This is a genomic window from Rhizobium oryzihabitans (assembly GCF_010669145.1).
Classification (GTDB): Bacteria; Pseudomonadota; Alphaproteobacteria; order Rhizobiales; family Rhizobiaceae; genus Agrobacterium; species Agrobacterium oryzihabitans.
In genome coordinates this window covers 113,603-170,615 of the sequence record NZ_CP048635.1, presented here as the reverse complement: position 1 = coordinate 170,615, position 57,013 = coordinate 113,603, and the positions used below count along the sequence as shown (strand labels likewise).

At 58.6% G+C, this 57,013-nt stretch carries 52 protein-coding genes and 5 pseudogenes (2 of these 57 cut by a window edge); 37 read left to right on the top strand and 20 right to left on the bottom strand.

Annotated features, from left to right (window positions below; translation table 11 throughout):
* The 4 genes in view from G3A56_RS17655 to G3A56_RS17640 are tightly spaced (at most 46 nt apart) and all read right to left on the bottom strand, a layout consistent with a single transcriptional unit that may run on beyond the window.
* Nucleotides 1–103, bottom strand: the 5' end (the start) of a protein-coding gene (locus tag G3A56_RS17655; RefSeq protein WP_082185842.1) for a TniQ family protein. Its footprint begins 1,712 nt before the window's first position; only the first 103 of its 1,815 coding nucleotides appear in the window; the start codon lies at nt 101–103; its stop codon lies off the left edge, out of view.
* A gap of 46 nt (nt 104–149) precedes the next feature.
* Nucleotides 150–1,154, bottom strand: a complete 1,005-nt coding sequence (locus G3A56_RS17650; protein WP_164056759.1) for a TniB family NTP-binding protein — start codon at nt 1,152–1,154, stop codon at nt 150–152.
* Nucleotides 1,155–1,181: 27 nt separating this feature from the next.
* A complete protein-coding gene (locus G3A56_RS17645; RefSeq protein ID WP_082185844.1) occupies nt 1,182–3,443 on the bottom strand; it encodes a DDE-type integrase/transposase/recombinase in 2,262 nt (753 codons plus the stop codon).
* A complete protein-coding gene (locus G3A56_RS17640) occupies nt 3,444–4,286 on the bottom strand; it encodes a hypothetical protein (protein ID WP_082185845.1) in 843 nt (280 codons plus the stop codon).
* Nucleotides 4,287–5,481: 1,195 nt separating this feature from the next.
* On the opposite strand from G3A56_RS17640, the gene G3A56_RS17635 reads away from it, so the two are divergent.
* The 4 genes from G3A56_RS17635 (at nt 5,482) to G3A56_RS17625 (ending at nt 9,273) form a co-directional block, all read left to right on the top strand.
* Nucleotides 5,482–6,099 (top strand): hypothetical protein, encoded by a 618-nt coding sequence (locus G3A56_RS17635; protein WP_025595807.1) that lies wholly within the window; start codon nt 5,482–5,484, stop codon nt 6,097–6,099.
* 44 nt (nt 6,100–6,143) lie between these two features.
* Nucleotides 6,144–6,929 (top strand): hypothetical protein, encoded by a 786-nt coding sequence (locus G3A56_RS29010; RefSeq protein ID WP_246231384.1) that lies wholly within the window; start codon nt 6,144–6,146, stop codon nt 6,927–6,929.
* A complete protein-coding gene (locus tag G3A56_RS29005; RefSeq protein WP_343044292.1) occupies nt 6,869–8,098 on the top strand; it encodes an AAA family ATPase in 1,230 nt (409 codons plus the stop codon). Before G3A56_RS29010 ends, G3A56_RS29005 begins: the two co-directional genes overlap by 61 nt.
* Nucleotides 8,099–8,961: 863 nt before the next feature.
* Nucleotides 8,962–9,273, top strand: a complete 312-nt coding sequence (locus tag G3A56_RS17625; RefSeq protein ID WP_164056758.1) for a hypothetical protein — start codon at nt 8,962–8,964, stop codon at nt 9,271–9,273.
* Nucleotides 9,274–9,616: 343 nt separating this feature from the next.
* Here G3A56_RS17625 and G3A56_RS17620 read toward each other — a convergent pair whose 3' ends face one another.
* The gene (locus G3A56_RS17620) at nt 9,617–10,294 is read right to left on the bottom strand and encodes an SH3 domain-containing protein (protein ID WP_082185849.1); all 678 of its coding nucleotides are present in this window, start codon (nt 10,292–10,294) and stop codon (nt 9,617–9,619) included.
* A 198-nt stretch (nt 10,295–10,492) separates the two neighbouring features.
* Entirely contained in the window at nt 10,493–12,229 is a 1,737-nt protein-coding gene (locus G3A56_RS17615; protein ID WP_025595815.1) for a COG3904 family protein, read from the bottom strand.
* A gap of 164 nt (nt 12,230–12,393) precedes the next feature.
* On the opposite strand from G3A56_RS17615, the gene tnpA reads away from it, so the two are divergent.
* The 3 genes and pseudogenes from tnpA to G3A56_RS29475 all read left to right on the top strand — a co-directional run.
* Nucleotides 12,394–12,801, top strand: coding sequence for an IS66-like element accessory protein TnpA (gene tnpA, locus G3A56_RS17610; protein ID WP_081859328.1), 408 nt, complete (start codon nt 12,394–12,396; stop codon nt 12,799–12,801).
* The gene (gene tnpB, locus G3A56_RS17605; RefSeq protein ID WP_425503368.1) at nt 12,780–13,145 is read left to right on the top strand and encodes an IS66 family insertion sequence element accessory protein TnpB; all 366 of its coding nucleotides are present in this window, start codon (nt 12,780–12,782) and stop codon (nt 13,143–13,145) included. Before tnpA ends, tnpB begins: the two co-directional genes overlap by 22 nt.
* Nucleotides 13,146–13,190: 45 nt before the next feature.
* Nucleotides 13,191–13,406: pseudogene (locus G3A56_RS29475) on the top strand (IS66 family transposase); the annotation flags it as partial.
* Nucleotides 13,407–13,626: 220 nt separating this feature from the next.
* Here G3A56_RS29475 and G3A56_RS17595 read toward each other — a convergent pair.
* Nucleotides 13,627–14,160 (bottom strand): hypothetical protein, encoded by a 534-nt coding sequence (locus tag G3A56_RS17595; protein ID WP_082185851.1) that lies wholly within the window; start codon nt 14,158–14,160, stop codon nt 13,627–13,629.
* Between the two features lie 687 nt (nt 14,161–14,847).
* Here G3A56_RS17595 and G3A56_RS17590 point away from each other — a divergent pair.
* The 5 genes from G3A56_RS17590 to G3A56_RS17570 all read left to right on the top strand — a co-directional run bounded on the left by G3A56_RS17590 (nt 14,848) and on the right by G3A56_RS17570 (nt 19,045).
* Entirely contained in the window at nt 14,848–15,621 is a 774-nt protein-coding gene (locus G3A56_RS17590) for a helix-turn-helix domain-containing protein (RefSeq protein WP_082185853.1), read from the top strand.
* Complete coding sequence (locus tag G3A56_RS17585; protein WP_137067590.1) at nt 15,618–15,854, top strand: hypothetical protein; 237 nt, start codon at nt 15,618–15,620, stop codon at nt 15,852–15,854. Before G3A56_RS17590 ends, G3A56_RS17585 begins: the two co-directional genes overlap by 4 nt.
* 176 nt (nt 15,855–16,030) lie before the next feature.
* Nucleotides 16,031–17,527 (top strand): IS21 family transposase, encoded by a 1,497-nt coding sequence (gene istA, locus G3A56_RS17580; RefSeq protein ID WP_164056757.1) that lies wholly within the window; start codon nt 16,031–16,033, stop codon nt 17,525–17,527.
* Nucleotides 17,524–18,282 carry an IS21-like element helper ATPase IstB gene (gene istB, locus G3A56_RS17575; RefSeq protein ID WP_082182890.1) on the top strand — a complete coding sequence of 253 codons (759 nt, stop codon included), beginning with the start codon at nt 17,524–17,526 and terminating at the stop codon, nt 18,280–18,282. Before istA ends, istB begins: the two co-directional genes overlap by 4 nt.
* A 130-nt stretch (nt 18,283–18,412) precedes the next feature.
* The gene (locus G3A56_RS17570) at nt 18,413–19,045 is read left to right on the top strand and encodes an acyltransferase family protein (RefSeq protein WP_246231382.1); all 633 of its coding nucleotides are present in this window, start codon (nt 18,413–18,415) and stop codon (nt 19,043–19,045) included.
* A 51-nt stretch (nt 19,046–19,096) separates the two neighbouring features.
* Here G3A56_RS17570 and G3A56_RS17565 read toward each other — a convergent pair whose 3' ends face one another.
* The 4 genes and pseudogenes from G3A56_RS17565 to ugpB all read right to left on the bottom strand — a co-directional run bounded on the left by G3A56_RS17565 (nt 19,097) and on the right by ugpB (nt 23,276).
* A complete protein-coding gene (locus tag G3A56_RS17565) occupies nt 19,097–20,158 on the bottom strand; it encodes a sn-glycerol-3-phosphate import ATP-binding protein UgpC (protein ID WP_003500027.1) in 1,062 nt (353 codons plus the stop codon).
* Nucleotides 20,158–21,005: pseudogene (gene ugpE, locus G3A56_RS17560) on the bottom strand (sn-glycerol-3-phosphate ABC transporter permease UgpE). The gene G3A56_RS17565 and the pseudogene ugpE overlap by 1 nt, the downstream one beginning before the upstream one ends.
* 10 nt (nt 21,006–21,015) lie before the next feature.
* Nucleotides 21,016–21,897 (bottom strand): sn-glycerol-3-phosphate ABC transporter permease UgpA, encoded by an 882-nt coding sequence (ugpA, locus tag G3A56_RS17555; RefSeq protein ID WP_035243432.1) that lies wholly within the window; start codon nt 21,895–21,897, stop codon nt 21,016–21,018.
* 68 nt (nt 21,898–21,965) lie between these two features.
* The gene (ugpB, locus tag G3A56_RS17550) at nt 21,966–23,276 is read right to left on the bottom strand and encodes a sn-glycerol-3-phosphate ABC transporter substrate-binding protein UgpB (RefSeq protein ID WP_175414402.1); all 1,311 of its coding nucleotides are present in this window, start codon (nt 23,274–23,276) and stop codon (nt 21,966–21,968) included.
* Between the two features lie 450 nt (nt 23,277–23,726).
* Between ugpB and G3A56_RS17545 the strand changes: the two genes are divergently transcribed.
* From G3A56_RS17545 to G3A56_RS17535, 3 genes are all read left to right on the top strand, one after another.
* The gene (locus tag G3A56_RS17545) at nt 23,727–24,833 is read left to right on the top strand and encodes a CobW family GTP-binding protein (protein WP_145980563.1); all 1,107 of its coding nucleotides are present in this window, start codon (nt 23,727–23,729) and stop codon (nt 24,831–24,833) included.
* Entirely contained in the window at nt 24,830–25,123 is a 294-nt protein-coding gene (locus G3A56_RS17540) for a hypothetical protein (protein WP_082185869.1), read from the top strand. The genes G3A56_RS17545 and G3A56_RS17540 overlap by 4 nt, the downstream gene beginning before the upstream one ends.
* 81 nt (nt 25,124–25,204) lie before the next feature.
* Entirely contained in the window at nt 25,205–25,642 is a 438-nt protein-coding gene (locus tag G3A56_RS17535; protein ID WP_082185870.1) for a YqaA family protein, read from the top strand.
* Between the two features lie 159 nt (nt 25,643–25,801).
* Here G3A56_RS17535 and G3A56_RS17530 read toward each other — a convergent pair whose 3' ends face one another.
* On the bottom strand, nt 25,802–27,007 hold the full coding sequence (locus G3A56_RS17530; RefSeq protein WP_082185871.1) for a GTP-binding protein: 1,206 nt from the start codon (nt 27,005–27,007) through the stop codon (nt 25,802–25,804).
* A gap of 434 nt (nt 27,008–27,441) precedes the next feature.
* On the opposite strand from G3A56_RS17530, the gene aztA reads away from it, so the two are divergent.
* The 9 genes from aztA to G3A56_RS17485 all read left to right on the top strand — a co-directional run bounded on the left by aztA (nt 27,442) and on the right by G3A56_RS17485 (nt 36,536).
* Nucleotides 27,442–28,269, top strand: a complete 828-nt coding sequence (gene aztA / locus G3A56_RS17525) for a zinc ABC transporter ATP-binding protein AztA (RefSeq protein ID WP_082185872.1) — start codon at nt 27,442–27,444, stop codon at nt 28,267–28,269.
* A complete protein-coding gene (gene aztB, locus G3A56_RS17520) occupies nt 28,262–29,128 on the top strand; it encodes a zinc ABC transporter permease AztB (RefSeq protein ID WP_082186089.1) in 867 nt (288 codons plus the stop codon). Before aztA ends, aztB begins: the two co-directional genes overlap by 8 nt.
* A 28-nt stretch (nt 29,129–29,156) precedes the next feature.
* Nucleotides 29,157–30,176 carry a zinc ABC transporter substrate-binding protein AztC gene (gene aztC / locus G3A56_RS17515; RefSeq protein WP_082185873.1) on the top strand — a complete coding sequence of 340 codons (1,020 nt, stop codon included), beginning with the start codon at nt 29,157–29,159 and terminating at the stop codon, nt 30,174–30,176.
* 186 nt (nt 30,177–30,362) lie between these two features.
* Complete coding sequence (locus G3A56_RS17510) at nt 30,363–31,055, top strand: FadR/GntR family transcriptional regulator (RefSeq protein WP_003499983.1); 693 nt, start codon at nt 30,363–30,365, stop codon at nt 31,053–31,055.
* Entirely contained in the window at nt 31,052–32,227 is a 1,176-nt protein-coding gene (locus G3A56_RS17505; protein WP_082185874.1) for a PLP-dependent transferase, read from the top strand. The genes G3A56_RS17510 and G3A56_RS17505 overlap by 4 nt, the downstream gene beginning before the upstream one ends.
* A gap of 37 nt (nt 32,228–32,264) precedes the next feature.
* Complete coding sequence (locus G3A56_RS17500; protein ID WP_082185875.1) at nt 32,265–33,524, top strand: ABC transporter substrate-binding protein; 1,260 nt, start codon at nt 32,265–32,267, stop codon at nt 33,522–33,524.
* 152 nt (nt 33,525–33,676) lie between these two features.
* Nucleotides 33,677–34,621, top strand: coding sequence for a carbohydrate ABC transporter permease (locus G3A56_RS17495; RefSeq protein ID WP_137067587.1), 945 nt, complete (start codon nt 33,677–33,679; stop codon nt 34,619–34,621).
* A 3-nt stretch (nt 34,622–34,624) separates the two neighbouring features.
* Nucleotides 34,625–35,455, top strand: a complete 831-nt coding sequence (locus G3A56_RS17490) for a carbohydrate ABC transporter permease (protein WP_003499970.1) — start codon at nt 34,625–34,627, stop codon at nt 35,453–35,455.
* A 4-nt stretch (nt 35,456–35,459) separates the two neighbouring features.
* Complete coding sequence (locus tag G3A56_RS17485; protein ID WP_003499969.1) at nt 35,460–36,536, top strand: ABC transporter ATP-binding protein; 1,077 nt, start codon at nt 35,460–35,462, stop codon at nt 36,534–36,536.
* Nucleotides 36,537–36,765: 229 nt separating this feature from the next.
* Here G3A56_RS17485 and G3A56_RS17480 read toward each other — a convergent pair whose 3' ends face one another.
* The 5 genes and pseudogenes from G3A56_RS17480 to G3A56_RS17460 all read right to left on the bottom strand — a co-directional run bounded on the left by G3A56_RS17480 (nt 36,766) and on the right by G3A56_RS17460 (nt 42,058).
* On the bottom strand, nt 36,766–37,764 hold the full coding sequence (locus G3A56_RS17480; RefSeq protein ID WP_082185876.1) for an ABC transporter ATP-binding protein: 999 nt from the start codon (nt 37,762–37,764) through the stop codon (nt 36,766–36,768).
* 12 nt (nt 37,765–37,776) lie between these two features.
* Nucleotides 37,777–38,601, bottom strand: a complete 825-nt coding sequence (locus G3A56_RS17475) for a carbohydrate ABC transporter permease (RefSeq protein ID WP_003499055.1) — start codon at nt 38,599–38,601, stop codon at nt 37,777–37,779.
* A gap of 238 nt (nt 38,602–38,839) precedes the next feature.
* Nucleotides 38,840–39,712 carry a carbohydrate ABC transporter permease gene (locus G3A56_RS17470; RefSeq protein ID WP_082184903.1) on the bottom strand — a complete coding sequence of 291 codons (873 nt, stop codon included), beginning with the start codon at nt 39,710–39,712 and terminating at the stop codon, nt 38,840–38,842.
* 65 nt (nt 39,713–39,777) lie between these two features.
* A pseudogene (locus G3A56_RS17465) lies at nt 39,778–41,054 on the bottom strand (D-tagatose-bisphosphate aldolase, class II, non-catalytic subunit).
* On the bottom strand, nt 41,051–42,058 hold the full coding sequence (locus G3A56_RS17460; RefSeq protein ID WP_164056756.1) for a tagatose kinase: 1,008 nt from the start codon (nt 42,056–42,058) through the stop codon (nt 41,051–41,053). The pseudogene G3A56_RS17465 and the gene G3A56_RS17460 overlap by 4 nt, the downstream one beginning before the upstream one ends.
* Nucleotides 42,059–42,365: 307 nt before the next feature.
* Between G3A56_RS17460 and G3A56_RS17455 the strand changes: the two genes are divergently transcribed.
* From G3A56_RS17455 to G3A56_RS29345, 11 genes and pseudogenes are all read left to right on the top strand, one after another.
* Nucleotides 42,366–43,679, top strand: coding sequence for an ABC transporter substrate-binding protein (locus G3A56_RS17455; RefSeq protein WP_082185879.1), 1,314 nt, complete (start codon nt 42,366–42,368; stop codon nt 43,677–43,679).
* A gap of 229 nt (nt 43,680–43,908) precedes the next feature.
* Nucleotides 43,909–44,679 carry a galactitol 2-dehydrogenase gene (locus G3A56_RS17450; protein ID WP_035243462.1) on the top strand — a complete coding sequence of 257 codons (771 nt, stop codon included), beginning with the start codon at nt 43,909–43,911 and terminating at the stop codon, nt 44,677–44,679.
* A gap of 16 nt (nt 44,680–44,695) precedes the next feature.
* Complete coding sequence (locus G3A56_RS17445; RefSeq protein ID WP_082186090.1) at nt 44,696–45,706, top strand: D-altritol 5-dehydrogenase; 1,011 nt, start codon at nt 44,696–44,698, stop codon at nt 45,704–45,706.
* A gap of 116 nt (nt 45,707–45,822) precedes the next feature.
* Nucleotides 45,823–46,835: pseudogene (locus G3A56_RS17440) on the top strand (LacI family DNA-binding transcriptional regulator).
* Nucleotides 46,836–47,097: 262 nt separating this feature from the next.
* Nucleotides 47,098–48,456, top strand: coding sequence for an NAD(P)H-dependent oxidoreductase (locus G3A56_RS17435; protein ID WP_164056755.1), 1,359 nt, complete (start codon nt 47,098–47,100; stop codon nt 48,454–48,456).
* Between the two features lie 17 nt (nt 48,457–48,473).
* Nucleotides 48,474–48,775: pseudogene (locus tag G3A56_RS17430) on the top strand (putative quinol monooxygenase).
* 12 nt (nt 48,776–48,787) lie between these two features.
* Nucleotides 48,788–49,690, top strand: a complete 903-nt coding sequence (locus tag G3A56_RS17425) for an NAD(P)-dependent oxidoreductase (protein ID WP_082185881.1) — start codon at nt 48,788–48,790, stop codon at nt 49,688–49,690.
* A 21-nt stretch (nt 49,691–49,711) separates the two neighbouring features.
* Complete coding sequence (locus G3A56_RS17420; RefSeq protein WP_082185882.1) at nt 49,712–50,707, top strand: DctP family TRAP transporter solute-binding subunit; 996 nt, start codon at nt 49,712–49,714, stop codon at nt 50,705–50,707.
* A gap of 55 nt (nt 50,708–50,762) precedes the next feature.
* Nucleotides 50,763–51,311 carry a TRAP transporter small permease gene (locus tag G3A56_RS17415; protein ID WP_052820014.1) on the top strand — a complete coding sequence of 183 codons (549 nt, stop codon included), beginning with the start codon at nt 50,763–50,765 and terminating at the stop codon, nt 51,309–51,311.
* Nucleotides 51,308–52,480: a TRAP transporter large permease gene (locus G3A56_RS17410; RefSeq protein ID WP_246231381.1), complete on the top strand. Its 1,173-nt coding sequence runs from the start codon at nt 51,308–51,310 to the stop codon at nt 52,478–52,480. The genes G3A56_RS17415 and G3A56_RS17410 overlap by 4 nt, the downstream gene beginning before the upstream one ends.
* Nucleotides 52,462–52,587, top strand: a complete 126-nt coding sequence (locus G3A56_RS29345; protein WP_281357776.1) for a hypothetical protein — start codon at nt 52,462–52,464, stop codon at nt 52,585–52,587. The genes G3A56_RS17410 and G3A56_RS29345 overlap by 19 nt, the downstream gene beginning before the upstream one ends.
* 15 nt (nt 52,588–52,602) lie before the next feature.
* Here G3A56_RS29345 and G3A56_RS17405 read toward each other — a convergent pair whose 3' ends face one another.
* Both G3A56_RS17405 and G3A56_RS17400 read right to left on the bottom strand, forming a co-directional pair.
* Complete coding sequence (locus G3A56_RS17405; protein ID WP_082185883.1) at nt 52,603–53,505, bottom strand: LysR substrate-binding domain-containing protein; 903 nt, start codon at nt 53,503–53,505, stop codon at nt 52,603–52,605.
* Between the two features lie 90 nt (nt 53,506–53,595).
* Nucleotides 53,596–54,792: an MFS transporter gene (locus tag G3A56_RS17400; protein ID WP_082185884.1), complete on the bottom strand. Its 1,197-nt coding sequence runs from the start codon at nt 54,790–54,792 to the stop codon at nt 53,596–53,598.
* Between the two features lie 124 nt (nt 54,793–54,916).
* Between G3A56_RS17400 and G3A56_RS17395 the strand changes: the two genes are divergently transcribed.
* Entirely contained in the window at nt 54,917–55,771 is an 855-nt protein-coding gene (locus tag G3A56_RS17395) for an AraC family transcriptional regulator (protein ID WP_082185885.1), read from the top strand.
* Between the two features lie 144 nt (nt 55,772–55,915).
* Here G3A56_RS17395 and G3A56_RS17390 read toward each other — a convergent pair whose 3' ends face one another.
* A complete protein-coding gene (locus tag G3A56_RS17390; protein ID WP_082185886.1) occupies nt 55,916–56,806 on the bottom strand; it encodes a helix-turn-helix domain-containing protein in 891 nt (296 codons plus the stop codon).
* A gap of 92 nt (nt 56,807–56,898) precedes the next feature.
* On the opposite strand from G3A56_RS17390, the gene G3A56_RS17385 reads away from it, so the two are divergent.
* Nucleotides 56,899–57,013 carry the 5' end (the start) of an ABC transporter substrate-binding protein gene (locus tag G3A56_RS17385; protein WP_082185887.1) on the top strand. Its footprint extends 1,157 nt past the window's final position, so 115 of the gene's 1,272 nt are visible here — the first part of the coding sequence; its start codon is at nt 56,899–56,901; the stop codon falls past the right edge of the window.

The following is a 57,013-nucleotide window of genomic DNA, read 5'->3' as shown; positions in this document are numbered from 1 at the left end:
ACGCTTTGCAGAAGTACCCTAGAGGGCCCATGCGATTGGCTTTCGCCAAACGGGAAACAAAACCCGGTAGGACCTCATCTTCGAAAAGTGGAACTTGCAACATCGTTTACGTCATCTCCTGATTTAACTCTGTGTCGGGTCCGCCGCTTTCAATTCGGTCCATTCACTTGGGCCGTCGTCAGCCTTCCATTTTCATCGACCTCTCGAACGATGTTGAACCAGTCTTCCGAAGTGAAGACATTGGTACTGTCATCGCAATTGCTCAGCCGTCGATATCCCTCCGCGAAGTGATCATGGTTGATGACTTTGTGCTGGAAGGTCTTGTCGTCGAAGATGGCGCTTTGAATTGAGAGCTTCATCAATTGCACGACCATTCCGAACCGCTGCAGTCCGCCATGCATGAGACGCATGATGAACTTCCTTGTAGGCTTGAACGACACGTTGAAGCCTACTGTGGAACACAGTTCATTCAAAACCGAGGCTACGAAGGTGATTTCATTTTCCGTGAGCAACTCCATCTCGACGACACGTGTTCTGCGGGATGTCTGCTGATGAGGATCGGCCTCGATGACACCCATCATGTCGTCGACGCCGCTCAGGATCAGCCAAACTGGCCAAGTGTCGGACTGCATGATGGCTTTGACTTGGTTCGCAGGATGCTCCTTGGACTTGCTCGTCGTGGCGTGAAGAACGTGCTGGAACTCGTCAAAGAAGACGATCTTGTACTCTTTGACCATCAGGGCATCACGCAGCTTGTCCCAAATTGCGGTTTCATTTCTGAGTGCGCCACCTGGGTAGCCTGCGGCCTTGAGAGCGAGTTCGCCGAGTGACTTCATTGAACAACCGGCAGGCGTTTTTACCCAAAGGCAAGCCTGCTTTTTGTTGCCGTACTGGTCGACATAAGGTTGGAGGCCGGGATGGGTTTTGAGCCGGTGACGGATCATTGTGCTCTTCCCGCTGCCGGATTTACCCGGCACGGCAATCGCATATCCTTCTGGCATATTGCCCGCCGCGATCTCGGAGATCATGATGCTGAACTCGAGACTGAATTTGTCGTCCATTTTGGTCGCAACGTAGAAATTCTCGAGCTTGGCAAGAAGCTCTGAGCGCTTGAGTTGCACCGGGTCCATCGTTGAACGAAGGAACTCAAGCATCGAATTGGGGCCTGTGAACTCATGAGGTTACTCCTTCGTTTCGATACGCAGACTGACGAAATCAACAGCCAATTCGTCATCATCGTCTTCGGCGGCTTTGGCAGATCGGGCTGCCGTCCTGGTTTTGGTCTTGCGGGGCACTTCCAAGGCATTGCGCTCTTCGTTTGGCTCCTCCAACGCGTCACGGTCGAAGGTTCCTGTTGGGTTCAGGGGATCATCGTCTGAGACGTTTGCGACGAGTTCGACCGTGCCGTTCGAAACGCGGCGCTGGTTCGGATCGGCAAAGTCAACGTAGAGGTGCTTGGACCACTGCCAGTTCATCATGTTCTCCCGCTCGAACTTCTTGATTGTCTTATCGGTAACAAGCGGGCCACCGATTGCGTGAGCCAGGCGCGTTTGTTCAGCCACCTTTTCAACGGCCGCAAGCGCGTCGGAAACGATTTGACGTGCACGTTCCTTGCCAGGGGCGCGTGTGCCGAATTTTCTGCGCAGGTAGAGAACGGTTTCCATCCATTCTGGTACAGACACGTTATTGAAGCCTTCAAAGGTGGCGTACGCGTCGTACCAATTGCCATCACGAGGGTCCTTGAACGAAATCACCGACATGTCCTGATCGTTCATGTGAACCTCCACTTCACAGTTGAGTTTGTGCATCGCGAGGTCGTCGAGCTCTGTCGATGCGTAGATGTTTCCAAGGATCGTGATGCCACGTCGACCAATCGTCCTGACAAGACGGACGCCGAAGATGTCGCGGTACTGCTCGTCGGTAGGTGGCGGTGAAACACCGCGTTCTTGCTGCGAACCTCGATACCAACGGTCGAGCGGGGTTTCACCGCTGAGGGACCGGTGCGGTGTATTGTGGTAGCAAACCACGATCAACTGCACGAGCAGTTCGCAGAGCATCTCGCGAGTAATGTGAGCGTGCTTTTCCGGCTTGTATTGCCCCTTCAGCAGGATATTCCCGAAGGTCTGGCCAGAGAAGAAGTGCATGTACCGGGTCGACAACGAGTTGAAGAACCGTTCGATGCGGCCGCGCAGATGGGGATGTTTGCTCGGAGGGATAGCATGCTTACCCGTGAGGGCCTGCACTACGATCGGGAACTCATCGTTGGCAAAGCCGGCACCACCGTCTGTGTGGACTCGATCGGGGGTACCGCATTGAGGCCATTCAATCACTTCCTGCGAAAGGGCAGTGGTGTACGTCTTGTGGCGAACGGCCATGGCGAGGGTGGCGATCGCCTCGGCGGCGCATGGAGCGCCGGCAAGAACCCGCATACCAAGGACTGAGCGCGAATAGGCATCGAGAGCGATGCAAATCCATACGCGCTTGATTTCCGCCACACGCTCTTGGATATCGGGGTCGAGCAATTCCCAGAAACCGAAGAGCTGACAAATGACCATCAGATCAATGAACTGTTCGTCCATTTCAACGATTTGCAGGGGATAGCGCGGCTGCAGGCCCTTTCGGCTGATCGCGTGCTCGCGCGTTGTTCGATGATGATCCTTGTCTCGCGCCAATTTCACGACGAACTCGTCCATCGCATGTACCATCCGACGGAAAGTACCATACGAGCACAGTGCGCCAGGGTTCTCGCCTCGCCGAACACGATCATTATAATCGCGTTCGAGCTTCGAATAGGCAGCCAACATGTTAGGTTCGTTTTCGTCCAGGAAGGCGTTGATGTATGTGCCGAAGTACTTCAGCTCTTCCGGGGTAAAGCTACTGCCGAAAGACGCGCGACCTTTGTGTTTCCACTCAAGGCTGTGATCCAAGCGATTGCCCGTCTGAAAGTCCTTTACCCAGCGACGGAATTGGCGGGGGGACACGATCCCGCGCTTTTTGTTGCCGCGCTTTTTACGGGCGTCATCAGCCTTTTCAAGGAGTGCCGCGTTTTCAATTCGAAACTTGCGGAGGAACTTTTTGATGTCGTCGTCCGACTTGGTTAGCGTTCCCTCATCGAGTTCTTCTAGGAATTGCCGCACGGCGACTGTTTTAAGGGCGACGTCCTCTCGCAACTTGTCGAGCGATCGTTTAGAGGCACGCTTGATGGCGCTCTCTTTGGAGAAGTAATCCTTCTCGACGACCAGGTTCTTCGCCCAGATATGGTCGTAGATGTCCCGCCACGAGAGGACGAGAATGTTGTGTGGGCGATCATCGTCGGACTTGATGACAACGCCGTCGTCCAGGCGCTCGTCGAAACGATACTGGCGGCCAAAGAATTCGATACGATCATCGGACCCGATATTGGTATAGGTAACCTTTTTAGGATCGGCCTTTTTCGTGTTCATTCAGATGCCCTTTACGAGAGATACACGGGAGAGGCGCGTCATCATCATTTCGTCAGCGTGCGGATGGTCGTGATGGAGGTTTCCGGCGTCGATAAGCGCCCATACGGCGGTCCAGCCCTCGGCGAAAGTGACCGCCGGATAGAGCTCGGAGAACAGATCGAAAAGCATTGCCGATCCTCCCATCACACGAAGCTTTTGGAGTAGCTGTTGGTTTGTGGCTTCGTTCTGAAGCTTGCGTGCCCTAAGGCGCTCGTCGGCACGCAGGACCGCAGGCTTATTGATATGTCGGTCGGTGTAGAGATGGATGCGATGCGCGAATTTGCCGACGCATTGCTTCGTCAACAATTCATGGGTGATCGTCAGATCACGCAGATTATCCTCCGCACGGACGAGATAGAGCGACCGACAATTGTTATCGAAGTCCGCACAGATGTCGGCATAGTGGTGGCGCAATTTTCCCTGATGCACGAAAGGCAAAGGTCCGAACTGCGTGCGGACATTGACAACCCGCGGGTTGCAAGCGAGCAGCGTCAGCAGGCCAGCTTCGAGCTGGCTTTCGAGTCGATAGCTGGTGCCGCTATCACGAAAAGGCATTGTGATGCGGTTGCTGATAATGCTCATTCGTTCTTCGACAGGGATGGTGTCAGGCTTGTTTTTTAGTGAGATGTCGCGGCCGCCTTCGACGATGACCGGATATGAGCGTCCTTCAAGGCCACTGCGCCCGTTTCCGTTGCTGCTCGGCTGCGCGAAACTGGTCGTGCGTTCATAGGGGACCGCGAGGAAATCGCGTCCCTTACGACGCTCGTGAAGAATCTGGATAGCGAGCGGAATTTCGACTTCCATGCTCTGCCTTTCCCCCATGCGGGATCGCTCCGTCAGCCTTTCGGCTGCAGAATTGAACACGCCATCTGCCCGTGTTGCGGACGGATGACAGGTCTGGCTGCGGATGCGGCTACAGACGTATAAGGAGGCGCGAGAGGATCGTGACGCCGACGCGGTAGGCGTGCGTCAAGGAAAAGCGAGACCAGTCATTCCCGTTACTGGAATATGAGATCACGCTGAGAGTGGTCGGATTGTTCGGGGCAGTAGTATTGGACATCCCGGTTACCTTTTGACCTCATTGCGATCGTCTCGCTGGCCAAGGCATCCTATTGGGGGCCTAGCTCACGGAGACGCGAAACATACCTTGTTCAATATTCGCATGGGTGGTCTCCAAGGTTGGGCCCGGGCGGTGTGCGACGGGTGCCTGAACTCGGAGGTATGTTCCCATGCGAAGGTTGCTGGCTAGTTAACGCGCAGGCGGCGCTGTTCCTCCGACGAAGAAGGGAGAGCCAAGAGCGATTACCGCAACGAGGTGTTCGGTCATAGGTTGGATGTCCAGGGGTGTCGTAAGCATGGCATTTTCTTTCCAAACACTCTTGTGCTCGGGATGGCAGCTGACAATAGCGATAGGATGAACGGGCGTAGAGCGTGTGTCATGGAAAGGAATTATTTGATGGCACCGGGCATGGGGCATCTCCGTGAGCGACTCGGGGAACAAAACTCTCTCCCGGATTAACCCACCCCGGGGAGCATGCTTGCACGGGGTGACACCGTACTCCGATGCGGGGACCGTTGTCGTCCTGGGCCGCGCGCTCTCTCTGGCAAATCCCGTGTTATCCGGCGGACCATGCAACTGTTAGGTCGCCGCATCGGATTTGCTGCTGTGCATTTAACGATCTTTGCGAGCCCGTCAACTGGATTCGATCGAAAAGAGAAATAAATCTAAGTTATTGTTATTGCATAAAAATTATAAAATTTTAGCTGTTGGGAGAAACTGGCTTATGTTTCCGGAGGTTAGCAGGAAGGTAGGGCGCGATGCCCATATTCCGGTCTCCCTTGATTTGGGGAAATTGATGCGGCAGTTGACAGACGGATTTTTGTTCTATATTTGTTCCATTCATGGAAACCTTTACCCATCTCATACGAATAGGTTGATCTCCGCCGGCCGTGATGACCGTCACGGCGACGATCAACTTTGTTTTGTTGAGGTATAAGAATGGGTATCGCCGAGCGCGCGAAATCACTTCGCACAAACCGCAATTCCGCATCTATCCGTACGTTCTCTCCGACCGCCACGATCAAATGCGACGGCATGACGATCTTCCGCTCTCAATCTGCTCGAGATGCGGCTTGCCTATTCGACGTCAATCCATCGATCGCCTCTTGGCACTGCATGCCGCTCTCACTGGATTACGGTGGAGGTGTCCATGTCCCCGACTTTGGTGTGACCGATTGCGACGGTGGGCGTTTGTTGATCGATGCGTCGGACAGAGTGATGCCTGTAGACTCGACGGTGATCGAGGGATGCGCAGCCCATCACGGAGCTAGGTATCGGCGATTGGTTGTCGCGGAGGTTTACGATGGACCACGGCTCCAGAATGCCAAGGACCTACTTATGTATGGCAACCACGCTTTAGCGCTCGGCGACCGGCTCCGGCTGCTCTCCGTCCTAAAGGATCATGGCGATCTCACCATTGCCGAATGCTTGACGGTTTTTACCGAAACCAAACCCATCGCAGGTCTGGCACAGTTGATCTTGCGCGGTTTTGTCGATGTGGACTTGGATACTGAATTACTCGGACCGGAGACGATGGTGCGACGAATACGGACCTGAGCGTCCCGTCGTCGTCTAGTTTGTTCCCGTTTTCCGAGGTATCCATGCAGCCGTACAGCGATAACCTGTTTGCCAACCGCGACCCGTTTCATAGCGCAAAATACGAGCTTACGCTGGCCACACAGCTAGCGATCGTTTCAATGTCTAGGCCAATCAAGCGGCTTCTAAAAAGGCGGTCACCATTCGTAGCAGCTTTCGTCATGCCGCCGAACGCAGACGCTCATGCGTATAAAATGGCGGCCAAATGGCTGCTCGAAGGCACAGTGCCGGTCGACGGTGAACATGGCAATAACTACGTTTTATTCGTCGACGAAGAAAAAGAGCTCACTGAAGATTTTGCGAGCTTCCGGAAGCTCCGAGAAATCAGGCGGGCAATCATTCTTCTTCGAGACGAAGCACTCCTTTCAGACGAAGTCCGCATTGCCGCCGACATTATCGTTTCTTTACCCGGACCATCTGCCAATGATTATCGTATTGTGGCGAACCGGATGGGGGGCTCGATCACGAACGCTGACTCCGAGTTTTTGGCAAAACAATCGGTGAAGCGGGTAGAACTCACTTGGAGGCGTGGCCGATCCATGGCGGTCAGCGTCGAGCGTCTCAGGCGATACCCGGGAGCCCAACAAAAGACGCGGTCTGTGGGCTACTCGTCATCTGGGCCGACACTGCATGAGTTGGCCGGATATGGAGGGGCCAGAGACTGGGGAATTTCACTCGCCGAAGACCTGAAGGCTTGGAAAGAGGGGGTACTTTCCTGGGCTGATGTCGATTGTGGTATTCTCCTTTCCGGTCCCCCGGATCGGGCAAAACGTCATATGCCGCGGCATTAGCAAGGACGTGCAATGTTCCATTGATCCTCGGCTCAGCAGCGAGGTGGCAGGCACGAGGCCACCTTGGAGATATGCTCAAAGCAATGCGGAGAGCGTTCACCGACGCCGAAGCACAGTCCCCGGCGATCCTGCTGATCGACGAGTTCGATAGTTTCGCCAATCGTGACGATAGAACTGGAAGTAGCGACAACTACCATCGCCAGGTGATCAACGCGCTCTTGGAGTTGTTGGACGGTGCGCATGCGCATGAGGGCGTCGTTGTCATTGGAGCAACAAACTACCCAGGTATCATTGACCCGGCGCTTCTTAGGGCAGGGCGATTGGAACGCCACTTTTCGATCCCGCTTCCCGATGCTTCAGCTCGCCACGACATCTTTCGTTTCTATCTCCGAGAAACCCTTAGAGGCGAAACTCTGGATGGCATCGTGAAGGGAAGCGAGGGATGGTCAGGTGCAGACATTGAACGGTGCGTCCGAGAGGCACGTCGAACTGCAAGAAGAGCAATGCGACCAATTTCGCTTGATGATCTACTGGCCGCTATGCCGCAGTGTCTCCCGGTGCCGGTGGCAGTGCAACGCTGTGTGGCCGCCCATGAGTTAGGCCATGCAATCCTCGGAGTGTTGCTTGAGACAGAACCTTTGGTGTCCGTTTCGATTGCAAGGACCATCCAATATGGAAGGTCACTTCAAACAATGGGGCATACCGAGTTCGAAGAACGGCCTTTCAATAGAAGAACCGTACATTATTTTCGAGACAAGATCGCCACATTGCTCGGCGGAGTAGCTGCCGAGGAGCTGCTGTTCAGTGCTTTCGAGAATGGTGCCGGTGGCGATGTTACAGCGGACCTAAATCGTGCGACCGATATCGCTACTATGGTGGAAATCACTTGGGGTCTGGGGCAAACGCTCACCGTGGAGCCTGGCAATAGCCCGCGAGAATTGGCGGCGTATCGCAGTCGTCGTAAGGGGCTTGCCAAGTCTGTCGAGGGGACATTGCAGACGGAATTCGTGCGGGCGAAATCTTTGCTCGAAGAACACAGAAACGTTCTTCTTGACCTTCATGCCCAGCTTTTACGGGAGGGAACTCTATCGGCCGACGTCATTAAGGCGGCCGTGCGATCGCACCGGGAGGCCGGATCACGTGGCGAGCGCAATTACACTCCCGGGTGAGATATAATGTTCGGAAAGATGAATGGGCTCCCCTGAATGGCGCATGCCGGTCCTTTTGAAACCCGAGGAATACGACCTGAGTCCATGGCGATATTCAGGACGGAGCTTGTTTCGACGTTCCATCATCCTGGTACGGTGAGACAGGGGTATCGAGGGAAGGGCGCTGGAGCTACTCGCCCTCCAAGAGCTCAATGTCTGGGCCGGCCTGCTCGAGCTAGCCGGTGATGTTGTTCCGGCAAGCGAACGTGAGTTCTTCGACATCAGAGGGTGACGCTTCTGCAACGAGACAAGCAGCGCAGCTTTCTCCATAGCTCCAAATATGGTTAGCGCAAAACTAACGTGCTTGCTAACACCTTGGATATGCAGCGAATCCCATTTTTGAACATTTTATTATCAACACTTACAAAGGCTTACTCCGATTTTTCTGCTTGCAGGCGTTGTGCCGATGTGCTCCAGTTGGATTGATATTGGTAACCGGGCAACGTCGCAGAGAAGGAGGATATGAGCTATGCAGCATGCGCAGCAGCACCGAAATCATATCCCGGCGCTTGACCAGTCGGTTGCAATTAAAGCGCTCCGGGTCTGGGACGTAGCGATTATTGCCAAGCTTACTATCGGGGTTTCTCAGGCAGAAGACGTCTCTTTAGCCGAACCTATACGTCGTCGAAGACGACGATGGTTAACGGCAAACAAGGAGACATCATGCCCAATCTCGATATCACCAGTATCGGTCGTCCAGACGACACTCGCGGTCAGAATATCCCCCGGTAGCTCCAACTGGCGCAGGAAGTATCCCTGAGCAGCAAAATGGGAACCGCTTCCATATCAGCTTCGTGGGTGGACCTGACGAAATCTATGATCAAGTGATCGATTGGCTAGGAAAGCACCCTGCAAACCTCGGCGACATCGTTACCGTGCGCAAGAACGGGTCGCTGACTTTCGAGGATGCGCCCGATGGTGGTTGGTTGGGCCGCTACGCCGATGTGATCTGGGAAGAATCGCTGCCGATGTGGGACTTGGGAGGCCCTGACGGTGAACCCATGGGAGCGTTCGATGCCGAGGTTCTTCAGCGTTTGATCAAAACTCATCCGCAGTCGTTTAGGGCTCTTCTCGCGGGCACAGGAGAGAATGATGCGCGGTGTAGCCCCTTTCTTGCATCGTTCTACTGCTACTAAGATCGCAGCCCCAGAGTTGATCCTCTGGGGCTTTCATATTTTTTGGACTGAGCGCTCACGCCGCATGTCTGGACTGCGCGGCGACTATCGAAATCGACGCTGTCAGAAGTTCGAAGACCGTCGACGACACAGAGAAATTTCGCGCCGGGCGGGAGGCTCTCCGAAACGATCTGAGCCTTGACCTCGTCCGGCCACTGCCGGTGAACCTCAAGTCCAGACTTCCTCGTCGTGAGAACCTCCAATGTATTCTCCATGGAGAAACTCCCGTTGCTTGTCCATGGAAAGGCGATCACAGATTAGGGCGGCGAGGACAATGTGTGATCGGAACACCGGTTACAATGGGTCAGCGATAGGCTTCAATCATCGATTTCGTAACGTCCTGTGCAAAACAGACTGGCGCATAACCGCCAGGCTTAGAATATGCACTTCGGTTGCCGCATCTTCGGCCCCTACGATCTGTGCTGTAGGGACAGGCGCACGTGCCGGGATAGTTGGCAAGAGATTCTGCAATGATCCGCTGGATGATGATGGTGGGTGATAGTGTCGGTGGAGGCTTACTCTTTGGTTCCGACGGTTTTGAGATTTCCTCCCGTTTTGGGTTGTCATCCTGCAAAAACCTGGTTGCGACCCATCCTTCTTTTTGAGTCAGAACATCTTTGACCCGGGACCATTGTGCCTCCGACTGAAGGAGGTCCACTTTTCGTCCTCGATCCAGTCTATCAATGATTTGAGATTTTGGGTTTGGCGCATCGCGCAGTGCGACACCGTTTCCGTTGACAAACTTGGTTCGTATTTCTGTGAAATTCGGCGAAGTGGGCGTCTCATCTCGTGGTGAAGCGGTTGTTGCTGAAGGGGAGGCGGGTTGTTGGTCAATCACCGTCGACGGCGGAGGTTCCGGGACTCGCGCACCAGTCGAAAAGCTTGGCGATGGTGTTGTTACGCCGGACTTCGACGGTGTTTCCCCCAATTTCGAAATGCCGAAGAGGATGAGTCCACAAAGCAGCCAGTATCTTTTTTTCATAGAAGAGCCCCCACGGCATATTGCCGATGGCTAAAATGCTCTGCAAGTAGCAATAGCGGCCACTCTCAACTTAATGGTTAATTTCGATGATGCATGGCCGGCAGGCGGTCGCTCTTGGCTTTCGGCGAGCGCGTGCGTGATCGGGCCGGACGCAGCCAGGTGGTTTTTAAGCTCGGGAAGTTCGTCGCTAAACTGAACTCAACGGAGGTTTTCGGCGATCGTCCGATAGCACGCATCGTCTTTACCGACGTCAGTTTTGGTGATCGGTTTCCAAATATCTCGGTCAAAATCGAAGAACTCGACCACACATGTATTAGTGTCGTAGTTCAGCCACTGAGCGGCCACCAGCCTGCTGTCGCGGCGAAAGTCCAAACTCAGATACATGTGTTCTTCGCCACCACGTGGGAATGACGCCGGGCGGCCCGTTTGATTGTTGGCGACGATAACGAATGAGCACCCTGTACCACAACCGATCTGGATAAGGGTATATCGGCCAGCGAAGTTTGGCCCTTGACGCATACCGTCTCGAATACGGGTTCTGAAACTGTTGAATTCGCGGTCGCGCCCCTTGAAGTCCGGCATTATAGTCTTTCCTGAGAAACGACCTTGGGCCGGGTAGTCGGAAAGGTCTGGCCGCTTGAACGTTGCGCTCGAAGAAACCGCTACCGCACTTTCCTGTTTATAGGATGTCGAGTCACAGGCATGCCATCGCATCTGATAGCCATATTCTCCCTCACGACCATAACACCATCCTGCAGCCTCTAGCTTGTTGCTGATGACTTCGCGTCGTTCGCAGGCCGCGTTTGTTTCCGGCAGGTCGCCGCTGCCGCCGCGGCAGGCACTATTCTGTTCCGTCCATTGGGATATCAGACCTACAGGTTGAGAGACGCCCTTGTCGGTCTGGATAACCTTGCTCGTTTCGGAGATGATCACGCCCGCCCTCTGGTCCCAAACCAGAGCGAACTCGGCCGAGCCGGATGAAATACGGTTCCCGACGTCGCGTTTCGTGTACCAGTCAACAATGCCGTCAACCTTGCAGGTTTGCGTGCAAGTCACCTTCGTCGAGCCTGGCTGCACGCTGTAGGCGCGGACTGGCCATCTGGTCGCGAAGTTACGTTTTTCGTCAATCAGAGCCGCCTTTGGAGTCGTCTTCCCGTAGAATTCGACCGTATTGGCATACGCCCTGGCCATAAAGGCGAGCGCTTCTGAATTACTACGAGACCAGGCGTCGTAGTACGCCGTCACAAAGGCCGATGCTTTTTCCTCTGTTGTTGGCAAATGGGCCTGATTGGTTTGTGGAGTTGCAGGCACCACCGTCGGTGCGGCCTTGGATGGAGCAGCGGATTCCGTTAAGTCGGCCAGACTTCCCCACGTCACTTTATAGCTCTGCATCTCACTGGCGGTGAGATAACGCATGTCGTTGCTGGGAACGGACAGGCTGAGTTGGAGCAGTTTCGGGTCGACATCCATCTCCACAAGGTACGTCATGATCTGGGCGGTCAGTGCCTGAACCGCAGCGACTGCAGTGTGCCCCTCGACAATCGTTTCCGGGGAGAAAGAGGATTGGTGCACACCGATCGCGCCGGGCTCTGCCTGCCGGTTCACGCCTCCGACGAAAGCGAGTGCACAGGCTGACGCGCATTCGGCGGACCGGAGCTGCAGCGTCGATAGACCGAGCGATCTGATCATCCTCCCATACGCCATCGCCGTAGCGACGTTGCCGCCGTTGCTGTTGAAGGTGATCAGCTTGGCACCGCTTGCGGCGACTTCACGCGCAAGTTGGTCAGGATTGTCCGATGTCGTGAACTCACCCTTCAGCAGGAGAACAGGTGAAGAGCCGTCAATTGGAACACGCTCAAGGGTGATGTCCGCATGTGAGACCCCGGCACAAGCGATGGATGCCGTAACCGCTACCAATAGAATACGCTGAAACACGACCTCTGCCCCCGTTCGCTTTCAGATGCATGCTATCGCGTCAAATCCCACGCGCAATATGGAAAGCCGCCACACCGGGTTTGACAGTAAGCCCACGGTGAAGGCCGTCTTGCGATAGAGGGCTTCTGACTGCCAGTCCTAGTGGTAACACCAGGAGTAGTCATATGACGAAGCATCCAATTGAGGTGATCACGTCTGTCGAGCGCCGCCGTCGCTGGTCACGCGAAGATAAAGAGCGCCTGGTCGCTGCCTGCTTTGAGCCAGACGCGGTCATCTCCGAGATTGCCCGCGCGGCCGGCATCCATGTCAGCCAGTTGTTCCGTTGGCGCAAAGAGCTTTGCCGGATCGAAGAGCCAAGGGCTGATACGGCGACTTTGGTGCCGGTGATCGTGTCCGAGGCCGCTTCGACAGTCTCTCCCGTTCAACCGGAATCGCCCACCACATCCCATCCTCGTCGGAAGCGTAGCGATGTGACAATCGAGCTTGGACGGGGTCGGCGCGTGCGCGTGGATAGCGACATCGATACGGATGCCCTTGGCCGGATTCTCGATTGCGTATTGGGTCTGCGATGATCCCGGTTCCTGTTGGCGTGAAGGTCTGGCTGGCCACGGGCTATACGGACATGCGCAAGGGCTTCCCCGGTCTGTCGTTGATGGTGCAGGAGGCGCTGAAGCGTGACCCGATGTGTGGACACCTGTTCGTATTCCGCGGCTGCGGCGGTGGCCTGATCAAGGTGATCTGGCATGACGGCCAGGGCGCTTGCCTGTTCACGAAGAAGCTGGAGCGTGGCCGCTTCATCTGGCCATCAGCGGCCGATGGCACGGTGGTGATCACACCTGCGCAGCTCGGTTATCTGCTGGAAGGTATCGACTGGCGGATGCCGCAAAAGACCTGGCGGCCGACGTCAGCCGGATAAGCAAAAACACTGGAATGACAGGCTCGAATATGATTCCATCCTGTCATGAGCAATACGACTGAAGAGCTTCCGGACGACCTTGCCAGTGCCCTTGCACTGCTGGCCCAGGAACGCGCCCGGCGTGTTGCAGCCGAAGCAGAAGCGGCGACCGCCAAGGCCGAAGCCGCCAGTGCAAAAGCACTCGTATCGCATTCCGAGGCATTGATCGCGCGGCTGAAGCTGGAGATCGACAGACGGGCAACTCGGCCGTTTCGTAGCCGGTTGCGTCACGCTACGAAGTTCTGGTACGGCCGCCATCTACCTCTGAACTGTATTCGCCACGGCGTATCGCGATCTCACGTGCAGAGCTGTCGTCTCACGGTTAAGACCTCGCCGACCCAGCAGGAGCGTTACTTGCCGGATCAGATCGACGACGCCTGAGGCTGATTTGACGACATACCCGTTGTTGGATTGCTGTGATACTGGCAGCCCCCAAGAGCGTTCAATAACCCATTAGCGTTTGCATCTCGCGTGCGGCGGCTGTAAGCGATCCTGCAGGCGTGTTGATCATTCCCGGTACGATCATTTCGCGTAGCAGCTTGGTTTCTACCTTATTGATGAGGTTTTTGTTTCGCTGCAAGGCGTGTGAGATCAATAGCTTCTCAAGGTAGGATACGTCCCTGTGTTTGGACCTCGAAGGGGTGGAAAAAGCATGCCTCGCCTTCGTTGTCCGCGCGTAGAAGTAAAGAAGCGGTGTCCCTTTGCCGACAAGCTTCATTGCGGATTCGTATTTCGTAAGCTTGTCCATCGTCAGGCTTTCACGCTTGAACGACTGACGTTCTGCCTTTCCAACGTACCATGGTTTTGTGCCGCCTCCGACTCGGATACCAAACACATAGCACCCGCAGGCGTCACTTAGGCCAGGGACAGAATATTCGACATCCTCCCAAAAAGCTTGGCGCTGATCGATGTCGCCCAATATCACTCGGCCATGATCTCTTGGAAGCTCATAGCCTCCGTAAAGGTAGTAACGCATAATGTGATCGTCTCAATTATTGAAATTCAACCAAACGACTAGTTTTTTTCGCTGGTTTTTATAAATATGCAACCACAAAATCCACATAATCGCCAATGGGATGGGGAAGATGCTTCGGACAATCGACGAAAAAACTATGCCTCCTTTGTCTGCGAATTTTTTAGTTTATTACAACCAGATCGTTGGCCGCATGGGGTCATCCGCTGTCGCTACTGCATCGGCATACGTCGATACATTGATTGCTAACCAAAGACAGGATGAGGTGCACGTCGCCAGCTGGCTTCCTGGCGCAAACTGGGAAGGAACGCCCCTTCAAGCAATCTGGCACGCGTGCGTCGCCCTCTATCCTAATGGCGATCCGCATGAGATGTCAGCGAGGTTCTTCGGACAACTAGTTCGGTCGCGATTTCATAACCATGCTGACATTTGGTACTGCACTCTGAACGAATACGTTGCTCGAAGCTGGATTTACTTTAGGGCTAAGCGGTAATGTCGTTGCTTGAGAGTGCTGTTGCAAATGCGGGTTATAGTCGGCGCGGCCGCGAAGAGGTTCGTCGCGCCGCTTGCGACGGCCACGCAAGGCAATGTGGCGTTTAGCTCCTTACCCAAAACGTCTACTGAAGGATTTTAAGGCCTCTTTTCCACGTCGGGGTTGAGGCATGTTCTCCCTAATCAAAGGAGAATGCCATGAACGTAGAAGAACTACTCGACAAAGTCACCCAGATGCCCCGCGGGGAAGCCGATGTGCCAGCAGTTCCGCCAAGAGAGCTCGTGGCGCTTGTCGTCAGATGGGTGCGGCAGATGAGAGGTTGGAAAGTTTCCACGCTAGCCGACTTCTCGACGGTCTCAGTTTCCACTGTCGAACGTGTCGAAAGGGGCGAGCGGGTAAGCGAAGAAGCCCTGGACCGGATCGCTCAGGCTCTTGGATACGAAAGCGGTGCGTTTCACGCTCCTCGGACCCCTTTGAGCGCTGAAAAGGCCGCTCAAGAGATGATCGACACGTTTGGGAATGTCGAGCGGGTTCCGGTGTCGGCCATGAAGACGCAGCGCGCGGTTCGTGAAGCCATATCTTGCCAGGCCTTCCTTGTGCACCGGCCGGAGGTTCCAGAGGTTTATGACCAGGACATCGCCAATCTGATAGAGTGGCTGGATTTTGCGTCCTTTTCGCTGAGTGGGGACATTCAGATCGAAGGGGAAGAGTCGCCCTCTCGACGGAAACTGTATGGCGACATTCTTGCTTGCGTGGCCGAACTCGAGAGGCGGGGCCTCACTGTTCTAAGCGGTGTGATGGACGCCCCCCAGCCCAAGATTCCCGAGTGGAAGGTGTCAATCGTTTCAATCACTCCCAAGCTCACCGATCCGGGTGCCGTCAAACGTAATCATGTCTTCGTGGATAGGAGGAGTGTCGTCCTGTCCAACATGGAATTCGGCGACATCGGGTCGATCATCAGGAGGACTTGAAATCGACGCCGTATGAACGCATCTATGGTCCATCACCCGTTCTCGATGGCCTTGCCGCAGTGACCCTGTCGCGCGCTGTGCTGTCCGGGTTGGCGAAGGGCGCTCTCCAGAAATGGATCGAGCGCCCTTCCTGTTTGGCAGTATCGGTGCGGGGGAGCGGGATCGAGCCGAGTTTGACGGCCTTTCGCTTCACCAGTGAGTTCAACCATCATCTTGTCCCACGCAATGGCTAGAACGTCCAAACCTATAGAATGCAAGCAAGCATCGACGTTGCCGAACTTCTTTCTTGAGAGCGGCGGTGCAAAAGTCGTCCACGGTAGCGGCGGCATAATGCTTCTGCGGGCGGAGTAAAATCCGGCCACCTATTTCCTTTCTGCAATGATCGCAGGAGGGACAGGGGATCTACACCGTGGAATTATACCTCAAGGTTCGCCTGGCTGTTTCCGAAGGGATGACGCAGCGTCAGGCAGCAAAGTATTTCAACATATCGCGCGACAGCGTGGCCAAGATGGTGGCCTATTCGACGCCGCCCGGCTATCAGCGGCGATCACCGATCCGGCGTCCGAAGCTTGATGCGTTCGTTTCGACGATCGACCATTGGCTCGATGAAGACCTGAAGGTGCCGCGCAAGCAGCGCCATACGGCCAAGCGGGTGTTCGACCGCCTGCGCGACGAATGCGGGTTCACCGGCGGCTACACGATCATCAAGGATTATATGCGCGATCGGGATCAGCGCCGACAAGAGGTGTTTGTGCCGCTGTCGCATCCGCCCGGCCATGCGCAGGCGGACTTCGGTGAGGCGACGGTCGTGATTGGCGGCGTGGAGCAGAAGGCGCGCTTCTTCGTGCTCGATCGGCCGCATAGCGACGGCTGCTATGTGCGGGCCTATCCGGCGGCGGTGGCCGAGGCCTGGGTCGACGGCCACATCCATGCATTTGCCTTCTTTGGGGCCGTGCCACAGTCGATCGTCTACGACAACGACCGTTGCCTGGTGGCGAAGATTTTGCCTGACGGCACCCGCAAGCGCGCGACGTTGTTCAGCGGCTTCCTGTCCCACTACCTTATCCGGGATCGCTATGGCCGTCCCGGCAAGGGCAACGACAAGGGGAACGTCGAGGGTCTCGTCGGCTATGCCCGGCGCAACTTCATGGTGCCGATCCCGCAGTTTGCGACATGGGAGGCGTTCAACACCTTTCTGGAGGAGCAGTGCCGGAAGCGCCAGCGCGACAGGCTGCGCGGCGAGAGCGAGACGATCGGCGAGCGCTTGCGGCGCGATCTGGCTGCCATGCGCGCCTTGCCAGCCTCGCCATTTGATGCCTGCGACCAGGCAAGTGCCAAGGTGACGGCGCAGTCGCTGGTGCGCTACAAGACCAACGACTATTCCGTCCCGGTCGCCTATGGCCATCAGGATGTGTGGGTGCGCGGCTATGTCAACGAAGTGGTCATCGGTTGCCGTGGCGAGATCATCGCCCGCCATCCTCGGTGCTGGGAACGGGAAGACGTCGTCTTCGATCCTGTCCATTACCTGCCGCTGATCGAGCAGAAGATCAATTCGCTGGATCAGGCAGCGCCCCTCCAGGGCTGGGACTTGCCGCAAGAGTTCGCTACGCTGCGCCGGTTGATGGAAGGCCGCATGGCCAAGCACGGCCGGCGTGAGTACGTGCAGGTCCTCCGCCTGCTGGAGAGCTTCGAACTCGCCGATCTGCATGCGGCGGTGAAGCAGGCGATCCAGCTTGGCGCCATTGGCTTTGACGCCGTCAAGCATCTGATCCTGTGCCGGGTGGAACGCCGGCCGCCCAGACTGGACCTGTCCATCTACCCCTATCTGCCGAGGGCGACGGTCGAGACGACCTCGGCGAAGGCGTATATGCGTCTCCTGTCGTCGGATGCGGGAGAAGCCGCATGAACACCGAAGCACCCGAGATCCTGCTCGCGCACTATCTCAAGGCCCTGAAGCTGCCGACCTTCCAGCGCGAGCACCAGAAGCTGGCCCGGCTATGCGCAACCGAGGGCGTCGATCACGTCGGCTACCTGTTCCGGCTTGCCGAACGGGAAACGATCGAGCGGGATCGCCGCAAGGTCGAACGTCGCATCAAGGCGGCCAAATTCCCGGTCGTCAAAAGCCTGGATAGCTTCGACTTCACAGCTATCCCCAAGCTCAACAAGATGCAGGTGCTGGAACTGTCCCGCTGCGAATGGATCGAGCGCCGCGAGAACGTCATTGCTCTCGGTCCCAGTGGAACCGGCAAGACGCATGTTGCTCTCGGCCTCGGCCTGGCCGCCTGCCAGAAGGGCTTGTCCGTCGGCTTCACCACGGCCGCCGCCCTGGTCAGTGAGATGATGGAGGCGCGTGATGAGCGGCGTCTTCTCCGCTTCCAGAAGCAAATGGCGGCCTACAAGCTACTGATCATCGACGAGCTGGGCTTCGTCCCGCTATCAAAGACCGGCGCGGAGTTGCTGTTCGAGCTGATCTCGCAACGCTATGAGCGCGGTGCCACCCTGATCACCAGCAATCTGCCTTTCGACGAATGGACCGAAACCCTGGGATCCGAGCGTCTGACCGGCGCGTTGCTCGATCGCATCACCCACCACGTCAACATCCTCGAGATGAACGGCGACAGCTATCGTCTCGCCCAGAGCCGCGCCCGAAAGGCCGGCTGACACCTCTCAAAAAATCGCCGCCCCGCCTGAGACCCCCGCTCGGGCTACGCCCTCCCGGCGGTCTCAGGCGGCCGCCATAGTGGCCGACTTTTGCTCCGCCCGTGGCCGGTTTTTACTCCGCCGTTGACACATGCTGTTTTATGTCAGGCTTCTTCACAAGCCGGAGGGGGCCGCCGGCGCCGTGGTGTTCTTCCTGTTCTGCGCGCTTGCCATGGGGGCTGCGCGTTATGGTACGGGCATCAAATTGCCGGTCGCCATTCCGCTTGGGCTGACCGTCATGTTCTGGGGGTTGTTATGGCGTCACGGTGCCAGCGAAGAGGCCGGAGCGCCTATGCGGCGGCTCATCCATGCCACTTCCCTCCTCATCATCTTGACCGTGCCCGTCGTCAGCCTTCTGAGCTATAATGTGGATATGGGTTTCGGCGAGACCTGGTATCGTTATACGATCGCCTATTATGCGGGGATGGCGCTATTTGCGCTCTTCACGACAAGGCTCCGCATCACGCATCCGGTTTTCGTCTGGCTTGGTGCGATAAGCTATTCCGTCTATCTGCTGGGGCCTGTCGCCCAGCCCGTCGTGGAATATATGCTTCCCTATCGACAACTGGCGCCCTATCCGGTTCACGTCACGATCGTCTTGGCCTGGGCTCTGACGGTGGCCATGGCCTATGTGAGCTACAGATTGATCGAATTGCCGGCGCAGACATTGGGCAAGAAACTCGCCTCACGCCAGCCCGCTCACGCGGCGGTATCATCGGCGTAAAATAGGCCCCGGCATTGCCGCGCTTGGCGGTAATGCCGGGTGCGATCAGTCTCAGATCCGCTTGCCCGATGCGTCGAACAGGTGGAAATCCTTTGCCTGAGCGGCGATCCGTAGTGTTTCACCAATGCGCAGCTGCGAGCGGCCGTGGACGCGAAAGACGATGGTGGTGCCGTCGGCGAAGGAGCCGTGTACGTAGCTTTCCGCGCCCACCAGTTCCACGGCATCCACCTGTACGTTGCCCGTAAAGGCCGCGTCCATCGGTTCCGCATCCGCCAGCGTGATGTCTTCCGGTCGGATGCCGAGCGTGGCGACGTTTTGCGGCAGCGCGCCGGTTCCATTCACCGACCAGCCGGAAGAAGCGTTTGCTGACGCCGCACCATAGGTCAGGAGGTTCATGGATGGCGAACCGATGAAGGTGGCAACGAAGGTGGTGGCCGGTTTTTCATAGAGCTCGATCGGCGTGCCCATCTGTTCGATGCGCCCGGCATTCAGCACCACGAGGCGATCGGCCAGCGTCATGGCTTCCATCTGGTCATGCGTCACGTAGACGCTGGTGGTGGCGAGCGAGCGTTGCAGACGGCGGATTTCGACCCGCATCTGCACGCGCAGCTTGGCATCGAGGTTGGAGAGCGGCTCATCGAACAGGAAGGCCGCGGGTTTGCGCACGATGGCGCGGCCCATGGCCACACGCTGGCGCTGGCCGCCGGAAAGCTGGCGCGGCTTGCGCTCCAGGAACTGTTCGATTTCGAGCGCCTTCGCGGCCTCGGTGATGCGCCGCTCGATCTCGTCCTTGGGCGTGTTTCTGTTCTTCAGGCCGTAGGCAAGGTTCTGGCGCACCGTCATATGCGGATAAAGCGCATAGTTCTGGAACACCATGGCGATGTCACGATCGGATGGTTCCAGATCGTTGACGACCCGGTCGCCGATGATGATCTGACCGCCCGATATGCCTTCCAGCCCTGCGATCATGCGTAGCAGCGTGGATTTTCCGCAGCCGGAGGGACCGACCAGTACGATCATCTCGCCATCGGCGATTTCCATCGATACGCCCTTGATGGCCTCGACATTGCCGCCGTAAACCTTGCGGACGTCTTTCAGCGCAATTTTTGCCATTACTTCTCGGTCTCCACCAAACCTTTGACGAACCAGCGCTGCATCAGCACCACAACGATAATCGGGGGATGATGGCGAGGATCGCCGTCACCATCACATAATTCCAGGGCGTCGAAGCGTCGGTGAAATCCACCATGCGCTTGAGGCCGATGATGATCGTGTTCATCTTGGCGTCGTTGGTCACGAGCAGCGGCCAGAGATATTGGGTCCAGCCGTAGATGAACAGGATCACGAAAAGAGCGGCGATATTGGTTTTCGATAGCGGCAGCAGGATATCGCGCATGAAGCGGAACGGGCCGGCATTGTCGATACGCGCCGCCTCGACCATTTCTCCCGGTATTGTCAGGAAGAATTGCCGGAACAGGAACGTCGCTGTCGCGGACGCCATCAGCGGCAGTGTCAGCCCCGCATAGGTGTCGATCAGGCCTAAATCGACGATGACCTTGTAGGTGGGCAGGATGCGCACCTCTACCGGAAGCATGAGCGTGATGAAGATCATCCAGAAGAAGCCCATGCGGAATGGAAAGCGGAAAAACACGATGGCGAAGGCCGACAGGAACGAGATGACGATCTTGCCCATGGCAATGGCGAGCGCGACCACGAAGCTGTTGAACAGCAGCCGTTCAAGGCTGACGCCAACCACTCTTTCGACGCCGCCGACCATGGCGTCCTTATAGTTTTCGCCAAGATGGTCGCCGGGCAGCAGCGACATTGGCGGGCGGATGATGTCATTCGATGTCATGGATGACGCGATGAAGGTGTAATAGATCGGGAAGGCCACGATGATGATGCCGAGAACCAGCATCAGATGGGCGATCACGCGGGCGACCGGGCGATTTTCAATCATCAGGAAATCCTCAGCCGTAATGCACGCGCTTCTCGACGAAGCGGAACTGGAAGGCGGTCAGCGCAATGACGATCACCATCAGGATGACGGATTGCGCGGCGGAAGAGCCGAGGTTGAGGTTCACGAAGCCATCATTATAGACCTTGTAGACCAGCGTTTCCGTCGCCTTGGCCGGTCCACCGCCGGTGACGGCATGGATGATGCCGAAGGTATCGAAGAAGGCATAGACTGTGTTGACGACCAGAAGGAAGAAGGTGGTCGGCGCAAGCAGCGGGAAAACGATGGTCCAGAAGCGTCGCGCACCGCGCGCACCGTCAATGGAGGCTGCCTCCAGCAATGATTTCGGAATTGCCTGCAAGCCTGCGACAAAGAACAGGAAATTGTAGCTGATCTGTTTCCAGGCAGCCGCCGCGACGACGAGCAGCATGGCCTGATTGCCGTTCAGCAAAGGGTCCCACATGATGCCGTTGCGGCGCAGGATATAGGAGAAGGTTCCCATGGCCGGATTGAACATGAAGAGCCACAGCATGCCCGCCACGGCGGGCGCCACCGCATAGGGCATGATCATCATGGTGCGGTAAAAACCCTTGCCGCGCACGACGCGGTCCGCCGCCGTGGCGAGAAGCAGGGCGAGGCCCATCGAGACGAGTGCCGTCAGAATGCTGAAGATGACCGTGACGTGCAGCGCGTTCAGATAGCTTTCGTCCGAAAGCACGGCGGAAAAATTGGCGAGCCCGACGAAATTGCTGTTCAGCCCGAAGGCGTCCTCGCGCATGGTCGACTGGTAGAGCGCCTGGCTGGCGGGCCAGAAGAAAAAGATCACCGTCAGGATGATCTGCGGCGCGACCAGCAGATAAGGCAGGATCTTGTTGGGGAATACGACGCTTTGCACGGCGATCTCCTGATGAGATGGGAATGCCGCCCGCACCCGATAAGGATGCGGGCGGGGCAGGGGATCGGTTAGTTGCCGGCGGCCTGCTTGATGGCCGCATCACCGCGCGTGACAATCTTGTCGAGTGCGGATTTTGCGTCCTGCTTGCCGGCCAGCATCGCCTCGAACTCTTCGTTCATGATGTCGCGCACCTGCGGCAGGTTCACGAGGCGCACGCCCTTGGAGTTTTCTGTCGGCGGCTTGCCCATCATCTGCAGAAGCGGTGTTTCGCGGCCGGGGTTCTTTTCATAGAAGCCGGATTTCTTGGTTTCCTCATAGGCCGCGATCGTCACCGGCATATAGCCGGAGACCTGATGCAGACGAGACTGGATCTTGGTCTGGGAAAGGAAATGGAAGAATTCGGCCACACCCTTATATTCGGCTTCGCTCTTGCCGCCGAAGACCCAGAGGCTGGCGCCGCCGGGAATGGTGTTTTGCGGACCATGGCCCTCGTAATAGGGAAGCTGGCCGATACCGTAATTCATGCCGGTCTTGATGATATCGCCAAGGCCGCCGGAAGATTCGGTCAGGATGCCGCATTCGCCGGACATGAACAGCTGCTTGGCTTCCGAGGTGCGGCCGCCATAACGGAAGGTTCCGTCCTTCGCGAGGTCGGCGATGGCCTGGAAGTGCTCGACGAAGAGCGGTGCATTGACCGCAAGCTTCACATCGTTGCCGCCAAGGCCGTTTTCATTGCTGCCATAGGAGACGTTGTTCCAGGCGGCAAAGTTCTCGGTCTGGATCCAGGTGAGCCATGTGGAGGTGAAACCGCATTGGGCCGCACCGCTGGTCTTGATCTTTTTGGCAGCTTCGAAAACTTCCGGCCAGGTCTTCGGCGGATTGGCGGCATCAAGGCCAGCCTTCTGGAAGACATCCTTGTTGTAATAGAGGATCGGCGAAGACGAATTGTAAGGGAAGGACAGCATGGTGCCGTCAGGCTTGGAATAATAGGCCACGATGCCGGCCAGATATTCTTCCTTGTTGAAGGTGTAGCCACCTTCCTTCAGCACCTCCGCCACCGGCTTGATGGCGCCGGCAGCGCCCATCATCACGCCGGAACCGGCATCGAAGACCTGAATGATCGCAGGCGGCTGCTTGGCGCGGAATGCGGCAATGCCGGCATTCAGCGTTTCCGGATAGGTGCCCTTGAAGACGGGCGTGATCTTGTAGTCTTTCTGGCTGTCGTTGAACTCTTTCGCAAGCGCGTCCACGACCTCGTTATTGGCGCCGGTCATGGCGTGCCACCACTGGATTTCCGTCGCAGCGAAAGCATTCGATGTGACAAAAAACGAAAGCGCGGATGCCGCAGCGAGGCGGTAGCTGAGTTTTTTCAAGGCGATTCCTCCCGTTATGAAAACAGTAAAAGATACAGCCCCTTATTGCAGCCTATCCTCCACGATATGGCTACGGGCGACCCTTTCTGTATTAGCGATGTGATTTAAAGCGAACTCTAACGAAAATGCAATAGAACGTGGAACGATTAAAACGAAAGTGAACGAAACGGTTTTATTATTCCATTTCGTCGGCGCTTTGGTTTTTTCGTGTGCTGGCGGTCGAGGGTGAGCAGCAAGGCGTCGGGAGAGGTTCGTCAGCTGCGACGTTGGTGGCTTTTTTGAAGCGCCAGCGTCCCCTCATTCCTGTGACAGGCACAGGAATGAGGGTGGAGGGTGAGGGGGCGCACAAGCACCGGCATGGTGGCGAGTTAAAATGCACGGGATATTGATATGTTATTACATTACGTATTAAAGTGCCGCAAGTCCTATAATCATAAAGGTGCGGCAGTGTTCGGAATGAAGCGAAAGAAGGCAATTGCACCAAAAGACGATTCGGCTGTCGCGCCATCCTCCCGCACCGTACCGGTCACCCTGCTCACCGGCTTTCTGGGTGCGGGCAAGACCACGCTTCTGAACGAACTTCTGGCCGATCCGGCGATGCGCGATGCCGCCGTCATCGTCAACGAGTTTGGTTCGGTGCCCATCGATCACGGTCTGGTCCGAACGGGTTCGGAACGTTATTTCAGAACTACGACAGGCTGTATCTGCTGCACGGCCATCAGCGATATCCGAACCTCCCTTTACGAGTTGCATCAGGCCTTTCTGGAGGGGATGACGTCGGAAATATCGCGGGTTGTCATCGAGACCACGGGCCTTGCCGATCCCGCGCCGATCATCAACAGCCTGATCCCCGGCGGCACAGCGGCTATCGGCCTGCGGGACCATATCGTCGCCCGGCACTTTCATCTCTCAGGCGTCGTCACGGCCTTCGATGTCACCTCGGGTCGGGTAATGCTCGACAGTTTCATCGAGGGCTGGAAACAGCTCGCCTTTGCCGACCACATCGTTCTGACCAAAACCGATCTCGCCGATGCAACCGCGATGAGCCGCGAAAGCCTCTCCGATCTCAATCCCGCCGCCGCCCTGCATGACCGCAACGCAGGCGATTTCGATCTTCTGTCGCTGTTTGCGGAGGCGAATTATTCGTTGCGCGGCAAGCCGGAGGATGTGCCGGGATGGCTGGCGGTCGACAGGCTGAACCTGCATGCCGGCCATGACCATGATATCAACCGACATGGTGCGGGTATCGAGGCTTTCGATCTGACATTTGACGGGGCGTTCGACCCGCAGGCGATTGTTACCTTTCTCGAACTCGTCACCAGCAATGTGCATTCCGGTCTGCTGCGGCTCAAGGGAATTTTCGGCGCGACGGATGATCCGGAGCGTCCGGTGGTCGCCCATGCCGTGCAACACCGGCTTTATCCGCTGAGTCGGCTGGAGCGCTGGCCCGACGGCAACCACGCGACGCGAGTCGTCCTCATCGGCAGGGATATGCCGCAGCGGCCGATCCGCGATCTTTTTGACACATTGGCCTCACAGGCGGGGCGAAAGGTTTATCGATGACGGCGAGAACAAATCCGCTGGCGCGCAGCGGCTCTGCCATCGTTTCGCAGGCCCGCCTTCTGAAGCAATGGACGCGGGAGCTGCTTTGCCTCTCAGCGGATGACACCGTTTCCGTCAGCGAGCTTTCCTGCGCGCTGCCGGATTGCCCGCCCATGGAAACCGTGATCCTCGTTCTGTCCACATCCGGCGAAAGCCGGCAATGGTCTGTTCACAAGGCACTTCTGGATGTCGCGTTTGACGATATTGTCAGCGCCATTGCCGCCGAACCGCCTGAAGCCGGCCGTGAGTAACACCGCCGCGCTTGACGGCAACCACCGTCATCCGGCACTTGGGCGGCGGCGGCACGATTCGCTGATTGTGAAGGGGAAGGGATGGCCGATCTGGCGGTATATGCGGGCTTGTTTCTGACGGCCTTTGTCGCGGCGACCATCCTGCCCATGCAGTCGGAGGCCGCACTTGCCGGCCTCATCCTTTTGAAAGCCCAGCCCGTCTGGCTGCTGGTTGTTGTGGCCAGCGCCGGCAATGTCGCCGGCTCCTTCGCCAACTGGCTGCTCGGCCGAGGCATCGAGCGCTTTCGGCGCAGACGCTGGTTTCCCGTCGGTGAAGCGGCGCTGCAAAGGGCGCAGAACTGGTACAGGCGTTACGGCAAATGGTCGCTCCTTTTAAGCTGGGCGCCGCTGATCGGCGATCCGCTGACGGTTGCCGCCGGGATCATGAAGGAGCCGCTGCCGATTTTTCTTCTGCTCGTCACCATCGCCAAGGTCGGGCGTTATCTCGTGCTGACGCTGGTGACGCTGAATTTTCTCTGAATTCTCTCGTCGTCATGCCGGACTTGATCCGGCATCCAGCCACGGCGCGTCTGCGCCGTGAAAACACTCTTTCGCGATCACGGACTTGATCGAGCTGGACCCCGGATCTAGTCCGGGGTGACGACGTGTGGATGCTTCGCCTTAGCCAAAAAGCTTTACTCAAGCCGCCTGCCGGTCCCAGCTGGCGAAGGGATCGGGCAGGTGCCGCCACGCATCCGGCGTGAAAGCCTCGGTGTCGATAAGGCAGGCATCAAGCTGGGCGCGGATGCGCGCTTCGCTCATCGGATCTGAGCCGATGAAGACGATTTCCTGCCGGCGGTCGCCAAAGACCGGATCGAGATAGGGCTTCATCATGTCGAGAAACTGCTGTTCGCGCGGCCATTGTTCCCTGGGCACGGCAGACCACCACAGGCCCATCTTGCCGGTGCGCACCAGTGCGCCCGCCTGGCTGATCTCGCCCACATAACCCGGCCGGGTGGCCAGCCAGAAGAACCCCTTGGCGCGCACCACGCCCGGCCAGGCGCGGTCAATGAAGCGCTGGAACAGCACGGGATCGAACGGCTTCTTGGCGCGATAGACGAAGGAGCGGATGCCATATTCCTCGGTCTCGGGAATATGGTCCTTGAAACCGTGCAGTTCCTTGAACCACAGGGGATGTTCTTCGGCTCTGGCGAAATCGAAACGGCCGGTGCCCAGCACTTCTTTCAGCTCCACCTTGCCGAAATCCGCCTCGATGAGTTTCGCATCCGGGTTCAATCCGACGATGATCTTTCGGGCGGCGTCCCGCTCATCCGGCGTCGCGGTGCCGATCTTGTTCAAGACGACGACATCGGCGAATTCGATCTGCTCCACCAGAAGGTCGACGATGGTGCGGTTGTCGCCTTCGCCCGCCGTCTCGCCACGGTCTGCCAGAAAATCGGAAGAGCCATAGTCATTGAGAAGATTGGCGGCATCCACCACCGTCACCATGGTGTCGAGATGCGCCACATCGGAAAGGCTGCGGCCGTTCTCGTCACGAAAATCGAAGGTGGCTGCGACCGGAAGCGGCTCGGCGATGCCAGTGGATTCGATCAGGAGATAATCGAACCGCCCCTGTTCGGCGAGTGCCCGCACCTCTGTCAGAAGATCATCGCGCAGCGTGCAACAGATGCAGCCATTGGTCATTTCCACAAGCAGTTCCTCGGTGCGGGAAAGATTGGCGCCGCCATCGCGCACCAGTGCCGCGTCGATATTGATCTCGCTCATGTCGTTGACGATCAGCGCGACCCGCAGACCATCGCGGTTGGCGAGTATATGGTTCAGAAGCGTCGTTTTGCCGGCGCCGAGAAAGCCGGAGAGGACGGTGACAGGGAGTTTTTTCGACATCAGGACCTCGTTTTATAGCAACGGTATTGTGGGCTTCACAGCGGCCACGGCAGGCGATCTGGAAACGATGTGGCTTACTGCACCATTGTTTCCAGATATGTAACGTAATAACATTACGTGCATGCATCGTGTCAACATGTGGTCGGAAAATTGCGGGTCAAGTCGGGTAGTCGCTCGCGCGGACGAGTAAAAAGTGCCCTCTCGTCATTGACGATAAGGCTGGCGCTACACTTGCCGTCATCCTCGGGCTCGATCCGAGGATCCATAGCCCGGTGCGACCATGGACCCTCGAGGCAAGCCCGAGGGTGACGGCGTGGGTGGGGTAGAGTCCACCTTTCCGAGAGTTAATGTTATTTCATTACGTATTCGTTTGACGAATGTAATAACATTACATATTAGGGGTCATCAATTGAAATCCTGCCCCGGAGGGATCGATGAACGATCCGTGCCTTGCCTTCAAAAATCTGACGCTTGGATATGGCGGCCGCGCAGCGGTGCATCATCTGGATGGCGATATCGCCAAGGGCTCGCTCACGGCGGTGGTCGGCGCCAATGGGTCGGGAAAATCGACGTTGATGAAGGGTATTGCCGGCATTCTGAAGCCGCTCGGCGGTGAATGCCGTGTCAGCCCCGGCGTTTCCATTGCCTATCTGCCGCAGCAATCTGAACTCGACCGCACCTTTCCGGCGCAGGTGCGTGATCTCGTTGCACTTGGTCTCTGGCCGAGGCGCGGCCTGCTCGGCCGCCACCGTTCTGAGGATCGGGTGGCGATGGCCCGCGTGCTGGAAGCGGTCGGGCTTTCCGGTTTTGAAAAGCGCAATATCGATTCACTCTCCGGCGGCCAGTTGCAGCGCGCCCTGTTTGCGCGCGCCATGTTGCAGGATGCGCAACTGATCCTGCTGGATGAACCATTCAACGCCGTCGACGAGCGCACCGTGTCCGATCTTCTGGCGATGATCGAGGCCTGGGTTGCTGAGGGGCGGACTGTTCTGGCCGTTCTCCATGACCAGCAATTGGTACGGCAGCATTTCCCGCAGACGCTGTTCCTCGCACGAAAACTCGTTGGACTTGGCCCGACGGCCGACGTCCTGAAGGCGGATAACATCCGGCAGGCGCGGCATTTCCACGAGGCGTGGGAGGAAAATGCGCCGTGGTGTGAACCGGCTGACGCGCCTGTGCTCAATGCCCACGCCGCAAATCCGCAGGTGATGCGGGCACATTCTCATTCCCCCTCCCACGCGAACTCGAATGTTCATGGCTGATATCTTCATCGAACCATTCGTTCAGTATGTCTTCATGCAGCGCGCCCTTGCCGGCGCCTTGATCCTTGCCATCAGTTGCGGGCCGGTCGGAGTTTTTCTGATGCTGCGCCGCATGAGCCTGACGGGTGATGCCATGTCACACGCCATCCTGCCGGGTGCTGCCGTCGGCTTTCTGTTTTATGGCCTTGAGATTTTGCCGATGACCATCGGCGGGCTAGTGGTCGGCCTTCTGGTCGCGCTCGGTGCCGGTGCGGTATCGCGTTTCACCATCCAGAAGGAAGACGCCTCGCTTGCGGCCTTTTATCTCATTTCGCTGGCGCTTGGCGTGCTGCTCGTCTCGTGGCGCGGCTCCAGCGTCGATCTCATGCATGTGCTTTTCGGAACGGTGCTTGCGTTGAACAATGAAGCGCTAGGCCTGATCGGCGGAATCTCAATCGTGACGCTGGGGGTGATCACGGTGTTCTGGCGGGCGTTGCTGGCGGAATGCCTCGATCCGCTGTTTCTGCGCTCCGTCAGCAACTGGGGCAGCCCCGTGCACTTCCTCTTCCTCGCCATCGTCGTTCTCAATCTGGTCGGCGGGTTTCAGGCGCTCGGAACCCTGCTTTCGGTGGGGCTGATGATGCTGCCCGCTGCCGCCAGCCGCTTCTGGTCCAACCGCGTCGCGCCCATGTGTTTCATCTCCATCGGCATCGGCATTGTCTCCTGCTTTGCGGGCCTGCTTCTTTCCTATCACGCGTCGCTGCCATCCGGCCCGGCGATCATCCTTTCTGCGGGCGTCATCTATGCGCTTTCCATTCTCGTCGGCACGCGTGGCGTGCTCAGCGATCTTCTCGGTTCCGGTCGTCACAGAACGGCCTGAAAACAGCGTTCGAAAAAAGGAGAACCTCATGTTCAAAACCTTCCGTCTAGCCACTTGCGCTAGCCTTCTCTCCCTTTCCCCGGTCCTGATGGCGCAGGCGTCCGCCGCCGAACTCAAGGTCGTGGCCAGCTTCTCGATCATCGCCGATTTTGCCAAAAATGTCGGCGGCGACCGCGTCGAGATCACCACGCTCGTCGGGCCGGATGGCGATGCGCATGTCTATGAGCCGCGCCCGGCCGATGCCGTCGCCGTCAGCAAGGCGGATGTGGTGCTGGTCAACGGTTTGGAATTCGAAGGTTTCCTGAAGCGGCTGATCGACACCAGCGGCACCAAGGCGCCGGTGGTGGAACTGACCAAGGGCGTGGAGCCGCTGAAGCTTTCCGACGAGCCGGCTGGTCACGCTCATCCGGAGGCAGAAGAAGAGAAAGCTCACGACCATAAGGCTAAAGAGGCCGACCACAAGCACGAATCCGCTGAGGCGCATGACCACGATCATGAGGGGCACCACCATCACGGCGAATTCGATCCGCATGCCTGGCAGTCGATCAAGAATGCGGAAATCTACGTAAAGAACATCGCCGGTGCATTTTGCGAGGTCGACAAGGCGGGTTGCGCCACTTACACCGCCAATTCCGAAGCCTACGTCGCCAAGCTTGCGGCTTTGAACGAGAAGGTGAAGACCGAGATTGCCACCATTCCGCCGGAGAAACGCGTCATCATCACCTCGCATGACGCCTTCGGATATTTCGAGCATGCCTATGGCCTTGAATTCCTGGCGCCCGAAGGCGTCTCGACGGAATCGGAAGCATCGGCTGCCGACGTCGCCAAGCTTGTGGACCAGATCAAGCATGACAAGGCCTCGGCCATCTTCGTCGAAAACATCACGAACAAGCGGTTGGTGGACCAGATCGCCAGCGAAACTGGCCTGAAGGTGGGTGGCACGCTCTATTCCGACGCGCTTTCCACGGCTGACGGCCCGGCCGCGACCTACATCGACATGGTCAACCACAACATCAATACCATCAAGGCGGCTGTTCTCAGCCAGTAAGTCCTCGATTTCCTGTGAGCCTAGGGAGGGTGATCCGCGTCACCCTCCCTATTTTTTTGGGCAGTCCCCCTCTGCTTGCCGGATTTGCTTCGCCCCATGCTGGTTGACAATCGATTTACCTTTTGAAATGGTAAGATGTCAGACCAATTTAAAGGGCACGTCTTGGACAGATCCAGCCGCGAACTGATGCAGCCTATTCCGCCCAGCGACCGCGTTCGCCAGGTTGAGGCCGCACTTTCGGACTATGTCGAGAGAGCAGGGCTGAAGGCTGGCGACCGGCTGCCGGCCGAGCGGGAACTAATGGTGGCGCTCGGTGTCGGCCGTTCCACCATCCGTGAAGTCATCCGCAAATTTCAGGCGCTTGGCGTCATCGACAGCCGCAAGGGCAGCGGCAATTATCTGTTGAAGCCTATTTCCGCCGCCACCGTGCATATGCCGATTTCCATCGATGCGGAGAGCCTGCGCGACGCGCTGCTGATGACGCTGGAAGTGCGGCGCGGCATTGAGGTGGAAGCCTCCATGGCCGCCGCGCGCCGCCGGACGGCTGAGGATATCGCCACGATGGAAGCGCGGCTCGACGAAATGGAGCGGGTGCATCTGGCCGAGGGAACCTCCGGCAAGGCCGACCTTGCCTTTCATCTTTCGATCTACGATGCCACCCACAACACGCTTTTCAAGCAGCTTCTGGAGCAGATGCGCGAAGGTTTCGAACGCTTCTGGTCGAAGCCGTTCGACCGCCCGGATTTTGCCGGTCGCTCCTTCCCCTTTCACCGCACGCTGTTCAACGCCATCGCCGCCGGCGATGCGGAGACCGCCCGTGAAGAAACACTGAAAATCCTCGCCGTCGTCGAGGAGGATATCAAGGACATGTCGAAATGAACCAAGGCAACGATCTCTTCGATCCCGCCTCCCTGATCGTCGCGCATGACGAGACCCACGCTTTTGAAGCCGTGGTGCCGCCCCTCGTGCAGACCTCGCTTTTTACCTTTTCCAGCTATGACGAAATGGTCTCCACCTATCGCGGCGAAAAGGTGCGGCCGGTCTATACGCGCGGACTGAACCCGACCGTGCGGTTGTTTGAGGAGATGCTGGCGAAGCTGGAAGGGGCGGAAGATGCGCTCGGTTTTGCGAGCGGCATGTCGGCCATTTCCTCCACCGTGCTCTCCTTCGTTTCGCCGGGTGACCGGATCGTCGCCGTGCGCCATGTCTATCCCGATGCGTTCCGCCTGTTCGGCACCTTCATGCAGCGCATGAATATCGAGGTGACCTATGTTGACGGCCGCGATGAGGCGGCGGTTGAAAAGGCGATGCCGGGCGCAAAACTGTTTTACATGGAAAGCCCGACCAGCTGGGTGATGGAAGTCCACGATGTCGGCGCGCTCGCCGCCATCGGCAAGCGCCATGGCGCAGTCACTGTCATCGACAATTCCTGGGCAAGCCCGGTCTTCCAGCAGCCGATTACGCTCGGCGTCGATCTCGTGGTGCATTCGGCATCGAAATATCTCGGCGGGCATAGCGATGTGGTCTCCGGTGTGGTGGCTGGCTCCAAGGCGATGATCGATCGCATCCGGGCGGAAACCTATCCCTATCTCGGTGGCAAGATGTCGCCCTTCGATGCATGGCTGCTCATCCGTGGTTTGCGCACCCTGCCGCTGCGCATGCGAGCCCATCAGGCCTCGGCGCTGGACATTGCGAGCCGCCTGCAGGCGCTCGATGTGGTGGAAAAGGTCTGCCATCCGGGGCTGGCGAACCGCCTGCCGCCCGGCCTCAACGGCACGTCCGGCCTGTTTTCCTTCATTTTCAAGGAAGGGGTGGATGTGCGCGCTTTCGCCGATCGCCTCAAGCTTTTCAAACTGGGTGTTTCCTGGGGCGGGCATGAAAGCCTCATCGTCCCCGGCGAAGTGGTGCTCGAACAGAAGGCGCAGCCAAACTCCGCCCACACCTTCGGTATCAGCGCGCGTTCGGTGCGCCTGCATGTTGGACTGGAGGGCACGGAAGCGCTCTGGAACGATCTCGAACCCGCGATCAAGGCGGCGTCTGCCGCCGCCTGACGCGTTTTTAAACCGACGACAAAAAGGGGAGAACGACATGAAAAAACTGGTAGCAGCTGCAATCTTCACCGCCCTGATGACCGGAACGGCGCTGGCGGACACGACCTTGAAACTGGTCGAAGTCATCACAAGTCCCGAACGGACGGAAACGCTGAAGGGCATCGTTTCGAAATTCGAAGCGGCCAATCCCGGCACCAAGGTGGAAATCATCTCCCTGCCGTGGAGCGAAGCCTTCCAGAAATTCGCCACCATGGTGTCGGCCGGCGATATTCCCGACGTGATGGAAATGCCTGACACCTGGCTTTCGCTCTACGCCAATAACGGCATGCTCGAAAGCCTCGAGCCCTACCTCGCCAAGTGGGAGCACACAGCGGGCCTCAGCGAGCGCGCGCTCGAACTCGGCCGCGACGTGAAGGAAACGGCCTATATGCTGCCCTATGGTTTCTACCTCAGGGCCATGTTCTACAACAAGAAACTGCTGGAACAGGCCGGCGTGAAGGAGCCGCCGAAGACGCTCGACGAATTCGCCGATGCCTCCAAGAAGGTCGCGGCACTTCCCGGCAAATACGGCTATTGCCTTCGTGGCGGGCCGGGCGGGCTTAACGGCTGGGTTATGTTCGGCGCATCCATGGCGGGCTCGAACGAGTTCTTCACCAAGGACGGCACATCCACCTTCGATAGCCCCGGCTGGGTGAAGGGCCTGACCTATGTGATTGATCTCTACAAGAACGGGCTGGCGCCGAAGGACAGCGTCAACTGGGGCTTCAACGAGATCGTCGCGGGCTTTTATTCCGGCACCTGCGCTTTCCTTGATCAGGATCCCGATGCCCTTATCGCCATCGCCCAGCGCATGAAGCCGGAAGATTTCGGCGTCATGACCATGCCCAAGGGACCGGATGGCAAGACTTTCCCGACCATCGGTTTTGCCGGCTGGTCGATCATGTCGGCATCCGCCAACAAGGACCTTTCCTGGAAGCTGGTCGAGACGCTTGAAGGGCCGGAAGGCAATATCGAGTGGAACAAGAAGACGGGCGCGCTGCCGGTGCACAAGTCGGCGGAGAAGGACCCCTTTTATGCCAGCGAGCAGTTCAAGGGCTGGTTCGACGAACTTGCCGACAAGAATGCCGTGCCGACGACGATGCCGACCTATCTTGAGGAATTCGCCTTCTTCAAGGATTCGCTTGTGATCAAGACATCGCAGGAAGCGCTTCTCGGCGATATCACGCCGGAAGATCTCGCCAAGCAATGGGCTGATTACATGACCAAGGCACAGCAGAAGTTCCTGGCCTCGAAGTAACGACACTGACCAGCCGCGCGGGCGAAAAATGCCCGTGCGGTGGGTCTTGCCGGCCTTCGCTGCGACAGGCCTTTTCCTCGCAATTTTTCGGATCGGTAAGCCGAGAGGCTGGAAAACCCGTCCGTTCCGTCGTCCGTTCAGGGAGCGATACAATGTCCTATGCCCATCGCGCCGGGCCGGTGGCCGCGCGCAAACCGGCTGGCAAACCCGCGATGCGAAGGTTTGCCGATTGGGCCGAACCCTGGCTCTACAGCGCGCCCGTGCTGGTGCTCATCGTCGCCGTCATGCTGGTGCCGCTGGTGCTTGGCCTGTCCTATGCCTTTCGCGATGTGCAGCTGCTCAATCCGTTTTCCGGCGGTTTCGTCGGCCTGAAACATCTGGAGGCGCTGTCGCAGGATGCGGCCTTTTACCGGGCGCTGAAAAACACGCTTTGGTGGACCGGCGCTTCGGTTTTCCTGCAATTCTTCTTCGGCCTCATTCTGGCGCTGCTGCTGGACAAGCCCTTTGCGGGCAGGGGGCTGGCGCAGGCGCTGGTCTTCCTGCCATGGGCCGTGCCGACCTTCCTTGCCGGTCTCAACTGGGCATGGCTGTTCAACCCGGTCATCGGGCCGCTGCCGCACTGGATGGTCTCGCTCGGGCTGTTATCCGCGCCCAACAATATTCTCGCCGATCCGCATCTCGCCATGTGGGGGCCGATTATTGCCAATGTCTGGTGGGGTATTCCCTTCTTCGCCATCACTTTGCTTGCCGCATTGCAGGCGATCCCGCGCGATCTTTACGAGGCGGCGGAAATTGACGGGGCAAACCCGCTGCAACGCTTCACCTCCATCACCCTGCCGTTTCTCGCCCCCACCATCGCCATCACCATTCTGCTGCGCACCGTCTGGATCGCCAATTTCGCCGATCTCATCATCGTCATGACCAATGGGGGACCGGCCGACCGCACGCAGATCGTCGCCAGCTATATCTTCACGCAGGCCTTCCGACGTCTCGATTTCGGTTATGCCTCGGCCATCGCGCTGGTGCTTCTGGTGCTGCTTCTGGCCTATTCCATGCTGATCGTGCTGTTGCGCCAGCGCCTGATCGAGAAGGACTGACCGATGACATCAAGGATATTTCTCACCCTTGCCCATCGCCTCGCGATCCTCGCCTATATCGCCTTTGCGCTTTTTCCGCTGTTCTGGCTGCTTAAGGTCTCCGTCACGCCGAATGACCTGCTTTACAGCGAAGGTGTGCGGATGTGGCCCTCGCGCGCGACATGGGATCACTATCGTTTCGTCATAGAAAACAGTGCCTTCCCGACATTTTTTAAGAACAGTGTCATCGTCGCTGGCTCCACGGCGCTTGCCGTTACGGTACTCTCGTCACTATCAGGCTATGCGCTGTCGCGCTTCCGCTTCAAGGGCAAATACTGGATCGTCGCGCTGATGCTGATCACCCAGATGTTTCCGCTGGTCATGCTGGTCGCGCCGATCTTCAAGATGCTGTCGCCCCTCGGCCTCACCAACAGCCTGACGGGCCTCGTCATCGTCTACACCGCCTTCAACGTGCCCTTCGCCACCTTCCTCATGCAGTCCTTCTTCGATGGCATTCCGAAGGATCTGGAAGAGGCGGCGATGATCGACGGGGCGAGCCGGTTTACGGCCTTCCGCCAGATCATTCTGCCGCTGACGCTTCCGGGCATCGCCGCCACTCTGGGCTTCGTCTTCACTGCCGCCTGGAGCGAGCTTCTGTTTGCGCTGATGCTGATTTCGGGTAACCAGAGCGCCACCTTCCCGGTCGGGCTTTTGACCTTCGTTTCCAAGTTTTCCGTCGATTTCGGGCAGATGATGGCCGCGGGCGTTCTGGCGCTCATTCCGGCCTGCCTCTTCTTCCTGCTCATTCAACGTTATCTCGTGCAGGGCCTGACGGCCGGCGCGGTGAAAGGATAATCCCATGGCTTCCATCGAGCTGAAGAATGTCGGCAAGACCTATGGCGACCTCGCCGTGCTGCATGGCGTCGATCTCAAGATCGAGGATGGCGAGTTCATCGTCCTCGTCGGGCCCTCCGGCTGCGGAAAATCGACGCTGCTGCGCATGATCGCGGGTCTGGAAGAGATATCATCAGGTGATTTGTCCATCGACGGCGAGCGTGTCAACGATCGCAGACCGAAGGATCGCGACATCGCCATGGTGTTCCAGTCGTACGCGCTCTATCCGCATATGAGTGTCGCCGACAATATGAGCTACAGCCTGCGCCTGCGCCGCAGCACCAAGGAAACCATTGCGGCCGCCGTGGCCGGTGCCTCCGCAAAGCTCGGGCTCGATCCCTATCTGGCGCGCCGTCCGAAGGCGCTCTCCGGCGGCCAGCGCCAGCGCGTCGCCATGGGCCGCGCCATCGTGCGCCAGCCCAAGGCCTTCCTGTTCGATGAGCCGCTCTCCAATCTCGATGCCCGGCTTCGCGAGCAGATGCGCGCCGAAATCAAGCGCATGCATGCCGATCTCGGTGCGACCTCGGTCTACGTCACCCATGACCAGATCGAGGCGATGACGCTCGCCTCGCGTATCGTCGCCATGAATGCCGGCCATGTGCAGCAGATCGGCGCGCCGCTCGATCTTTACGATCGCCCCGCCAATCTTTTCGTCGCCGGTTTCATCGGCTCACCCGGCATGAATTTCCTCGAAGGGCGGATCGGACGGGAGAATGGCGGTAGTTTCGTCGTGCTCGGCGATGGCACGCGCCTCGAACTCGGCCGCGATGTGAAGCTTGCCGACGGCGAGCCAGTCACGCTCGGCATCCGCCCGGAACATGTGACCGTTGCGCCGGCTGAAGGCGGTGTGGAGGCGACTGTCGATCTGGTCGAGCCGACGGGCCTCGGCGTCATCCTGCATCTCACCGTACACGGATTGCCCTTCAAGCTGTTTTCATCGGATCGGGCGCTGTTGCAGCCGGGCAAATCCCTGCGGGTCGGTTTCCCCCAGGAAAGGCTGCATGTCTTTGACAGGAATGGCGTCAGGATCGGCGAGGCGTGAGGTTTGGCATAGTCCTCGGCAGGAAGATTTTCTGTGCGGTTGCACATTCAACTCCGTCATTCCGGCCTTGAGCCGGAATCCAGCCGACGCGCGTCTGCGCGGCGGGAGACCCCTTTCAGCCCAAGGACTTGGGCTGGCTGGATTCCGGCTCAAGGCCGGAATGACGGAAAGTTGGGAGCCTTTGTAAACGCCGCGCCTCTGGCGTCAGATTATCCTTCCAGTCTTCCCGTCATATTGCTCCACCCTTGTCATCGAACCTGTGGATCTTGGTCTCGTCGGGCGTGATGAAGACGGTATCGCCATGCCTGCATTCGAACTCGCCGTCAGTGCGGGCAGTGATCGGGCCGATGCCTTGGACGTCGAGATGCAGGAACGTATCCGATCCGAGATGTTCGGCAACCGTGACCTTGCCCTGCCAGAGACCACTGTCCTTCGACAGCTTCAGGTGCTCCGGCCGCACACCGGCGGTGGTGGCGCCCTTGCTGCGGGCGTAATCGCCGGTCACCAGGTTCATGCGCGGCGAGCCGATGAAGCCGGCGACGAAGAGGTTGGCGGGGGAGCGGTAAAGCTCCATCGGTGAGCCGACCTGCTCGATATTGCCGCGGTTGAGCACGACGATCTTGTCGGCCATGGTCATGGCCTCCACCTGGTCGTGGGTGACATAGATCATCGTCGTCTTCAGCGTGTTGTGCAGCTCGGAGATTTCCAGCCGCATGGTGCCGCGCAGCGCCGCATCGAGGTTGGAAAGCGGCTCGTCGAACAGAAACGCCTTCGGTTCGCGCACGATGGCGCGGCCGATGGCGACACGCTGGCGCTGGCCTCCCGACAGCTGCGAGGGCCGGCGTTCGAGATAATCGGTGAGATTGAGGATGCGGGCGGCATCATCGACCTTTTTATCGATGACGGCCTTGTCGAGCTTGGCCATCTTCAGCGGGAAGGCGATGTTGTTGCGCACGCTCATATGCGGATAAAGCGCATAGGACTGGAACACCATGGCAAGGCCGCGCTCGGCCGGGGCCTTTTCAGTGGCGTCATTGCCGTCGATGACGATCCTGCCGCCGGAGACGTCTTCGAGCCCGGCGATCAGGCGCAGCAGCGTGGACTTGCCGCAGCCGGACGGGCCGACGAAGACGACGAACTCGCCGTCATGGATATCGAGATCGATCGACGGGATGACTTTTGCCTCGCCGAAGAGCTTGGACACGTTCTGAAGGGAAATGCTGCCCATTATTGTCGTTCCTTATTTCACGGCGCCAAAGGTGAGGCCACGCACGAGTTGTTTCTGCGAGAACCAGCCGATGACGAGAATGGGGGCGATCGCCATCATCGAGGCGGCTGAGAGTTTTGCCCAGAACAGCCCCTGCGGACTTGAGAAGGAGGCGATGAAGGCCGTCAGCGGGGCTGCATTGGTGGTCGTCAGCCGGATCGTCCAGAAGGATTCGTTCCAGGCGAGGATGACGTTCAAAAGCAGCGTCGAGGCAATGCCCGGTACCGCCATCGGGGTCAGCACATGCACGATCTCGTTCCAGAGCGATGCGCCATCCATGCGCGCGGCTTCGAGGATCTCGCCGGGGATTTCGCGGAAGTAGGTGTAAAGCATCCACACCACGATCGGCAGGTTGATGAAGGTGAGCATGACGGTGAGCCCGATGCGGGTATCGAGCAGGCCGGCATTGCGGAAGATCAGGTAGATCGGCACCAGCACGGCAACGGCCGGCATCATCTTGGTGGAAAGCATCCACATCAAAATGTCCTTGGTGCGTTTGGTCGGCGAGAACGCCATGGCCCATGCGGCGGGAATGGCAATGATCAGCGCGATGATCGTTGAGCCGAGCGACAGCACGACCGAGTTCATGAAGGGCTTGAAGTAATCGCGCTGGGTCTGCACGGTGATGTAGTTTTCGAGCGTGCCCGAGGGAATGAGGCTGAAGCCCGAGATCGCCTCCGGCTCGGTCTTGATCGAGGTGAGGAAGGCATAGAGGATCGGGAAGAACAGCAGGAGCGCCACGGCCCATGCCGCGATGGAAAAGCCGATCTTCGCACGTGTCGTTGTCTTGCGGGCCATGATTAGACCTCCCCTGAGGTAATAGCGGTAAAAGCACGGGGCCGTTTTGGTGTGGAGACGGAGGCATCCCCACCTCCCTCATCCCTGTGCTTGTCACAGGGATCCAGCCAGCCCAAGTCTTTGGGCTGAGAAAGAGTCTTCCCGCCGCGCCGACGCGCGTCGGCTGGATTCCTGTGACGAGCACAGGAATGAGGAGGAGTGGGCGCTGATGCCGCAGATAGAACCATTGTCATACCCCCTACCGATCCAGGTTCTTGCCGACGGCGCGCATCAGGAAGATGGCGACGATATTGGCGAGGATGACGGCGATGATGCCACCGGCCGATGCGCCGCCGACGTCGTAACCGAGAAGCGCGGTGCGATAGATAAGGAAGGCAAGGTTGGTCGAGGCATAACCGGGCCCGCCATTGGTGGTGACGAGGATTTCCGCGTAGACGCCGAGCAGGAAGATCGTCTGGATCAAAATGACGACGGTGATGGCGCGCGACAGATGCGGCAGGGTCAGATAGACGAAGCGGTTGACGAAGTTGGCGCCATCCATCTCGGCGGCTTCCTTCTGTTCGCCATCGAGCGACTGCAGGGCGGTCAAGAGGATCAGCGTCGCGAACGGCAGCCATTGCCAGGCGACGATGATGATGATGGAGAGCAGCGGAAACTGCGCGAACCAGTCAACCGGCTGGAAACCAAAGAAACGCGAGAGATCGGCAAGCACGCCATAACCGGGATGCATGATCATGTTCTTCCACACCAAAGCTGCGACAGGCGGCATGACGAAGAAGGGCGAGATGATCATGATGCGCACGATGCCCTGGCCGAAAATGTCATTGTCGAGCAGGAGCGCAATGGCGATGCCGCCGATGACGGTGATCAACAGCACGCCGCCGACGATCAACAGCGTGTTCCAGATCGACTGGAAGAAGGCCGGGTCGGTGTAGAAATACTGGTAATTGAACAGGCCCGCGAAGCTGACATTGGCCGGGTTGAGGAGATTGTAGTTCTGGAACGAGAACCACAAGGTCATCGCCAGAGGCACGATCATCCACACCAGCAACAGCAGCACCGATGGCGCAAGCATCACCCGCGCAAGACCGCTCGTGTTTCGGGTTGCCATTGGTAGTTCCCTCCCTGACCATCCCCGCAACGTCTCCGCCGGGGCATCCTAATTCAACGATTGCCTCAGTGGCGTCCTTCGCCCGTCGCCGCATGGTAGGTCGCCAGCACCTGATCCACCGCCGCGACCAGAACCTCCTCCATATCCTTTCCCGCAACCGTGGCGAGCGGCAACTCGCCGAGATATTGGCGCAGCAGCGTTTCGGGAATTGTCTTCCCTTCAAGCGCCTTATGCAAGGCGGAAACGGCCGCGAGCGCCTCCGGCCTCGTCCAGTAATAGCGGATTCGATCACTGTAGCTGTAGTGACGCTGCAATCTGAGCGTGATGTCATCACCATGGTAATGACCCTGCCAGTCGCCGGGCGCGCCGAGCATCAGCTTTTCCATGGTCCGCGCCAGCGGCCGCTCGCCATAATCGCCGACCATCTCGGATGCGATCATATCGAGAGCATAAAGCGCCTCCCGGTAAGCGAAAGTCAGGCCAGGACCGACTTTCAGGATCGGATATCCATCGCGCACCAGGGCGGCTAGCGCTGGTCTCGTCTGATAATCCGTCGAATGTGCCTCGAAGACCAGTTGCGGTTCGCCGTCCAGCACCGCGCTGAGCGCCGTGGCTGCCTGCGGATCATAAGCAACGACATTGTCGCTGCCGAATTCCACGCCGGGCTGCACGACGAAGGCGATGACCCGTTCGAACGCATCGGAAAGATCGTGCTGTGCGAATATCTCGCGGTGAAGGTCGATGGTCTGGCGCGCCGCCTGCGGCTCCGTGGGTGCCACCGTGTCGAGCACGTGATCGGCGCCGCCCGGCACTGGCACTTCGGTGCCGAGAATGTAGAGCGGTTTCGGCAGGCCGGCATCGGTGGCGGCCTTTTCCGCGACGGCCGCGAGTTTTGCGGCGCGGTTGGCAATCGTCACGTCATCCAGCGCCGCCGGCTCGCCGGCGCAGCCCATCGATGCATCCAGATGAATCTTGCGAAAACCCGCTGTTACATAGGCTTCGACCATGGTGGCGGCCTTTGTCAGCGCATCCTCGGCTTTCTCCCTGCGCCAGGGATTGGGACCGAGATGATCGCCGCCGAAAATCAGCAGCTCGGAGGGCAGTCCTTCTTCCTGCGCAATGGCGTTGACGAAGGCAACGAAGTCGCGCGGGTCATGCCGGTATAACCGCCGAGGTGATTGACCTGATTGCAGGTCGCCTCAATCAACACGGCTGTTTGACTGGCGGCGGCGCGGCGGATCGCGGCGCGCAGAACAACGGGGTGGGCGGAGCAGACCGACGTGATGCCCGCAGGCTTGCCGGCGCGGCGCGCGGCGGCGAGGTTTTCCAATATGCCGGTCATCGGGCTTCTCCGGAAGTTTGTGCGGCCAGGAAGGCGTCGAGTTCGGAAAGGCTGGCGGCGCCCTCCATCGGGCCGCGCCTGATAACGTTGTGCGCGCCTGATGCATTGGCATAAGCGAGCGCCTTTTCGGGATGCATGCCGAGGCGGCGGCAGGTGAGATAGGTTGCGCCGAAACAGTCGCCCGCACCGGTCGGGTCGATTTCGGTGACCGTCAGCCCGGGGGCGTCGATGCGCCCATGGGTGCGGCTGAAGTGGCTTGCCCCGCTGGCACCGCGTTTCAGCACGATCTCGCCGATACCGGAGGCGAGGAGCTTTTCTATCGCTGCGTTCTCATCATCCAGACCGGAGGCTGCCTGAAGTTCTTCGCCGGAAGGCAGCAGAAGGTCGGTGACACCAAGGAGATCATCGATCAGCTTGCGGCCCTCATTGCCCTGCACCAGTTCCTTGCGAATGTTCGGATCGAAAGACACCGAGCCGCCGCGCGCCTTGACGCTTTTGATCGCCTCCAGAATGATCTCGCCGATACCGGCAATCGCAAATGCCGATCCCATGACGTGCACATGGCCCGCCTGTTCGATGAGAGCCTTTGCTTCAACCGTCATGCGCGTCTCGCGCGCCGCCGAATGGGCGATATTGAAAACGAAGTCCCGCGCGCCGTTCTCCCTGTAGCGGACAAAAGCGCTGCCGGTCGGCCGGTCCTCTATGGTGGCGATGGCCGATATGTCGACGCCGTCGCGGCGCAGCCGTTCGATGTTGAGGCGGCCGAAATCGTCATCGCCGACCGCCGCGATGATGCCGGCGGTTCCGCCGCAGCGTGCCACCTGATCGATGAAGATGGCGGGTGCGCCGCTCGGGAAAGGGCCGATCAGCGATTGTGGCTCCAGAAAGCCGTCGCCCACCGTCGTCGCCATGATTTCCACGAGGATTTCACCCGCCGTAATCGTCGGGCCCTTCGCGTGCGGCGCCAGTGCGGATACCTGCCTCATCGTCTCCTCCATATGCATTCGGCTCCATCCATGCGGGGTGCAAACCCCGGCATCGCGGCTCTGTTGTTTTCCGGATAGCAATTAAAATTTACGCGCGTCAAGATATTGGCTGGCAAAAATTTTGTTGCAACGCAGCAAGTGAAATCGGTATGACAATAATTTTTAGTGCTATTATTGGCGTTAAAACAAACGATTAGGGTAATATGCCCGTATGTTCTCGCGTCATCGTTTATTTTTGGATGTTGACAAGCGGCGTGAGTTTGCGAGATAAAAATTTACGCATGTATTGTTATGCGTGGACATCCGTAAAGGAGGAGCGGGTCTCATGAGCAAATTCATTGGAATTCTGTCGTCGTCTGTGGTTGGAGCGGGCCTTTTGGCCGGACTTGCACAGGCGGAAGAAATCAACATCGCCACCGTCAACAATGGCGACATGATCATCATGCAGAAGCTTTCCAGCGCCTGGGAGAAGGAAACAGGAAACAAGATCAACTGGATCGTGCTGGAAGAGAATGTTCTGCGCGAACGCGTCACCACCGATATCGCCACCAATGGCGGCCAGTTCGACATCATGACCATCGGCGGCTACGAAGCGCCGATCTGGGGCAAGCAGGGCTGGCTGGCGCCGGTTGATGATCTCGGCGACGATTACGATTACGCCGATCTGCTCGACCCGATCAAAAAGGGCCTGACGGTGGATGGCAAGCTTTATGCCGTGCCGTTTTATACCGAGAGCTCGTTCACCCTTTACCGCAAGGACCTGTTCGACGCTGCCGGCCTGAAAATGCCTGACAATCCGAGCTACGACCAGATCAAGGATTTCGCCGCCAAGCTGACCGACAAGTCGAAGCAGCAATATGGCATCTGCCTGCGCGGCAAGCCGGGCTGGGGCGAAAACATGGCCTTCCTCGGCACCATGATCAACACCTATGGCGGCCGCTGGTTTGACATGGACTGGAAGCCGCAGCTGACGAGCGAGCCGTGGAAAAAGGCGATCTCGGATTATGTGGCGCTGATGACGTCTTATGGCCCGCCCGGCGCGGCAGCCAACGGCTTCAACGAGAACCAGACGCTGTTTTCATCCGGCCGCTGCGCCATGTGGATCGACGCTACCTCGGCTGCGGGCCGGGTCTATGATCCCAAGCAGAGCCAGGTTGCGGACAAGACTGCTTTCACGCGCGCTCCGGTGGAGGCAACGCCAAACGGCTCTAGCTGGTCGTGGTCGTGGAACCTCGCAATCCCGAACACTTCCAAGAAGCTCGAAACCGCCAAGTCCTTCGTGAAATGGGCGACCTCGAAGGATTATGTGAAGACGGTTGGCGAAAGCGAAGGCTGGGTCGCCGTGCCGCCCGGCACGCGTAAATCCACCTATGACCTGCCGGAATACAAGAAGGCGGCGCCATTTGCGGATACGGTGCTGAAAGCCATCATGTCGGCTGACCCGTCCAAGCCGACCAAGGATCCGGTTCCCTATACCGGCGTGCAGTTCGTCGCCATTCCGGAATTCCAGTCCATCGGCACGATTGTCGGCCAGCAGATCGCGGCAGCCCTTTCCGGCCAGCAGACCGTCGATTCGGCACTCGAAGGCGCGCAGAAACAGGTCGAGCGTGACATGACCCGCGCGGGCTACATCAAGTAGCCGCGTCCTCCCGGCGTGCCGCCCGTTCGCCTTTTGGCGGCGGGCGGCATGGGTCGGTCTGGCGCACCCGCCGCCCTCATTCCTGTGACAAGCACACGAATGACGGGGTGTAGGGCGTGCTGTCACATCTAATCGTTACCCGGTGTTCCGTGTTCGCGGTTGCCGGAAAAATTGCATCTGACAACAAGCGAGCATGGCCAAGTACCCGCCATGCATCACGGAGAACGACATGAGATTGAAGAACAAGGTCGCGCTGATTACCGGCGCTGCCCGCGGCATCGGCCTTGGTTTCGCACAGGCTTTTGCTGATGAAGGCGCGAAGGTGATTATCGCCGATATCGATATTGCCCGCGCGACCGCCTCTGCCGCCGCTATCGGCCCTTCCGCCAAGGCCATCCGGCTGGATGTGACCGATCTGGCCGGGATCGATGCCGTGGTGAAGGCGGTGGATGAGGAATTCGGCGGCATCGACATTCTCGTCAACAATGCCGCGATCTTCGACATGGCCCCGATCAATGGCATTACCGAAGAGAGTTATGAGCGGGTCTTCGACATCAATCTCAAGGGACCGCTGTTCATGATGAAGGCGGTTTCGAATGTGATGATCGAGCGGGCGCGCGGCGGCAAGATCATCAATATGGCGAGCCAGGCCGGCCGGCGCGGCGAAGCGCTCGTCACGCTTTATTGCGCTTCCAAGGCGGCGATCATTTCCGCCACGCAGTCGGCGGCGCTGGCGCTCGTCAAGCACGGCATCAATGTCAACGCCATTGCACCCGGCGTGGTGGATGGTGAGCATTGGGAAGTGGTCGATGCGGAATTTGCCAAATGGGAAGGCCTGAAGCCGGGTGAGAAGAAGGCGGCAGTGGCGAAATCCGTGCCGATCGGCCGTTTCGCCACGCCAGACGACATCAAGGGGCTCGCGGTTTTCCTCGCCTCTTCAGATAGCGACTATATTCTCGCCCAGACATATAATGTCGACGGCGGCAACTGGATGAGCTGAAAAGCCGGAGATGACCATGCATGCCATTCAATTCATCGAGAAGGGACAGGCCGTTCTGGCGGAAGTTCCCGTTGCCGATCTGCCGCCGGGCCATGCGCTCGTGCGCGTCAAGGCTTCGGGGCTTTGCCACACCGATATCGATGTGCTTCACGCGCGTTACGGCGACGGTGCCTTTCCGGTTATTCCGGGGCATGAATATGCCGGTGAAGTCGCGGCCGTGGCCGCCGATGTAACGAGCATAAAGACCGGTGACCGGGTGGTGGTCGATCCCAATCTGCCCTGCGGCACCTGCCCGAGCTGCCGTAAGGGGCTGACCAATCTTTGCAGCACGCTGAAGGCCTATGGTGTTTCCCATAATGGCGGTTTTGCGGAATTCAGCGTCGTACACGCCGATCATCTGCACGGCATCGGCTCCATGCCCTATCATGTCGCCGCACTTGCCGAACCGCTCGCCTGCGTCGTCAACGGCATGCAGAGTGCGGGCATCGGCGAGAGCGGGCCGGTGCCAGACAACGCCCTTGTTTTCGGTGCCGGTCCCATCGGGCTGCTGCTTGCTTTGTCGCTGAAATCCCGGGGCATCGCGACGGTGACGATTGCCGATATCAATGAAAGCAGACTGGCCTTCGCCGAAGAACTCGGCCTTCAGGCCGCGGTTTCCGGGTCTGAAGCGCTGCTCCGGCAACAGAAGTCGTTCGACTTCGTCGCGGATGCGACCGGCATCGCGACTGTTGCGGAAGCGATGATCCCGCTGGTTGCCGATGGCGGCACGGCGCTGTTTTTCGGCGTCTGCGCGCCGGATGCCCGCATTTCGGTTGCGCCCTTTGAAATCTTCCGGCGGCAGCTGAAGCTTGTCGGCTCGCATTCGCTGAACCGCAACATACCGCAGGCGCTCGCCATTCTGGAAACGGATGGTGATATCATGGCGCGGCTGGTGTCGCACCGGCTGCCGCTTTCGGAGATGTTGCCGTTCTTTACGAAAAAGCCGTCCGATCCCGCCACGATGAAAGTGCAATTTGCAGCCGAATGATCGTTTGGCCGTTGATAACCGTATTCGACCGGCTTTTCGTGCGAAGGTCGGTCGATATAGAGTACCACATGTAATATTTCATGGGGGCAAGCACTTTGGCCAAATCTATCAGGACGATGGAAGAGTTCTCGGAATTCGTCGGCCTTTCCCGCCCGACCGTTTCGAAATACTTCAATGATCCGGCCTCGGTCCGCAAGAAGACGCGGGATGCCATCGAGGATGCGCTGAAGAAATCGGGCTTCCGGCCCAATATTTTCGCCGTCAACCTCAACCGCCGCCGCTCCAATATCATCGGCATCATCATTCCGAACTCGACCGACCCGTTCTACATGGCGTTGACGAGCCGTATCGAACTCATCGCCAACGAGGCTGGCTTTCTTGCCTTCGTGCTGTCGTCGGATGGCAAGGCGGAAATCGAAGACCGTGCCATCCGCACCTTCAAGTCGATGAATGTCGCAGGCGCGATCATCGCCCCGCTCGGCGTCAAATCCCACCGCGCCACGCTCGAACAGCTGGGGCCAGCATTCCGATCGTTTATGTCGATTCGCCGCTCGATGAGACCTCGGCCTTTGTCGGCACCGATAACCGCCAGAGTGTCGGCCTGATGGTGGACTACCTCTGCCGCTCGGGCGAACCGCCCTGTTTCTTCGATATGCCGCAGGTCAACACCAACGCGGCGACGCGCCGCACCGCCTATGTTGAGGCCATGCAGCGCCTCGGTTTCGAACCGCATGTGCTCAACGTTCCCGATATCGTTACCTGGGATTTCGAGCGTTTCGCCTTTGACGAAGCTGGCCGGCTGCTGGACCGAAGGGAGCTTCTGCCGTCGCGCACCATCCTGTGCTCGAACGACCGTATCGCCTTCGGCGTCATTGCCGCCGCCTTTCAGAAGGGCATCAAGGTCGGCCATGGGGCGGATTACGACCTCAGGGTCGCCGGCCATGACGATCATCCACTGTCGCGTTATGCCTGCCCGCCAATTACCACGGTGGCGCAGAATTATAACGAGATCGGCAGGCTGTCGATCGAGCTTCTGTTGCAGAAGCTGAATGAAGAGGCGGATGACACGACGCGGATGCGGGAACGCATCCTTCTTAGTGCCGATCTGATGTTGCGCAAATCGGCCTGAAGGTTTGTTAGAAAAATTAAACAAAAAATCTGATTTTCTAAATAGAACTAATATTTGAACACTCCTACTCTGCTCCCAAGGTTGCTTTGGGAGGCGACCGCGAGCACCGGCGCAAAGGCGTGCCGGTATCCGGGAGGAACGCAGAAACGTCGTGTTGTCGGTGCCGCGAGGGGGAAGCCTTCGTAGCCTCGGTATTGCATGGCCTTCGCCGGGAAGCCTGGGTTCTCTCGCCAGCAATTTCCCCAGCGAAGGATGTCAAAACATGAACCTCTATTCTCTTCTGTCGCAGCGTGCAGCCGGTGGTAAGCCCGTGCGGGTCGGTCTCATCGGCGCCGGCAAGTTCGGCTCCATGGTGCTGGCGCAGGCGCAGCGCATTGCGGGTTTCCACATGGTCGCCGTCGCCGATCTCAACGTTGGCAAGGCAAGGGAATCGCTGGGCCGGGTCGGCTGGGCCAAGGAGCGTTATGACGCGACGAGCTGCGCCGATGCGCTGAAGAGCGGCAAGACCTATGTGACGGACGATGTGAACGAGCTTTTCGCCCGCGGCGAGATCGAATGCGTGATCGAGGCGACCGGCCATCCGCTTGCCGGCGCTCGCCATGCGCTTGGCGCCATCGACCACAACAAACATGTCGTCATGGTCAATGTCGAAGCCGACGTCATGGTCGGGCCGATCCTTGCCGAAAAGGCACGTGCCAAGGGCCTGATCTATTCCATGGCTTACGGCGACCAGCCGGCGCTGATCTGCGAACTGGTTGATTGGGCGCGCGCCACCGGCTTCGAGGTCGTTTCCGCCGGCAAGGGCATGAATTTCGAGCCACGCTATCGTTATTCGACGCCCGACACGGTCTGGAGCTATTTCGGCTGGACCGACGAAGAGGTGGCCAAGGGCGACTTCAATCCCAAAATGTACAACTCCTTCACCGACGGCACCAAGGCGGCCATCGAGATGGCGGCCGTCGCCAATGGCACGGGACTGGATTGCCCGGATGACGGTCTGGCCTTCCCGCCCGCAGGCCTGCACGATCTCGCCCGCGTCTTCCGCCCCGCTGCCGATGGCGGTCGCATGGCGCGCTCCGGTCTCGTGGACATTGCCGCAAGCCAGGAGCCGGATGGCCGCGAGGTGTTCAACAACATCCGCTACGGCGTTTTCGTCACCTTCAAGGCGCATAATGAATATGCCCGCGCCTGCTTCAAGCAATATGGCCTGCTGACCGATCCTTCAGGCTGGTACGCTTCCATGTGGCGTCCGTTCCACATCATCGGTCTTGAAACATCGATCAGCGTGCTTTCGGCCGTGCTGCGCAACGAAGCGACCGGTTGCTCAAAGGAATTTCGCGGCGATGCCGTCGCCACGGCGAAGAAGGATATGCAGCCCGGCGAGATGCTGGATGGTGAGGGCGGTTACGCGGTGTGGGCCAATGCGATCCCGGCCACCCGCAGCCTCGACATCAAGGCGCTGCCGATCGGCCTTGCCCATAACGTCAAGCTGAAGCGCGCCATCAAAAAGGATCAGATCGTCAGTTTCGACGATGTGGAACTGGTGAGTGACCTGGATGTGGTGAAACTTCGCCAAGATATGGAAAACCAGTTCCGCCCGCAAAAAGACGCTGCGGCGTGATGGGCGGAGAACGGGACATGTCGAATGGAGCTTTCGTGGTGATCGCGGAATTCCGCGTCAAACCTGACGCGATGGATGCCTTTCTGGACGCGGCGCGCGATGATGCCACCCATTCGGTTCAGGACGAACCGGGTTGCCGGCAATTCGACGTTGTGCGGCCGGAAGCTGGAAACAACGTGGTGTTCTATGAGGTCTATGACAGCCGTGAGGCTTTCGACGACCATCTGAAACACCGCATCTCGACCGGTTTCGCGAGGCGTTTCCCGCCCTCATCGAAGAAGAATTGCCGGTGCGTTTCCTGAACCGGCAATGGCTTTGAAGGATGGAGAAAATGCAGGACATCCGCGAGATCGCCGTCATCGGCACCGGCATCATGGGCGCACCCATGGCAACGCGTCTGGCTGAGGCCGGTTTCTCGGTCAAGGCCTGGAACCGTAGTGCTGAAAAAGCCGCTATTCTGGCGGAAAATGGCGTGAAGCCGGCGGCGACAGCCGCCGACGCCGTGGCGAAGGCGGATGTCGTGCTCTGCATGCTGAGTTCCGGCCCGGTTTGCAACGAGGTTCTGCTCGGTGCTTCAGGTGCCATGTCAGCAATGAAACCCGGTGCGGTTCTTCTGGTGATGAGTTCCATTCCCGTCGATGACGCGGTGGAACAGGCGGAGGCGGCCAGGGCTTGCGCTATCAGATATGTCGATGCCCCGGTTTCCGGCGGTGAAAAGGGAGCGATCGAAGGAACGCTCGCGATCATGGCCGGAGGAGAACAGGCGGATGTGGAGGCGTTGAGGCCGCTATTCGATTGCCTTGGCCGCGTCACCCATGTCGGTCCGGTGGGCTGCGGCTCGCTGGCCAAGCTCGCCAACCAGCTGATCGTGGCTTCCACGATCTGCGCCGTCGCGGAGGCCCTTACGCTTGTCGAAGAGGGCGGCGCCGACCCGGCGCAGGTAAGGCAGGCTTTGCTTGGCGGCTTCGCCGATTCCACCGTTTTCCGCCAGCACGGGAAACGCATGGTGGAGGGCGATTTCCGCCCCGGCGGGCCGGCAAAATATCAGCTGAAGGATACATCCACGGCGCTGGCCTTTGCCAAAAGCCGCGGCCTGAAACTACCGGTCGGCGAGGAGGTTGACCGGCTGTTCCGTTCCATGGTCGAGCATGGTGCGGGCGAGCTTGATCACAGCGGTGTGATCCTTGAAATTAAGCGCATGAATGCGTTCGGAGGAACGCTCGAAACTGTTTAGAGACAACAAAGGGAGGAACACATGAAAATTTCGAAACTTTACGGGCTGGCTCTCGCCGCCACCATGCTGGTTGCATCGATCGCTCAGGCGGAAACGCTCACACTTTCGACGCCTGACCCGGACAATTCGGAAATCACGCTGGCGGCCAACAAGTTCGCGGAACTGGTATCTGCCAAGACGAATGGCGAAGTTACAATAAAGGTCTTCCCGAACGGTTCGCTTTATGGTGGTGATCCATCAGGCGCCGTCAAGCAGCTCGCGGGTGGGTCGCTCGACATGCTGCTTCTGGCGACATCGCTTTATGCGAATTTCGACCCACGTTTTTCGGCGATTTCCATTCCCTATCTTTTTGACGATGAAGAACAGCTTCGCACCTATCTGGAAGGTGAGCAGGGCAAGGAGCTGATCGCCGGACTGGAAAAGATCGGCATCAAGGCGGTGGATCTGTGGCCGCGCCCTTTCCGCCAGATGACCAATTCCAAGCGCCCGATAACCTCGCCGGATGATCTCAAGGGTTTGAAGTTCCGCGTTCCCAACAATCCGCTCTGGGTGGAATTCTTCAAGAAGATGGGCGCAGCACCGACGCCGCTCGCCTTTGCCGAGGTTTATAACGCCCTGCAGCTGAAGGTCGTCGACGGGCAGGAAAACCCCATCAACGTCCCATTGTCGGCGAAATTCTACGAGGTGCAGAAATACGTCTCGATCACCAACCATATGGGTGACGGCTGGGTTCTGGGCATCAGCCCCACCAAGTTCAACGCCCTGAGCGATGCGCACAAGGCGGCCGTTGAGGAGGCGGCGAAGGAAGCGGAAGTGTGGAAGGTGCAAAACGACGCCTCGAGCGCCGAAGCGACGATCGCCGAACTGCAGAAACACGGAATGGAGATCAATCGCCTGACGCCGGAGCAGCAGAAGGCGTTCGTGGAAGTCTCAAAGGGCCTCTATCCCGTCTTTGCCGGGCTGGTGAAGGATCAGGCTTTCTTTGACAAGACCATTGCCGCCGTCGGCAAGAAGTAAGGCCATCAGGTCTTCCGGGCCGGCGCGCAGCCGGTCCGGTTGGGAGGACAGGTTTATGGACGAAACGTCATCATTTTTCGGCAGGGTCATCAGATTGGCGACCGACGTGCTGGCCGGTTTGGCCGCTATCGGGGTTCTGGCCGTCGTGCTTTTGCAGGTGTCGACCCGAATGTGGGGCACTCCGGTCTCCTGGACGGAGGAAGCGACACGGTATCTTTTCATATGGATGGTGTTCCTGGGCGTGGCGGGCAGCTTCCGCACCGCCGACATGGCGCGGGTAACGGTGTTCATCGCGCTGATGCCGGCCTGTGTGCGGCGTCTCGCGCTGCCCATCTACGTCGTGTCGTCGGTCGTCTTTTTCGGCCTGATGATCTGGACGGGCTGGACGCTGGTGCGCCAGCAATATGTGATGAATGAAGCCGCCGCGACGCTTGCCACGCCGATGTGGATGATCGGCATCATCATTCCGCTCAGCGCGGCTCTCGGCATTGCCGCCATCGTGGAATCCCTGCGCCAGCATCGCGACCGCATCGAACTGCCGGAAGGCCTGCAGCCTCTCGCCGATGCCGATCTGGTCGTTGGAAATATGGAGAAACGGCCATGAGCCTGACGCTGCTTGGACTTTTCCTTCTCATGAGCGCCTTCGGCGTTCCGCTTGCCGTTGCACTTGGTCTCGCCAGCCTGGCTTCCATCGCGCTCTATACGTCGATGCCGATGGACCTTCTGGCCCAAACCATGTTTTCGGGCATGAACTCCTTCCTTCTGGTTGCGGTGCCGCTTTTCATTCTTGTCGGCGTCCTGATGGAACGGGGCAAGGTCGCCGAACGGCTGTTCGACTTTGCCGAGGCGATTGTCGGCTGGCTTCCCGGCGGTCTCGGCCACGTCAATGTCGCCTCGTCGGTGATTTTCGGCGGCGTCTCCGGTTCGTCGGTCGCCGATATTGCTTCGATCGGCGCCATCGAGATCAAGGCCATGGAGCGCCACGGTTTTCCAAAGGGATATGCCGTCGGCCTGACGCTCTGCACCTCCACCCTTTCCTCGATCATCCCGCCATCGATCCTCATCGTCATCGCCGGTTCCGTTGCCAATGCCTCCATCGGAACCCTGCTCGTGGCGGGGCTGGTGCCGGGATTGTTTCTCGCCTTCGTATTCATGGTCTTCAATCACATCTACGCGGTGCGCAACGGCTTCAACCCGCCGACGCCTTTTAATGTTCGTCGTGTCGTGACGACGGGCCTTGCGGCCATTCTGCCGATGCTGACGCCCGTCATCCTGCTGATCGGCATTGTCGACGGATATTTCACGCCAACAGAAGCAGCTGGCATTGCCGTTGTCTACACGCTGTTTCTGTCGGTGATACTTTACCGGACGATCCCGTTTTCGGCGCTGCTCGGCATTTTCATGGAAACGGCACGGACATCTGGCTCGATCCTCTTTATAGCGGCAACGGCGAAACTGGCTGCCTGGGTCTTCACCTTCGATGGCTTGCCGGCGCAGGTCGCAGTCTTCCTTGGCCACATCAGCACCGGGCCTACGATGGCAATGGTTCTGATATTCTTCTTCCTCATTGTCGTCGGCATGTTCATGGATGCGATTGCAGCGATGTTCATTCTCATCCCGGTGCTTATGCCGCCGGCCGTATCGCTCGGGGTCGATCCGATACATTTCCTGATCGTCATGGTCATTACCCTGACGCTCGGGCTGGTCACACCCCGGTTGGCGTGTGCCTGTTCGCGGTCGCGCAGGTGGCGAAAATGTCGATCGAGGATGTGATCAAGGGTTCGCTCGCGCCCATGTCCATTCTGGTCGCCGCGATCTTCGCTCTGGTGCTCTTCCCGGATCTGACGCTTGCTCCTATCCGGCTCATGGGCCTCTATTGAGGCGATCAAACCAATCTAGTGACCCTGAGCGGGGCGACTTTTCCAGTCGTCCCGCTCTTTTCGCAACCAGTCGAGGAAAATCCGGACCTTTTTTTGCCTGAGATGGGCATGGGGGCAGACGATCCATTGCGTGACGAGCCTGATGCGGGGCGCATCGGGTACGGCAGCGATCAAAGCACCGCTTCGCAGCTCCTGCTCCATCATCAATGTGCTTTCCAACGCCACTCCGATACCGAGTACGGCGGCATCGATCGCCATATGGCTACGATCGAAAAGAACCCGCCGCCAGCGCTTTTCTGCTGTCACGCCAGCCAGAGGGAACCAATGGTTCCATTGCGCCTGTGCCTTGACGGAATGAATCAGTCGCTGATTTTGCAATTCTTCGGGTGCATACGCACCTGCTCTCGGATAATTGGGCGAACAGACCGGCAGGAACTCCTCCTCCACCAGGCCCTCCACGAACAGGCCGGGCCAGCGGCCATCACCGTGGCGCAACTCTATATCGACAAGCTCCTGCGAAAAATCCGTGGGTTCGTTGGTACCGTCGAGGCGTACTTCCAGTTCGGGATGCTCCTCCAGAAAGGAGCCGAGACGTGGCAGCAGCCATTTGTTGGAAATGGTCGGCGTCGCCCGGATTGTCAGCGTCGTCACCGAGCGAAAGCCGCGAATGCTGTCGGTGGCATCGGTGATCTGCTCGATCTGGGCGGTGATCATCGAGAAATACCGCTCGCCCGCCTCGGTCAGCGTCACCTTGCGCCCCGTTCGCGCCATCAGTGTCGTGCCAAGCTGGCCCTCCAGCAACTGGATCTGCTGGGAAACGGCCGACGGCGTCACGCTCAGCTCTTCCGCCGCCCGCGAAATGCTGCCAGCCCTTGCCGCAGCGTGAAAGACAAGGATCGATTTTATCGGTATCTGCATGGGGCTGGTCTTCGCTCAACGAATTACGGCAGTCACCTGTTGATTAACACAGGTGACTGCCGTGACGAAATGCTTGAGAGCGAAGGGCTTTTACCGGTGGCTTGGCAACTTTGGCAAAAGCACGGTCAACAAGCCGAGCAGCGGCATGTAGGAGCAGATGCGATAGACGAACTCGATGCCTTCCTTATCCGCATAGACGCCCAGAACCGCAGCCCCGATGCCGCCGAAGCCGAAGGCGAAACCGAAGAACATGCCGGCGATGAGGCCGACGCGTCCCGGCACCAGCTCCTGCGCGAACACCACGATGGCGGAGAAGGCCGAGGAGAACACGAAGCCGATGACGACGACGAGAATGGTGGTCCAGAACAGGTTGGCATAGGGCAGCATCAGCGCAAAGGGAATGACGCCGAGGATCGAGAACCAGATGACGACGCGCGAGCCGAAACGGTCACCGATCGGGCCGCCGAAGAACACGCCGGCCGCCGAAGCGCCGAGGAAGAGGAACAGCAGAACCTGCGCATCCTGTACGCCGAGCCCGAATTTCTCGATGGTGTAGAAGGTGAAGTAGCTGGAAAGGCTCGCGAGATAGGCGTTCTTGGTGGCGGTCAGAACAACCAGCACGGCAAGCGTCATCATCACGGTGCCGCGTGCCAGCGGCAGTGCACGGCTGACCGGAGCCTTGCCGACATTCGCGCGCCGGTGGCGGGTGTACCAGACGCCGACCCAGGACAAAACGGCGAAACCCAGAAGTGCGATCAGCGAGAACCAGCTGAGGCTGGACTGGCCAAGCGGGATGACGATGAAGGCGGCGAGCAGCGGGCCGATGGCCGTGCCGGTATTGCCGCCAACCTGGAAGAACGACTGCGCAAGGCCGTGGCGTCCGCCAGACGCCAGGCGCGCGACGCGCGAGGCTTCCGGATGGAAGATCGCCGAGCCGATGCCGATGAGGCAGGCGCCGATCACCAGAACCTCGAAGCTGTGGGCGAAAGCGAGCGTGATGAGGCCGGCGCAGGTGGACAGCATGGCGACGGGCAGGGAGAACGGCATGGGCCAGCGATCGGTCACCATGCCGACAACCGGCTGCAGCAGCGACGCCGTCACCTGGAAGGCAAAGGTCAGCAGCCCGATCTGCATGAAGTCGAGCGCATAATTGGCCTTCAGCAGCGGATAGAGCGACGTCAGCAGGGATTGCATGATGTCGTTGAGCATGTGGCAGAAGCTGGCAGCTGCTATGATTGAAAACGCCGTGCGTTGCGGGCTGAACCCGGCGCTGGTGACGGTGGCCATGATGTATCCTCTCCGAATTCCCGATGGAAGGGCGGGAAACGTGTCTTTATTTCTTTCCGCTTTTATTCATATTGTTTCTGGCCTGCATTTGTGTTCTGGACGATTTTCTTTGTGAGTGGGCCAAATGGTAAAAATCAAATCGCGGCAGCCTTCGAGCCTGGCGCAGGACGAACATGAGCGAAGCCTGAAATTGATCGATGGCACCAATGAACCGGTGCTGGCGCTTTGCCGCGTTTATCCCACGGGGCACCGGACCCCGCCCCACAGCCACAGTCGCGTGCAGATCTGGTGTGCCCGTCAGGGGGTCGTGCTGGTCAGCACCGCAGACGGGCGCTGGATGATACCGCCCGGCCACGGGCTTCTCATTCCCGCCGGGCTGCAACATGAGGCCGAGACCATCTCCACGGTGGAGATGCACTCAATCTATGTCCATCCCGATCTGTTTCACGCCGAGGCCCCAAGGGTCGTGGAGATAACCGATCTCGCCTCCAGCCTGATCTCGGAATTGCTGGGCGAGGAGCACCAGCCGGCCGCTTTCCACCGGCAGGGCCTTGTGCGGGCCCTTTTGCTGGATGAGGTCAACCGTTTGCCGGAACGTCCGCTTGGGTTGCCATTTCCCGAGAACCAGCGCCTGGCTGCCCTCTGCCGTGATTTCCTGAAAAAGCCGGTCGCGCGGGTGGAGATAGACGATTGGGCGGCGGCCATGGGCATCAGCCGGCGCTCGTTCACGCGGCTCTTCCGCAAGGAACTCGGGCTGAGCTTCGTAACCTGGCGCCAGCAGGCCTGCATCTTCGCCTCGCTGCCGAGACTTGCTGCGGGGGAGGCGGTGACGAATGTGGCGCTCGACGCCGGTTATGAAAACATTCCGGCTTTCACCACCATGTTCCGGCGAATGCTGGGCAGTTCACCCCGGGCTTATCGGCAGGCGGCGCGGCAGCGCAGCGCTGCTTTTTCCGATTTCGAAGAGATGGGTGGCTAGGTTTGGGGTGCTCACTCACCCTCATCCCTGTGCTTGTCACAGGGATTCAGCCAGCCCAAGTCTTTGGGTTGAAAGGACTCTTTTCGCCGCGCAGACGCGCGTCGGCTGGATTCCCGTGACGAGCACAGGAATGAGGAGGGTACCCTAAGCCGCCGTCGCGCGCATGTCGCGGCGGAAATCGGAAGGCGACATGCCGGCGATCTGGCGAAACGCCTTGTTGAAGGCGCTGACGGAGCCGAAGCCGCTTTCCATGGCGATTTGCAGAATATTGTCCTTGCCGTTCATCAGCATCGCTTGTGCGCGGGAGAGCCGGAGCAGGGTCAGATATTTGATCAGCGTCATGCCGGTGGATTTGCGAAACAGGTTCATCGCATATTTCGGATGAAGCGAAGCGGCCCGGGCAATTTCCGTCGCGTCGATGTCATCTAAAAAATTGGCCGCAATGAAATCGCACATGCGCACCACGCCGATGGAGGGAGCCATGCCCTCGTCATCCTGCTTGCGCCTGCCATTGGCGGCGGAGGATATGACGGAATATGGCTCAAGGAACATGCGCTCCACCCGCAGCAGCAATTCCTCCACCGCGTGCTGCGCCCTGGCCGGGTCCCCCGACGTGACGTAACGGAACCAGCGGCCGAAATTTTCGGCGTCGGCCCGGTCCGTCTCAGCGCTCACCATCGTCGCACCGCTCATCAGCAGGCTGGAGACAGCGGCGGGCAGGCGCATGCGGAAGAAATGCACGAGTGGCAGATGGGCGCCCGCATAAAAGGAATCGTCAGAGGAGCGGTCCATCTGGTGCGGCTGCCCGCCCCAGAAAATGCACATCTGGCCGGCATAAAGCGAAAGATCGTGATCGCCCATGCGGTAATGCACCGATCCCGACATCACATAGTTCACCTCCACCTGGGCATGCCAGTGCGGCCGGAGCATGATGGGCGGGTGATTGTGAAAAAGCTGCAGCGTCGTCGGCATGCCCTCGATGCTGCTGGCGCCCGGCTGGTAGAAGGCTCTTTCGGCAATCTTACTTTCCGCCAAATCGATGTTCCCTTTTTACGAGACAGATTTCCTGCCGCCGGTAATGTGCCCATGTTCGCTGAAGAACGGCAATTGAAAAAGGGAGGTTTTCAATGTGCTTTAAATTTCTTGGCGCGTCTACTGCTCTGGTGCTTCTCGCAGCCCCGGCATTCGCGCAATCCGAGACCGTCACCATCTGGAGCTGGAATGTCGCGGCTTCCGCGCTGA

Excerpts from the sequence above, each read along its gene's own strand:
- G3A56_RS17650 (WP_164056759.1), bottom strand. The coding sequence starts at position 1,154 with ATGCTTGAGTTCCTTCGTTCAACGATGGACCCGGTGCAACTCAAGCGC.
- G3A56_RS17645 (WP_082185844.1), bottom strand. The coding sequence starts at position 3,443 with ATGAACACGAAAAAGGCCGATCCTAAAAAGGTTACCTATACCAATATC.
- G3A56_RS17640 (WP_082185845.1), bottom strand. The coding sequence starts at position 4,286 with ATGGAAGTCGAAATTCCGCTCGCTATCCAGATTCTTCACGAGCGTCGT.
- G3A56_RS17635 (WP_025595807.1), top strand. The coding sequence starts at position 5,482 with ATGGGTATCGCCGAGCGCGCGAAATCACTTCGCACAAACCGCAATTCC.
- G3A56_RS29010 (WP_246231384.1), top strand. The coding sequence starts at position 6,144 with ATGCAGCCGTACAGCGATAACCTGTTTGCCAACCGCGACCCGTTTCAT.
- G3A56_RS17620 (WP_082185849.1), bottom strand. The coding sequence starts at position 10,294 with ATGAAAAAAAGATACTGGCTGCTTTGTGGACTCATCCTCTTCGGCATT.
- tnpA (WP_081859328.1), top strand. The coding sequence starts at position 12,394 with ATGACGAAGCATCCAATTGAGGTGATCACGTCTGTCGAGCGCCGCCGT.
- G3A56_RS17595 (WP_082185851.1), bottom strand. The coding sequence starts at position 14,160 with ATGCGTTACTACCTTTACGGAGGCTATGAGCTTCCAAGAGATCATGGC.
- G3A56_RS17590 (WP_082185853.1), top strand. The coding sequence starts at position 14,848 with ATGAACGTAGAAGAACTACTCGACAAAGTCACCCAGATGCCCCGCGGG.
- istB (WP_082182890.1), top strand. The coding sequence starts at position 17,524 with ATGAACACCGAAGCACCCGAGATCCTGCTCGCGCACTATCTCAAGGCC.
- G3A56_RS17570 (WP_246231382.1), top strand. The coding sequence starts at position 18,413 with ATGCTGTTTTATGTCAGGCTTCTTCACAAGCCGGAGGGGGCCGCCGGC.
- G3A56_RS17565 (WP_003500027.1), bottom strand. The coding sequence starts at position 20,158 with ATGGCAAAAATTGCGCTGAAAGACGTCCGCAAGGTTTACGGCGGCAAT.
- G3A56_RS17545 (WP_145980563.1), top strand. The coding sequence starts at position 23,727 with ATGAAGCGAAAGAAGGCAATTGCACCAAAAGACGATTCGGCTGTCGCG.
- G3A56_RS17540 (WP_082185869.1), top strand. The coding sequence starts at position 24,830 with ATGACGGCGAGAACAAATCCGCTGGCGCGCAGCGGCTCTGCCATCGTT.
- G3A56_RS17535 (WP_082185870.1), top strand. The coding sequence starts at position 25,205 with ATGGCCGATCTGGCGGTATATGCGGGCTTGTTTCTGACGGCCTTTGTC.
- G3A56_RS17530 (WP_082185871.1), bottom strand. The coding sequence starts at position 27,007 with ATGTCGAAAAAACTCCCTGTCACCGTCCTCTCCGGCTTTCTCGGCGCC.
- aztA (WP_082185872.1), top strand. The coding sequence starts at position 27,442 with ATGAACGATCCGTGCCTTGCCTTCAAAAATCTGACGCTTGGATATGGC.
- aztB (WP_082186089.1), top strand. The coding sequence starts at position 28,262 with ATGGCTGATATCTTCATCGAACCATTCGTTCAGTATGTCTTCATGCAG.
- aztC (WP_082185873.1), top strand. The coding sequence starts at position 29,157 with ATGTTCAAAACCTTCCGTCTAGCCACTTGCGCTAGCCTTCTCTCCCTT.
- G3A56_RS17510 (WP_003499983.1), top strand. The coding sequence starts at position 30,363 with ATGCAGCCTATTCCGCCCAGCGACCGCGTTCGCCAGGTTGAGGCCGCA.
- G3A56_RS17505 (WP_082185874.1), top strand. The coding sequence starts at position 31,052 with ATGAACCAAGGCAACGATCTCTTCGATCCCGCCTCCCTGATCGTCGCG.
- G3A56_RS17500 (WP_082185875.1), top strand. The coding sequence starts at position 32,265 with ATGAAAAAACTGGTAGCAGCTGCAATCTTCACCGCCCTGATGACCGGA.
- G3A56_RS17495 (WP_137067587.1), top strand. The coding sequence starts at position 33,677 with ATGTCCTATGCCCATCGCGCCGGGCCGGTGGCCGCGCGCAAACCGGCT.
- G3A56_RS17490 (WP_003499970.1), top strand. The coding sequence starts at position 34,625 with ATGACATCAAGGATATTTCTCACCCTTGCCCATCGCCTCGCGATCCTC.
- G3A56_RS17485 (WP_003499969.1), top strand. The coding sequence starts at position 35,460 with ATGGCTTCCATCGAGCTGAAGAATGTCGGCAAGACCTATGGCGACCTC.
- G3A56_RS17480 (WP_082185876.1), bottom strand. The coding sequence starts at position 37,764 with ATGGGCAGCATTTCCCTTCAGAACGTGTCCAAGCTCTTCGGCGAGGCA.
- G3A56_RS17475 (WP_003499055.1), bottom strand. The coding sequence starts at position 38,601 with ATGGCCCGCAAGACAACGACACGTGCGAAGATCGGCTTTTCCATCGCG.
- G3A56_RS17470 (WP_082184903.1), bottom strand. The coding sequence starts at position 39,712 with ATGGCAACCCGAAACACGAGCGGTCTTGCGCGGGTGATGCTTGCGCCA.
- G3A56_RS17460 (WP_164056756.1), bottom strand. The coding sequence starts at position 42,058 with ATGCATATGGAGGAGACGATGAGGCAGGTATCCGCACTGGCGCCGCAC.
- G3A56_RS17455 (WP_082185879.1), top strand. The coding sequence starts at position 42,366 with ATGAGCAAATTCATTGGAATTCTGTCGTCGTCTGTGGTTGGAGCGGGC.
- G3A56_RS17450 (WP_035243462.1), top strand. The coding sequence starts at position 43,909 with ATGAGATTGAAGAACAAGGTCGCGCTGATTACCGGCGCTGCCCGCGGC.
- G3A56_RS17445 (WP_082186090.1), top strand. The coding sequence starts at position 44,696 with ATGCATGCCATTCAATTCATCGAGAAGGGACAGGCCGTTCTGGCGGAA.
- G3A56_RS17435 (WP_164056755.1), top strand. The coding sequence starts at position 47,098 with ATGAACCTCTATTCTCTTCTGTCGCAGCGTGCAGCCGGTGGTAAGCCC.
- G3A56_RS17425 (WP_082185881.1), top strand. The coding sequence starts at position 48,788 with ATGCAGGACATCCGCGAGATCGCCGTCATCGGCACCGGCATCATGGGC.
- G3A56_RS17420 (WP_082185882.1), top strand. The coding sequence starts at position 49,712 with ATGAAAATTTCGAAACTTTACGGGCTGGCTCTCGCCGCCACCATGCTG.
- G3A56_RS17415 (WP_052820014.1), top strand. The coding sequence starts at position 50,763 with ATGGACGAAACGTCATCATTTTTCGGCAGGGTCATCAGATTGGCGACC.
- G3A56_RS17410 (WP_246231381.1), top strand. The coding sequence starts at position 51,308 with ATGAGCCTGACGCTGCTTGGACTTTTCCTTCTCATGAGCGCCTTCGGC.
- G3A56_RS29345 (WP_281357776.1), top strand. The coding sequence starts at position 52,462 with ATGTCGATCGAGGATGTGATCAAGGGTTCGCTCGCGCCCATGTCCATT.
- G3A56_RS17405 (WP_082185883.1), bottom strand. The coding sequence starts at position 53,505 with ATGCAGATACCGATAAAATCGATCCTTGTCTTTCACGCTGCGGCAAGG.
- G3A56_RS17400 (WP_082185884.1), bottom strand. The coding sequence starts at position 54,792 with ATGGCCACCGTCACCAGCGCCGGGTTCAGCCCGCAACGCACGGCGTTT.
- G3A56_RS17395 (WP_082185885.1), top strand. The coding sequence starts at position 54,917 with ATGGTAAAAATCAAATCGCGGCAGCCTTCGAGCCTGGCGCAGGACGAA.